50 protein-coding genes and 2 pseudogenes (1 of these 52 cut by a window edge) are annotated in these 56,569 nt (G+C 70.2%); 25 read left to right on the top strand and 27 right to left on the bottom strand.

All coding sequences use genetic code 11. The features are described from left to right. From QSK21_RS32135 to QSK21_RS32110, 6 genes are all read right to left on the bottom strand, one after another. Window positions 1–140, bottom strand: partial view of an anti-sigma factor family protein gene (locus QSK21_RS32135; RefSeq protein ID WP_285701306.1) — the start only. 664 nt of this gene lie to the left of the window's left edge; the window shows 140 of its 804 coding nt (coding positions 1–140); its start codon is at window positions 138–140; its stop codon lies beyond the left edge, outside the window. Next, complete coding sequence (gene sigM, locus QSK21_RS32130; RefSeq protein ID WP_285701305.1) at window positions 140–760, bottom strand: RNA polymerase sigma factor SigM; 621 nt, start codon at window positions 758–760, stop codon at window positions 140–142. Before sigM ends, QSK21_RS32135 begins: the two co-directional genes overlap by 1 nt. A gap of 181 nt (window positions 761–941) precedes the next feature. Next, complete coding sequence (locus tag QSK21_RS32125) at window positions 942–2,627, bottom strand: protein kinase family protein (protein ID WP_285701304.1); 1,686 nt, start codon at window positions 2,625–2,627, stop codon at window positions 942–944. 270 nt (window positions 2,628–2,897) lie between these two features. Next, window positions 2,898–4,640: a murein biosynthesis integral membrane protein MurJ gene (murJ, locus tag QSK21_RS32120; protein WP_285701303.1), complete on the bottom strand. Its 1,743-nt coding sequence runs from the start codon at window positions 4,638–4,640 to the stop codon at window positions 2,898–2,900. A 337-nt stretch (window positions 4,641–4,977) separates the two neighbouring features. Further along, window positions 4,978–7,503, bottom strand: coding sequence for a DUF6049 family protein (locus QSK21_RS32115; protein ID WP_285701302.1), 2,526 nt, complete (start codon window positions 7,501–7,503; stop codon window positions 4,978–4,980). Between the two features lie 375 nt (window positions 7,504–7,878). After that, entirely contained in the window at window positions 7,879–8,514 is a 636-nt protein-coding gene (locus QSK21_RS32110; protein WP_285701301.1) for an aminoacyl-tRNA deacylase, read from the bottom strand. Between the two features lie 489 nt (window positions 8,515–9,003). Between QSK21_RS32110 and QSK21_RS32105 the strand changes: the two genes are divergently transcribed. Continuing rightward, window positions 9,004–10,545: a CCA tRNA nucleotidyltransferase gene (locus QSK21_RS32105; protein ID WP_285701299.1), complete on the top strand. Its 1,542-nt coding sequence runs from the start codon at window positions 9,004–9,006 to the stop codon at window positions 10,543–10,545. Between the two features lie 23 nt (window positions 10,546–10,568). Next, window positions 10,569–11,858 (top strand): adenosylmethionine--8-amino-7-oxononanoate transaminase, encoded by a 1,290-nt coding sequence (bioA, locus tag QSK21_RS32100; protein WP_285701298.1) that lies wholly within the window; start codon window positions 10,569–10,571, stop codon window positions 11,856–11,858. 31 nt (window positions 11,859–11,889) lie between these two features. Here bioA and QSK21_RS32095 read toward each other — a convergent pair whose 3' ends face one another. The 4 genes from QSK21_RS32095 to QSK21_RS32080 all read right to left on the bottom strand — a co-directional run bounded on the left by QSK21_RS32095 (window position 11,890) and on the right by QSK21_RS32080 (window position 17,149). Beyond that, window positions 11,890–13,158, bottom strand: coding sequence for an MFS transporter (locus tag QSK21_RS32095; protein WP_285701297.1), 1,269 nt, complete (start codon window positions 13,156–13,158; stop codon window positions 11,890–11,892). A gap of 83 nt (window positions 13,159–13,241) precedes the next feature. Then, on the bottom strand, window positions 13,242–15,032 hold the full coding sequence (locus tag QSK21_RS32090; RefSeq protein ID WP_285701296.1) for an ABC transporter substrate-binding protein: 1,791 nt from the start codon (window positions 15,030–15,032) through the stop codon (window positions 13,242–13,244). A gap of 261 nt (window positions 15,033–15,293) precedes the next feature. Beyond that, window positions 15,294–16,373, bottom strand: coding sequence for an inositol-3-phosphate synthase (locus QSK21_RS32085; RefSeq protein WP_285701294.1), 1,080 nt, complete (start codon window positions 16,371–16,373; stop codon window positions 15,294–15,296). 80 nt (window positions 16,374–16,453) lie between these two features. After that, window positions 16,454–17,149, bottom strand: a complete 696-nt coding sequence (locus QSK21_RS32080) for a PadR family transcriptional regulator (protein ID WP_285701293.1) — start codon at window positions 17,147–17,149, stop codon at window positions 16,454–16,456. A gap of 285 nt (window positions 17,150–17,434) precedes the next feature. Here QSK21_RS32080 and QSK21_RS32075 point away from each other — a divergent pair, with 285 nt between their 5' ends. From QSK21_RS32075 to QSK21_RS32060, 4 genes are all read left to right on the top strand, one after another. Then, window positions 17,435–17,824, top strand: coding sequence for a DUF5318 family protein (locus QSK21_RS32075; RefSeq protein ID WP_285701291.1), 390 nt, complete (start codon window positions 17,435–17,437; stop codon window positions 17,822–17,824). Window positions 17,825–18,167: 343 nt separating this feature from the next. Then, on the top strand, window positions 18,168–20,660 hold the full coding sequence (locus QSK21_RS32070) for a transglycosylase domain-containing protein (protein ID WP_285701290.1): 2,493 nt from the start codon (window positions 18,168–18,170) through the stop codon (window positions 20,658–20,660). A 777-nt stretch (window positions 20,661–21,437) separates the two neighbouring features. Further along, window positions 21,438–23,537, top strand: a complete 2,100-nt coding sequence (locus QSK21_RS32065; RefSeq protein ID WP_285701289.1) for a transglycosylase domain-containing protein — start codon at window positions 21,438–21,440, stop codon at window positions 23,535–23,537. Window positions 23,538–23,676: 139 nt separating this feature from the next. Further along, window positions 23,677–25,128 (top strand): glycosyltransferase family 87 protein, encoded by a 1,452-nt coding sequence (locus QSK21_RS32060; RefSeq protein ID WP_285701288.1) that lies wholly within the window; start codon window positions 23,677–23,679, stop codon window positions 25,126–25,128. 22 nt (window positions 25,129–25,150) lie between these two features. On the opposite strand, the gene QSK21_RS32055 is transcribed toward QSK21_RS32060, so the two are convergent. Then, on the bottom strand, window positions 25,151–26,083 hold the full coding sequence (locus QSK21_RS32055; protein ID WP_285701287.1) for a MerR family transcriptional regulator: 933 nt from the start codon (window positions 26,081–26,083) through the stop codon (window positions 25,151–25,153). A 282-nt stretch (window positions 26,084–26,365) separates the two neighbouring features. On the opposite strand from QSK21_RS32055, the gene QSK21_RS32050 reads away from it, so the two are divergent. Then, window positions 26,366–26,851, top strand: coding sequence for a barstar family protein (locus tag QSK21_RS32050; RefSeq protein WP_285701286.1), 486 nt, complete (start codon window positions 26,366–26,368; stop codon window positions 26,849–26,851). 178 nt (window positions 26,852–27,029) lie between these two features. Here the strand turns inward: QSK21_RS32050 and QSK21_RS32045 are convergent, their stop codons facing one another. The 3 genes from QSK21_RS32045 to QSK21_RS32035 form a co-directional block, all read right to left on the bottom strand. After that, a complete protein-coding gene (locus QSK21_RS32045) occupies window positions 27,030–27,401 on the bottom strand; it encodes a DUF4190 domain-containing protein (protein ID WP_285701285.1) in 372 nt (123 codons plus the stop codon). A 225-nt stretch (window positions 27,402–27,626) separates the two neighbouring features. After that, entirely contained in the window at window positions 27,627–28,397 is a 771-nt protein-coding gene (locus QSK21_RS32040) for a deoxyribonuclease IV (protein WP_285701283.1), read from the bottom strand. A gap of 79 nt (window positions 28,398–28,476) precedes the next feature. After that, on the bottom strand, window positions 28,477–28,782 hold the full coding sequence (locus QSK21_RS32035; RefSeq protein ID WP_285701282.1) for a hypothetical protein: 306 nt from the start codon (window positions 28,780–28,782) through the stop codon (window positions 28,477–28,479). 216 nt (window positions 28,783–28,998) lie between these two features. On the opposite strand from QSK21_RS32035, the gene QSK21_RS32030 reads away from it, so the two are divergent. From QSK21_RS32030 to QSK21_RS32005, 6 genes are all read left to right on the top strand, one after another. Then, complete coding sequence (locus QSK21_RS32030; RefSeq protein WP_285701281.1) at window positions 28,999–29,163, top strand: hypothetical protein; 165 nt, start codon at window positions 28,999–29,001, stop codon at window positions 29,161–29,163. Window positions 29,164–29,370: 207 nt separating this feature from the next. Then, entirely contained in the window at window positions 29,371–29,661 is a 291-nt protein-coding gene (rpsF, locus tag QSK21_RS32025; protein WP_285701280.1) for a 30S ribosomal protein S6, read from the top strand. Window positions 29,662–29,698: 37 nt separating this feature from the next. Then, a complete protein-coding gene (locus QSK21_RS32020) occupies window positions 29,699–30,238 on the top strand; it encodes a single-stranded DNA-binding protein (protein WP_285701279.1) in 540 nt (179 codons plus the stop codon). 114 nt (window positions 30,239–30,352) lie between these two features. Beyond that, window positions 30,353–30,589: a 30S ribosomal protein S18 gene (rpsR, locus tag QSK21_RS32015; protein ID WP_026403973.1), complete on the top strand. Its 237-nt coding sequence runs from the start codon at window positions 30,353–30,355 to the stop codon at window positions 30,587–30,589. 19 nt (window positions 30,590–30,608) lie between these two features. Further along, window positions 30,609–31,055, top strand: a complete 447-nt coding sequence (gene rplI, locus QSK21_RS32010) for a 50S ribosomal protein L9 (protein WP_285701278.1) — start codon at window positions 30,609–30,611, stop codon at window positions 31,053–31,055. A 597-nt stretch (window positions 31,056–31,652) separates the two neighbouring features. Further along, window positions 31,653–32,345 carry a peptidoglycan recognition protein family protein gene (locus QSK21_RS32005; protein ID WP_502871620.1) on the top strand — a complete coding sequence of 231 codons (693 nt, stop codon included), beginning with the start codon at window positions 31,653–31,655 and terminating at the stop codon, window positions 32,343–32,345. Window positions 32,346–32,349: 4 nt separating this feature from the next. Here QSK21_RS32005 and QSK21_RS32000 read toward each other — a convergent pair whose 3' ends face one another. The 3 genes from QSK21_RS32000 to QSK21_RS31990 form a co-directional block, all read right to left on the bottom strand. Then, a complete protein-coding gene (locus QSK21_RS32000; RefSeq protein ID WP_067628226.1) occupies window positions 32,350–32,538 on the bottom strand; it encodes a hypothetical protein in 189 nt (62 codons plus the stop codon). Between the two features lie 169 nt (window positions 32,539–32,707). Further along, entirely contained in the window at window positions 32,708–32,872 is a 165-nt protein-coding gene (locus tag QSK21_RS31995; RefSeq protein ID WP_285701277.1) for a hypothetical protein, read from the bottom strand. 106 nt (window positions 32,873–32,978) lie between these two features. Then, window positions 32,979–33,371, bottom strand: coding sequence for an ATP-binding protein (locus QSK21_RS31990; RefSeq protein ID WP_285701275.1), 393 nt, complete (start codon window positions 33,369–33,371; stop codon window positions 32,979–32,981). Window positions 33,372–33,519: 148 nt separating this feature from the next. On the opposite strand from QSK21_RS31990, the gene QSK21_RS31985 reads away from it, so the two are divergent. Further along, window positions 33,520–34,791, top strand: a complete 1,272-nt coding sequence (locus QSK21_RS31985) for a helix-turn-helix domain-containing protein (protein WP_285701274.1) — start codon at window positions 33,520–33,522, stop codon at window positions 34,789–34,791. Window positions 34,792–34,801: 10 nt separating this feature from the next. Then, complete coding sequence (locus QSK21_RS31980) at window positions 34,802–35,278, top strand: hypothetical protein (protein ID WP_285701273.1); 477 nt, start codon at window positions 34,802–34,804, stop codon at window positions 35,276–35,278. 289 nt (window positions 35,279–35,567) lie between these two features. Here QSK21_RS31980 and QSK21_RS31975 read toward each other — a convergent pair whose 3' ends face one another. After that, window positions 35,568–36,899 (bottom strand): MATE family efflux transporter, encoded by a 1,332-nt coding sequence (locus tag QSK21_RS31975; protein ID WP_285701308.1) that lies wholly within the window; start codon window positions 36,897–36,899, stop codon window positions 35,568–35,570. A gap of 371 nt (window positions 36,900–37,270) precedes the next feature. Between QSK21_RS31975 and dnaB the strand changes: the two genes are divergently transcribed. The 4 genes and pseudogenes from dnaB to QSK21_RS36260 form a co-directional block, all read left to right on the top strand. Next, on the top strand, window positions 37,271–39,787 hold the full coding sequence (gene dnaB / locus QSK21_RS31970; protein WP_285701272.1) for a replicative DNA helicase: 2,517 nt from the start codon (window positions 37,271–37,273) through the stop codon (window positions 39,785–39,787). A 223-nt stretch (window positions 39,788–40,010) separates the two neighbouring features. Further along, window positions 40,011–41,468, top strand: a complete 1,458-nt coding sequence (gene rox, locus QSK21_RS31965; RefSeq protein ID WP_285701271.1) for a rifampin monooxygenase — start codon at window positions 40,011–40,013, stop codon at window positions 41,466–41,468. A 48-nt stretch (window positions 41,469–41,516) separates the two neighbouring features. Continuing rightward, the gene (locus tag QSK21_RS36265; protein WP_352231355.1) at window positions 41,517–41,651 is read left to right on the top strand and encodes an aromatic-ring hydroxylase C-terminal domain-containing protein; all 135 of its coding nucleotides are present in this window, start codon (window positions 41,517–41,519) and stop codon (window positions 41,649–41,651) included. A gap of 438 nt (window positions 41,652–42,089) precedes the next feature. Continuing rightward, window positions 42,090–42,191: pseudogene (locus tag QSK21_RS36260) on the top strand (aromatic-ring hydroxylase C-terminal domain-containing protein); the annotation flags it as partial. A gap of 198 nt (window positions 42,192–42,389) precedes the next feature. On the opposite strand, the gene QSK21_RS31960 reads toward QSK21_RS36260, so the two are convergent. Then, the gene (locus tag QSK21_RS31960) at window positions 42,390–42,989 is read right to left on the bottom strand and encodes a TetR/AcrR family transcriptional regulator (RefSeq protein WP_285701270.1); all 600 of its coding nucleotides are present in this window, start codon (window positions 42,987–42,989) and stop codon (window positions 42,390–42,392) included. Between the two features lie 68 nt (window positions 42,990–43,057). Here QSK21_RS31960 and QSK21_RS31955 point away from each other — a divergent pair, with 68 nt between their 5' ends. After that, entirely contained in the window at window positions 43,058–43,903 is an 846-nt protein-coding gene (locus tag QSK21_RS31955) for a class I SAM-dependent methyltransferase (protein ID WP_285701269.1), read from the top strand. Window positions 43,904–43,917: 14 nt separating this feature from the next. Here the strand turns inward: QSK21_RS31955 and QSK21_RS31950 are convergent, their stop codons facing one another. From QSK21_RS31950 to QSK21_RS31935, 4 genes and pseudogenes are all read right to left on the bottom strand, one after another. Then, a complete protein-coding gene (locus QSK21_RS31950; protein ID WP_285701265.1) occupies window positions 43,918–44,373 on the bottom strand; it encodes a MarR family winged helix-turn-helix transcriptional regulator in 456 nt (151 codons plus the stop codon). Window positions 44,374–44,717: 344 nt separating this feature from the next. Further along, entirely contained in the window at window positions 44,718–45,863 is a 1,146-nt protein-coding gene (locus QSK21_RS31945) for a N5-glutamine methyltransferase family protein (RefSeq protein ID WP_285701264.1), read from the bottom strand. 112 nt (window positions 45,864–45,975) lie between these two features. Further along, a pseudogene (locus QSK21_RS31940) lies at window positions 45,976–47,195 on the bottom strand (IS110 family RNA-guided transposase). Window positions 47,196–47,432: 237 nt separating this feature from the next. Further along, entirely contained in the window at window positions 47,433–47,870 is a 438-nt protein-coding gene (locus QSK21_RS31935) for a nuclear transport factor 2 family protein (protein WP_285701263.1), read from the bottom strand. 109 nt (window positions 47,871–47,979) lie between these two features. On the opposite strand from QSK21_RS31935, the gene QSK21_RS31930 reads away from it, so the two are divergent. The 3 genes from QSK21_RS31930 to dnaN all read left to right on the top strand — a co-directional run bounded on the left by QSK21_RS31930 (window position 47,980) and on the right by dnaN (window position 51,331). Then, complete coding sequence (locus tag QSK21_RS31930; RefSeq protein WP_285701262.1) at window positions 47,980–49,482, top strand: DNA-3-methyladenine glycosylase 2 family protein; 1,503 nt, start codon at window positions 47,980–47,982, stop codon at window positions 49,480–49,482. Between the two features lie 46 nt (window positions 49,483–49,528). Next, window positions 49,529–50,077, top strand: coding sequence for a methylated-DNA--[protein]-cysteine S-methyltransferase (locus tag QSK21_RS31925; protein ID WP_285701261.1), 549 nt, complete (start codon window positions 49,529–49,531; stop codon window positions 50,075–50,077). A 78-nt stretch (window positions 50,078–50,155) separates the two neighbouring features. After that, the gene (gene dnaN, locus QSK21_RS31920) at window positions 50,156–51,331 is read left to right on the top strand and encodes a DNA polymerase III subunit beta (RefSeq protein ID WP_285701260.1); all 1,176 of its coding nucleotides are present in this window, start codon (window positions 50,156–50,158) and stop codon (window positions 51,329–51,331) included. Here dnaN and QSK21_RS31915 read toward each other — a convergent pair. Beyond that, entirely contained in the window at window positions 51,298–51,882 is a 585-nt protein-coding gene (locus QSK21_RS31915; protein WP_285701259.1) for a pyridoxamine 5'-phosphate oxidase family protein, read from the bottom strand. The genes dnaN and QSK21_RS31915 overlap by 34 nt on opposite strands. Before the next feature lie 101 nt (window positions 51,883–51,983). Beyond that, window positions 51,984–52,547 (bottom strand): helix-turn-helix domain-containing protein, encoded by a 564-nt coding sequence (locus QSK21_RS31910; RefSeq protein ID WP_285701258.1) that lies wholly within the window; start codon window positions 52,545–52,547, stop codon window positions 51,984–51,986. 129 nt (window positions 52,548–52,676) lie between these two features. Between QSK21_RS31910 and QSK21_RS31905 the strand changes: the two genes are divergently transcribed. Together QSK21_RS31905 and QSK21_RS31900 are read left to right on the top strand one after the other, a co-directional pair. Beyond that, entirely contained in the window at window positions 52,677–53,360 is a 684-nt protein-coding gene (locus QSK21_RS31905) for a B3/B4 domain-containing protein (RefSeq protein ID WP_285701256.1), read from the top strand. Beyond that, entirely contained in the window at window positions 53,354–54,250 is an 897-nt protein-coding gene (locus tag QSK21_RS31900) for an EamA family transporter (protein WP_285701254.1), read from the top strand. Before QSK21_RS31905 ends, QSK21_RS31900 begins: the two co-directional genes overlap by 7 nt. 368 nt (window positions 54,251–54,618) lie before the next feature. Here the strand turns inward: QSK21_RS31900 and QSK21_RS31895 are convergent, their stop codons facing one another. Together QSK21_RS31895 and QSK21_RS31890 are read right to left on the bottom strand one after the other, a co-directional pair. Beyond that, entirely contained in the window at window positions 54,619–55,839 is a 1,221-nt protein-coding gene (locus QSK21_RS31895) for an ISAs1 family transposase (protein WP_285701252.1), read from the bottom strand. A 115-nt stretch (window positions 55,840–55,954) separates the two neighbouring features. Continuing rightward, window positions 55,955–56,215 (bottom strand): hypothetical protein, encoded by a 261-nt coding sequence (locus QSK21_RS31890; protein WP_285701251.1) that lies wholly within the window; start codon window positions 56,213–56,215, stop codon window positions 55,955–55,957. Window positions 56,216–56,569: the final 354 nt, after the last annotated feature.

Here is a 56,569-nt window from a genome sequence, read left to right as displayed (position 1 = left end):
ACGTCCGCAAGGTCGGCGGATCGTTCCCTGCATTCGGCGCAGGTATCGAGGTGCGCGTTGACGGAGGCGGCACGATCGTCTTCGAGGAGACCCTCGGCCAGGTCGGCCAAGGTGTCGTAGTCATAATGCGCGGGGTTCATTAAGGCAGGCCACCTCCTTCCACACCTCCGACGTTTCTGCTGTCCCGACGGTTCCTATGGTGCAGCAGAAGGGGGGCGAGCCTGGCGCGGCCCCGGGCACAGCGGCTCTTGATCGTTCCAGGTGGTACTTCCAGCACCTGAGCCGCGTCGTCGACCGAGTAGCCCATCATGTCGACCAGGACGAGCGCCGCCCGCTGCTCGAACGGCAGCATGGCGAGTGCGGAGTGGACGTCCAGGGCCACGCCATGGGCGTCGGTCGGGTCGGGCATCTTCGGCGCGACCGCGTCGAAGGTGGCGTCGTCCCCCATGGGCGTGGCGGGCCGTACCGACTTGCGGCGGATCCGGTCGAGGCAGGCGTTCACCACGATGCGGTGCAGCCAGGTGGTCACGGCGGCGTCGCCGCGGAACCGCCCGGCCGCGCGGAACGCCGACAGGCAGGCGTCCTGCAGTGCGTCCGCGGCCTCCTCGGGGTCACCGAGCGTGCGCAGCGCGACGGCCCACATCCGGTCGCGGTGCCGGTGCACCAGCGTGGCGAACGCGTGCGGATCCCCCTGCGAGTGCCGAGCCAGCAGTTCCTTGTCCGGCACCTCGTCCACATGCCGCGTGCGCACCGACGTCATGAGCGACCCCTCTCACGGGCGCCCGCGCCGATCCGCGCCGGGTAACTGCGATCGATCCTGCCTGGTCGGGTCGACACCGCTGAAATCCTGAGGGGAGGGGACATTCTGCTTCCAGGAACGATACCGAGAAGCGATGCGCTGTGGCACGAATCGTGACGGGCTGCGCCCCGCCCAGGTCGGCTCAGGCGCGCGGGGAACCCAGGACGGTGATCTCGCTGATCTTGCCCTTGCGGGACGGCGGAAGCTTGGTGAACCAGACCAGGACGTAGCGGCCGCTGGACCGGCCCGTGGTGGTGATCGTGGTCTCGCCGGGGGTGGTGACCTCGCGGCCCGCGGAGGTGAGGGAGCCCGGGCTCTGCCCGTCGCCGATCTTGACCTGGAGGGTGCCGCCGCCCTCGGGCACGTTGACCTTGACGCTGCTGACCTGGACGGGACGTCCCATGTCGAGCAGGACGCCGAGGCCCTTGGCCAGGTTGCCGAAGTTGACGTCGGCGTAGGTCTGGGTCTCCCACTCGCGGCGCGTGTCGCCGTCGGTGACGAGGCCGAGGCGTTCGCCGATGGACTCGTCGTGGCGGCCGTTCATCGACTCCTCGGCCGGCGAGACGTCCTCGACGTTCAGCTTGGTCACCTGCGGCGTGGACGGCTGGGACTGCCGGGCGGTGTCCTTGGCGCTGGGGGGCGCGCCGCCGTCCGGGCCGTCGCCGCGGGAGATCGCCCAGGCGCCCAGGCCGACGATGACGGTGAGCGCCGCGGCGGCTATGCCCAGCAGGGCGCGGTTGCCGCCGGGGAGGCCGCCGGTCCCGCCGGAGAGTGGACGGCCCGAGCCGAGCGACCCGGCCTGGGTGGTGCGGCCGCCGGCACCGGAATGCCTTCCCTGGGAGTGGCGCGCGGGGCGGCGTCCACCGGGAGGGTCCGGGACGGTCCGCTGCGGTGACCCGGCCGTGGGAGGGCGCCGGGTGTGGCGGTTGACCTGCCGGGGACGGGTCGGCGGCGGCTGCTCGTGCTGCCGGGACGACGAGGACGGCCGCTGAGCCTGGCCCGAGGCGGGCCTCTGGGGCGGCGCCGGATGGGTGTTGAGTCCCGCGAACAGCGGCAGTGGGGTGCGCGGGACGCCGCGCAGGGCCTTGGCGAGCGCGGCGGGGTCGGTCAGCGGTTCCTGGCCGGGGACCTCGATGCCCAGGCAGCGGCACACGATCGAGTCCACGGCGAGGGGCACACCGGCGCGTACCTGCCGCGGTGGCAGGGGTACGCCCTCGGCGTCGTTCGACGGGGCGGCCGGCAGGGACGAGCGGTCGGGGTCGAGGGGCCAGTGCGCGGTCAGCGCGGCGTAGAGCAGGCCGCCCAGGGACCGGACGTCCTGCTGCGCGGGGTCCTCGGCGTAGCGGTCCCCGAGGACGGCGTCGGTGGCGACGCCGAGCAGCTTGACCGTGCCGCCGTTCGTCCACACCAGGTCTCGCGGGGACAGGCACAGGTGGGCCAGGCCGCCCTCGTGCGCGGCGGCGATCGCCTCGGCGGCCTCGTACAGGAGGGTGGTGGCGCGGCCCGGCTCCAGCGGTCCCTTGCCGAGCATCTGCTCCAGGGTCTCGCCCACGACCCACTCGCTCACGACATAGGCGTTCTCGCCGCTGTCGTCGGCGTCGAACACCTGGGTCAGGCGGGGGTCGGTGAGCCGGCTGGCGGCGCGGGCGGAGGTGACCACCTCGTGGACGCGGGGGAAGTCGGGGTCGAAGGTCCGGACGGCCACGGCACGCGCGAGGATCTCGTCGATGGCCTTCCAGAGGGCGGAGCCACCCGCGTCGCTGATGCGCTCCTCGAGGCGGTAGCGTCCGGCGAGGCGGGTGCCGGGCTCGATGACGGACGTGCTCACAGCGTCCTGCACAGGTGGTCAGATCCCATGTTCGTGGCGTGGCAGCTTACGCCTCCGACCCTCCTTTTGTTTTTCCCAGGGTGTCGCCCCGCAAGCCGTAGTCCCCAACATGGTAGTGCTTACTCAGTTGGGGAACCGACTTATCGGCGCGCGTCTCAAGTACTTTGTCACGCCTGTCTCACGGCGGCGAGAGATCCCATGGTTCAGGCGCTTCGCGCGCCGACTTTCCGTGCCGCGAGGGTGGTGCGGTCGCCGTTCCGGCGGGTGGTGTCAGCCCCTTCCGGGAAGCCTTCGGGTCACCGTCGAAAGCATGGAACCGATCTCCTCGACCCTCATCATCCGCGCGAAGGCCAGGTAGAGCAGCCCGCCGCCGGCGCTGCCGACGACCAGGGCCAGCAGCCCGGAGTCGAGGCCGGTGCCGAGCGCCGCGTCCACGACAGCGTGCGTCGCGTACGCGAAGCCGATCAGCGGCCACAGCGCCACCACCAGCTTCAGGTACGCGACGAAGATACGGCGGCCGTCCATCCCGCCCAGCCGGCGCCGCAGGACCAGCCAGCCGAGCGCCGCGCCGACCGTCTGCGCCAGAGCGAACCCGCCCGCGATCCCGACGATGATCTTGTCGGTGGGCAGGAGCGCGTACGACAGCACCGCCATCGCGATGTTGGTGACGACCACGCCGACGCTGATGAACGCGGGCGTCCGGGTGTCCTGCATCGCATAGAACACGCGGAGCATCAGCTGGTACGCGGCGAACGGCACCAGCGCCACCGCGAACATCCGGAGCACGTCCGCGATCACCTGCGCGTTGGCCACGGTGGTCTGCCCGTGCGCGAACAGCACGACGGTGATCTCCGAGGCGAGCACGCCCATCAGCCCCGCCGCGGGAAGGATCACCACCGAGCACAGGCGCAGGCCGTTGGAGAAGTCGTCGCGGACGTCCCGCATCCGGCCGCCCGCCGCGTGCTCGCTCATCCGCGGCAGCAGCGCCGTGATCACCGAGACGCCGATGATCGCGTACGGGAGCTGGAAGAGCTGGTAGGCGTTGAAGTACGGGGTGTACCCGACGTCGCCGAGCCCGTCCTTGCGGCCCAGCACGCCCGCCGCGTTGGCCAGCCGGGTGGTCACCGCGAAGCCGATCTGCGTGATCACGACGTAGGTCAGCGTCCAGACCGCCATCCTGCCGATCCGGCCGAGCTCGCCCTTCTTGAAGTCGAGCCGCGGACGCCAGCGGAAGCCCGAGCCGCGCAGCGACGGCCAGAGCGCGAGGGTCTGGAGCGTCATCCCGCCGATCGTTCCGGCGGCCAGCAGCGCCACCTGCCCGTTGGAGATCGACTCGGGTGTCACCCGTCCGCTGGCCACCACCAGGAACGTGGCGGCCGTGGCGCAGATGACGATGTTGTTGAGCACGGGCGCCCACATCGGCGCGCCGAACCGTTTGCGCGTGTTGAGGATCGCGCCGGAGAACGCGCTGACCCCCAGGAAGAAGATCTGTACCGCGAACAGCCGGGCGAACAGCACCGCCAGGTCCCGCTGCGCGCCCTCCATCGCGCCGCCGTAGATCGTGATGAAGACGGGGCCGAGGAGGACCGCCGCGGCCGTCATCGTCGCGAGCCCGAGGACGGCCAGGGTGAACAGGCGCTGTTCGTAGCGCGCCCCGTACTCGGGGTCCTGCTCCCTCGCCCGGACGATCAGCGGGACGACGACGGCGGTGAGGATCCCGCCGAGCAGCAGGTCGTAGATGATGAACGGGACGGTGTTGGCGGTGTTGTAGGCGTCCGCGAGCGCGCCGGTGCCGAGCGCGGCGACCAGCATCGCGGTGCGCAGGAAGCCGGTGATCCGGGACGCCAGGGTGCCGAGCGCCATGATCGCGCTGGACCGCAGCACTCCGGAGACGCCGCCCCGCCTCTCCCCTCCGCCGCCTTCGGGCATGGGGGTCTGCGGGGTCTCCAGCTCGGCCGTCGCCTCCGGGGCTCCCGCCCCCGGCGCCACGCCGGGGTAAGCGCCGGGAGGCACGCCCACACCCGGCGGCTGGTTCGCCCCGGGCTGACCCGTGCCCGCGTAACCCGCGACCGTCGGCTGGCCCGGACCCGCACCCGGCTGGCCCGGACCCGCACCCGGATGACCCGGACCCGCACCCGGGTAACCCGCACCCGGGTGACCCGCGCCCGCACCCGGGTAACCCGTGCCCGATCGGGCGACGCCGGGCTGACCCGATTGGGGCTGTCCAGGGGACGGCTGCTGTCGTGCAGGCGGATGGCCCATGCCCGGCTGGGGCGGAGCCGCCTGCGGCCCCGGGTAGCCCGTCCCGGAGTAGCCCGCGCCAGGTTGGCCTGGACGAGGAAGGTCGCGTCTAGTCGGGGTCTCGGGGCTGGGCGCCTGGGGTGGTGTCGGGGCCGGAGGGTAGCCCGGTGTCGCCTGCGCGGCCGGGCCGCGGCCCTGGCTCGGGGTCTGGTTGCCCCACCCCTGGTTGTTCCAGTCCTGCCCCTGGGTCGGCCCAGGGGGCGGCGGTGGCTGGGGTCGGCCCGGTGGTGGGGTGTACGGGGGCGGACCGGTCGGCGCCTGTTCCGGGTACCACTGCCGGCCGGGCGGCACCGCGGGCGGTCGGCGGGGGGAACGCGGCGGCATGGAACCCCGCCCCGGCTCCTCCGGCACGCCCGTCTCCGCCGCCGTTGGCCTGCCCGTCGCCGGGGGCGGGTCCGAGCCCGGCGGGGTCCCCGGCGAAGGGGGCTCCTGGTTCGGGGGTTCCGGCCGCCGCCGGTCCCGTTCCGGTCGATCCGTCACCGGCTGCCTCCGAATTCCGGCGGCGCCTCGCTCGCATGGCCCGCACTCCGACGCCCACGAAGAGTACGGCAAGTCCGCCACCGGTGATGAGCAAGGCCAGCCGCCCGTACCCGGTGGTGCGCACGGTGATGGTGGTGGTCGGGCCGAACGCCCGGTTGTCGGCGGTCCGCAGCCGCAGGTGCACCTGGACGTTGCCGTTGCCCGCCGACCTGATCGGGATCGGGCGGGTCACCTTCTGTTCGGGACCGAGCTCGATCACCTCGTCCTCGACCCGCCCGACCTGGAGCCGCGTGGTGTTCTCCGGGACGACCACGAGCCGCACCCTGATCGTCTGGTCGGGGAGGTCGTTGACGATGGTGATGGGGATGCGGCCGGAGTTGCCGGCGAGCGAGACCCTGCTGTTCTGGGACGTGATGATGCGGACCCGTCCCATGTCCCTGGCGATCCGGTCGGCCAGCACCTGCCGGGTCGCCACGGCCCGCCTCTTGTGGCGGGCGCTCCCGCGCCAGTAGGACGACTCCATGCGCAGCACGGCGCGCGTGTAGTTCATCGTGACGGGGCTGACCATGATCCGGGTGAAGCGCGCGGCCGAGCCGGCGATGTCGTCGACCCCTTCAAGGTAGGTCGCGTCCAGTTCGGCGGCCTCCAGCTCGTCCGGGTAGCCGCGGTAGTCCCGCTTCTGCGGCGGGGCGTTCACGATCTGCTCCAGCCGGGTCCGCTGCATCCAGACCGCGCCGGAGGTGTAGGTCAGCAGGCTCTTGGCGAACGCGGGGGACGGGTTCCAGCGGCGGTCGGGCACGATCACCAGCGAGCGGGCGATCTCCGGCGCCTCCGCGGCGATCATCGCGGTCTCGGCCAGGAAGCGCTGCTCGGCCAGCACCGCCGCGCCCGGCGCGCGGGTGTTGCCACTGACGATCTTGTTGAGGGTCTCGTCGTACACGATGGCGCGCCTCGGCCCGTCCCTGGTCGGCACCTGGGTGGTCGCGCTGGGCGTGTATCCCTGCGGGGGGTCGGCGAACGCGGCGCTGCTCATCACGAAGGCGCCGTTGCCGTCCAGCCGGCCGTGCGCGGCGAGCTGGTTCAGCGTTTCCTGGCCCGCCATCCCGGACGGCGGCCACGCGGCGCGGACGGTGGGCTGCCGCCCGAGCACCTGCCCGGCCACGCCGGTGCTGGCGTACGCGTCCGCCAGATGGCCGGACATGTTGTGGCGGACGAGCGCGACGGCGTCCGGGTCGGCGTACGGGACGACGAAGTAGGGGTCGCTCTTGGACGCCGTCTTCAGCGCGTTCAGCCACTGCGCGGCGATGGTGCTCTTGGGTTTGCGGGCGCTTTCCTTGGCGCGCGGTGCCCGCACCGTGTACGACCCGTTCGCCATGGTCTGGACGTCGTCCAGCAGGGCGGGGTCGATCGACCAGGTGATGGGTGTGCCGGTCGAGGCGGCGGCCTGGACCAGGCCGTGCAGCCTGCCGCCGGGGGACATGTCGGTGGTGAGCCGGTCGTCGGTGAAGGTGTCGTCGGTGGTGCGGTGCTGCCGGTCGATGAGCGGCCAGATCCAGCCCACCGACAGCCGCTTGAAGTCGCGCCGCTCCGGAACGAAGGTGATGAACGTGTTGACCCCGGCGAGGACCTGCCCGTACTGGTTCACCACCTCGACGCCGATGGGGTAGACGCCGAACTCGCCGAACCCGACCGTCGCGGTGTTGGTGCTGAGCGAGAACGGCGCCGAGCCGCCCGCGGCGTCCACGGCGGGAAGCCGGCGCTGGTCGCCGATCCCGCGGAGCCAGGACGGCTGACCGGCGGCGTACTGGGCGAGTTGGGTGCGGCTGGTCATCCGCGTGGCGGAGGTGCGCAGCCGTACCGAGACGCCCGGGAGGTCGCGGCCGGCGCGGTTCTGGACCGTGCCGGTGATGGTGATCTTGGACTTGGCGCCGGACGGCCCCGCGGTCTTCGGGCTGACCGTGCCCAGCACCAGCGACACCGGGGACTTGACGCGCGACACGGATTGTGCGGCCGGTTCGCGGGCGGCGCCGGCCGTGCCCGGTGTGGCGCAGGTGAGCAGGGCGGCCAGCGCGACCGCGCGGATGACCGTTCTCACGCGCTGCCCACCGGGAAGCGGTCCACCGGGTCGTCCGCCGGTTCCGGTACGGCCGCCCGAGGACGGCGGGCGTCGGCTCCCCGGGTCGGTGCCGGGCGCGGCCCCCCGGACACCCCGGGCTTCGCCCACGTCGGAATCACGGGCTTGATGGTAGTCCCGGCGCCGCCGGACTCAGGCCGGACCGCCCATCCGCGACGAAGGATCGGGCCGCCGCGCGGGCGATCCGTCCCCTGCATGGGCCACCCCCAGATCGTCGGTGTCCTCCTCCATGTGCCGGCCTGCGTGCCGGCCTGCGTGCCGTCGTGCCCTGCCGCCGGGCATGCCCCCTACCCTGCCGCCTGGCATCTCACGTTTCCGTAAAAAGTTGGTGGTTCGTCAGTTCTCCGATGATTGCGCGGGTCCGTCCGGTGGGATCAGCGCCGTGCCGGGACGGCTCCGTCCGGAGGAGGGCGCGGGCGTTCCGGAGGGCAGGGAAGGCATGTAGGCCAGCGGCACGGCCGAGGCGCGGGGCGCGGACCAGTCGCACAGGTGGACGGGTTCGGCGCGGCTCAGCGCGAACAGATCGAGCGCGCGGATCCCCAGTGCCGTCGAGGGCTCGCCGGTGGCGGTGTAGACGACATCGTCCACAGGAAGGCTCTCCACGAGCGTCCGGTCGATCAGCACCCGCACGCTCTCCGGAAGCAGCAGCGGGCACACCAGGTCCGCCGCGTACTCCGTCACCGTGTTGATCAGGTCGGCGCGGGCGGGACGGATCAGCCGCGCCGACACCGCCAGCCGCGCCGCCTCCGCCGACGGCTCGCTTCCCGCCGGGACGATCGCCGCGGTGAGGAAGCGCCGGCTCCGGTACACGTCGTTGCAGGCGAAGACCCGGGTGGCCAGGCACCGCTCCGGGGGCAGGCCGAGGGCCCCCGGCAGCTCGCCGGAACGGGAGATCGCGATGGGCAGCCTGACGATCTCGTGCTGGATCTCGCGTTCCAGGAGCGCGCGATGGATCGTGAGTGCGTCCTTCATCTTCAGCTCCGTCCCGCGGGGATCCTCCCCGCACACTCCGGTTCAGGTCACTCCCCGGCGCGCCCCGGATGCCCTTCCGGAGCGCGTCCTCGTGCCGTGCCGATGTACCGGTGCGCCCGATGGGCCGTCATGCCGTCGTGCCGTCGTGCCGGCCACAGGGATCCCCACATACCCTCGGAGCCTGGCTTCATCCCTCCCGCACCTCCCGCTCCTCCGCCGCCGGAGACGTTCTCCGCGCACTGGAGACGCGGTGAAGCGCGCCGCCGTGTTCCCCGCTACCGTTGACCGTCTTACGAGAGCGCGGGCCGGTCCGATCGCGCGGGAGCCCATCCGGGTGCCCAGAACGTAACCCCGGGGATGGCGCCGTGGGAAGGGCTCGCTCACCCTTCCACGGAGCCGGGTGCGCGGGTCTGCCCGAGTGGCCGGAGGATCCCGCTCCGCCGCCCCTCGTAACCCTTTTGTCAGCCGCTTAACGAGGAAATACGCTGGATGGCCGTGCCTCATCGCAACACTCAGCCCCAGTCGCAGCCGTCCCCCGCACAGCGCGTCGCGCTCGCCGACCTGCTGCGCGGGATCGCCCCGGTCGCGGACGAGCTCGGCGCCAGGTTCGAGGCCGCGGGGCATGAGCTCGCGCTGGTCGGCGGGCCGGTCAGGGACGCGCTGCTGCGCCGTCCCGGCACGGACGTCGACCTGGCCACCGACGCGCCGCCCGACAAGGTCCTGCGGATCGTCGACGGCTGGGCCGACGCCCTGTGGACGATCGGGATCGAGTTCGGCACGGTCGGGCTGCGCAAGGGCGGGCACCAGTTGGAGATCACCACCTACCGCAGCGAGTCCTACGACCCGCGCTCGCGCAAGCCGCAGGTGAAGTACGGCACGTCCCTCCACGAGGATCTGCGGCGCCGTGACTTCGCCGTGAACGCGATGGCGGCACGGCTTCCCGGGCACGAGTTCGTCGACCCGTTCGGCGGGCTCTCCGACCTCCGGAAGAAGGTGCTGCGGACCCCCGGCCGCCCCGAGGACTCCTTCGGCGACGACCCGCTGCGGATGCTGCGCGCCGCCCGGTTCGCGTCCCAGCTCGGGTTCACCGTCGCGCCCGACGTGGTGAGCGCGATGACGGACATGGCGGAGCGGATCGAGATCGTGTCCGCCGAGCGGATCCGGGACGAGCTGTCCAAGCTGATCTGCGGCGAGCACCCGCGCAAGGGCCTGACGCTGCTCGTCGACACCCGGCTGGCCGACCACGTGCTGCCGGAGCTGCCCAAGTTGCGGCTGGAGATCGACGAGCATCACCGGCACAAGGACGTCTACGAGCACTCGCTGATCGTCCTGGAGCAGTCGATCGCGCAGGAGGAAGAGGGGCCCGATCTGGTGCTGCGGCTGGCCGCGCTGCTGCACGACATCGGCAAGCCCAAGACCCGCCGGTTCGAGCCGGGCGGCCGGGTGTCGTTCCACCACCACGAGGTGGTCGGCGCGAAGATGGCGCGCAAGCGGCTCACCGAGTTGCGCTACCCGAAGGACGTCGTCTCCGACGTGTCCCGGCTCGTCGAGCTGCACCTGCGTTTCCACGGCTACGGCACCGGCGAGTGGACGGACTCCGCCGTGCGCCGGTACGTGCGGGACGCGGGCCCGCTGCTGCCCCGCCTGCACAAGCTGACCCGTGCCGACTGCACCACCCGCAACAGGCGGAAGGCCGAACGGCTGCGCCGCTCGTACGACGACCTGGAGGCGCGGATCGAGCGGCTGGCCGAGGAGGAGGAGCTGGCCGCGATCCGTCCCGAGATCGACGGCAACGAGATCCAGGAGATCCTCGGCATCAAGCCGGGCCCGACGGTCGGCAGGGCCTACCGTTTCCTGCTGGATCTGCGCCTGGACCGGGGCCCCATCGGCAAGGAGGCCGCCGCCGAGGAACTGCGCCGCTGGGCCGCCGAGGAGGGCCTGCTTCCTTCCGGCCCTCCGTCGGACTCCGCGAACGACGCTTCCGCGGAGGACAAGGACGCGGCGACCCCCGACGACGGCCGGGGCACGTGATCGTGGAGCTCAGGCTCGGGCGGATGAGCCCTTTGGAGATCGAGCGGCTGCTCGCCTTCGATCGCGATCACATTTGGCATCCGTACGGGCCGATGCCCGCGACCGCGCCCGTGTTCCCGGTGGTGTCGGCGTCCGGGGTGCGGATCACCCTGGCGGACGGTACGGAGCTGATCGACGGGATGTCGTCGTGGTGGGCGGCCGTGCACGGCTACAACCACCCCGCGCTGAACGCCGCCGTGACCGGGCAGCTCGGCAGGATGGCGCACGTGATGTTCGGCGGGCTGACGCACCCGCCCGCCGTGCGGCTGGCCGAACGGCTCGTCGAGCTCACCCCCGAACCGCTGACCAAGGTGTTCTTCGCCGACTCCGGCTCGGTGTCGGTCGAGGTCGCGATCAAGATGGCGTTGCAGTACTGGCGGTCGCGGGGACGGCCCGAACGGCACCGGTTGCTGACGGTGCGCGGCGGCTACCACGGCGACACCTTCGGCGACATGGCCGTGTGCGACCCGGTGAACGGCATGCACCATCTGTTCGCCGACGTCCTCGCGCGGCACGTCTTCGCGCCCGCGCCGCCGCTCGGCTACTCCGCCGAGCCGGACGAGACGTACCTCGCGGAGCTGAGCGAGCTGGCCGCCGCGCACGCGCATGAACTCGCCGGGATCATCGTCGAGCCGATCGTCCAGGGCGCGGGCGGCATGCGCTTCTACGCGCCCGAATATCTGCGCGCGCTCCGCGACCTCGCGGACGAGCACGGGCTGCTGCTGATCCTGGACGAGATCGCCACCGGCTTCGGCCGCACCGGTGAGCTGTGGGGCTGCGACCACGCCGAGGTCGCGCCGGACATCATGTGCCTCGGCAAGGCGCTCACGGGCGGGTACATGACGATGGCCGCGACGCTCTGCACCGACCGCGTGGCGCATGGGATCTCCACCGGCGAGGCGGGCGCGCTCATGCACGGCCCCACGTACATGGCCAACCCGCTCGCCGCGTCCGTCGCGAGCGCGTCGATCGACCTGCTGCTGTCCCGGGACTGGCGGGACGAGGTCGACACGATCGAGGCGATCCTGACCGCCGGGCTGGAGCCGGCGAAGGACCTTCCCGGCGTGGCCGACGCCCGCGTCCTGGGCGCCATCGGCGTGATCGAAACACGCGATCCTGTCGATGTCGCCAACGCGCAGAAAATCGCGATGGATCACGGCGTGTGGCTGCGTCCGTTCGGGCGGCTGGTGTACACGATGCCGCCGTACGTCTGCACGGAGGACGAGACCGAGCACATCGTCGACGCGATGTACGCCATCGCCGAGTCCCTCTGAGCGCATCCCCGGAAAAAATCCGGGGAACCGGCTACGCAACGGTGGTGGCGGCGCGTGACGTCAGGCCCCGATAAATCAGGGCGCCGATCCCGTACGCAACGACGACGGCGCCCAGCGTCGGGTACGAGACGCCGTCCACCGGCAGCCACCCCGCCGCCACTGCCGCACCCGCAGCGAACGTCGCGTTGAAAAGCATGTCGTACACCGCGAAAACCCGGCCGCGGTACGCGTCATCGATCGTCTCTTGCAGGATCGTGTCGACGCACAATTTCACTCCTTGGGACACCACTCCGAGCGCGAACGCACCGGCCGCCCAGGGCGCCTCCGCGAACGGTGTGCCGAGCACGAGCAGCGACACCGCGCCGCCGCCCAGCAGCCACGCGATCCACGCCTGCTTGCTGATCCGGCGCACCACGATCGGCGTCACCAGCGCCGCCGCGAAGAAGCCCGCGCCGGACACGCCCAGCATCAGCGCGAACGTCGCCAGCCCGTTCTCGGGATCGGAGTTGAAATGGTTCCGGCACAGCAGCAACGTCGTGATCAGGACGATGCCGTACAGGAACCGGTGGAAGGAGATCGCGGCGAGCGCCAGCGCGGCCGGCCGGCGCCGCACGATATGCCGGCCGCCGTCCACCAGGCCGTGCAGGACGTTCCCCAGCGCCTCCCGCGTCTGCACGGGCGCCTCGTCGAGCTGCGGGCCGAGCACCCGTCGCGGAAGCAGCGTCGCGACCAGGCCCGCGAGCAGGTACAGCCCGGCCGCCACGAGAAGGATGAGCGCCGTCCCCCGGTCGCCCGCCCCGGAGACGTCCCGGAGCAGGTAACCGAGGCCCGCGCCGACGAACGCGATGACCGTGCCCGAGGTCACCGAGAACGCGTTCGCCGTCACCAGATGCTCGCGCCGAACCACATGCGGGAGGCCCGCCGACAGCGACGCGAGGAAGAACCGGTTGACGCCGAGCACCACCAGCACGCCGGCGAAGAACACGACACCGTCCTCGCCCGCCGCCACCAGCGCCGCGATCAGCGCGACCAGCACGGCCCGGGTCACCGGCGTCCACACCAATATCTGCCGGCGCTGCCACCGGTCGATGAGGACCCCCGCGAACGGTCCCAGCACCGAGTACGGCAGCAGCGTCACCGCGAACGCCGCGGCCGCCTTCCCCGCCGAGGTCTGCCGCTCCGGGGAGAAGAACACGTAACCCGCCAGGGCGACCTGGAAGACCCCGTCCGTGAGCTGCGACGTGAGCCGCGTGGCGTACAGCCGGCGGAAGTCGCGCCCGCGAAGAATCTCCCTCAGCACGGCCTCACCCTACGTCCGCGCCCGGCACGCCCACCGTCAGAACCCGTCCCGAACCCGTATCACGCGGCGCAAAGGGGCGGGTTCTAGCGGGACAGGTACAGCATCGTGTAGTCGTAGCCCGCGGCGGCGGGGAGGAAGAAGGCATTGCCCACGCGGCTGCTGTGGAAGAGGGGCACGGCGCGGGCGAGCAGGGGGACGATGGCGGCGTCCTCCATGATCTTCTGGTCGGTCAGGCGCCAGAAGCCCCCGGCGCGTTCGGCGTCGCGAGCGGTGAGCGCCGCGTCGATGAGCCCGTTGACCTCGGCGTTGTCGTAGCCGCCGTAATTGGTGGAGCCGGGTCCGTAGGTGCGGCCGTCGAACAGCGGCTGGATGATCGAACGGCCGTTGTTGCCGTACCAGTCGGGGGTCCAGCCGGGAGCGGCGATGTCCCAGGCGCCTTGGAGGGCCCGCGACGGGGTGGAGATCGTCTTGCCGTAGAAGGTGCCGCCCGAGTCGGCGGACAGTTCGGCCTCGACGCCGCACGCCCTGAGGTTCGCCTTGAGGGACTCGGCGATCAGCTTGTGCACGCTGTTGGTGCGGTACGGGAACCTCAGCTTCAGCCCGTTCGGATACCCGGCCTCGGCGAGGAGCCTCCGGCAGCGGGCCGGGTCACCGGCCTCGCCCGGGGTGGCGTACCTGGTGGACGGCGCGTACCCGGAGTTGCCCGGCGGGATCACGGTGTGCAGCGGCTGGGCGACCTCCGGGCCGCCGACGAGCTTGATGAGGGCGGTGCGGTCGACCGCGTACTGGAGGGCCTGGCGGACGGCGCGTTTGCCGAGCGCGCCGCCGTTGTTGGGACTGCGGATGTTGAAGACCAGGTACGGGCTGTTGGACGGGGTTCGCCGGATGGCGAAGCGCGGGTCGCGGTCGCGGCGCAGGCGCGGCATGGCGGAGGTGGGCACGGGCTGGTCCCAGGACAGGTCGGCGGTGCCGGTCTCCAGTTGCTGCTGGACGGCCTGGGGCGAGTCCTGGCCCAGGGTGATCTGGATCCTGTCCACATGGCCGGCCCGCAGCGGGTCGGTGTCGCGGCGCCACACCGGGTTGCGGCTCAGCACGTACGAGCCGCCCGGCCGGTACTCGGTGATCTGGTACGGGCCGTTGGAGATGGTGTGCTGCCGGAACTCGGCGCTGTCGGGGACGTACCGGTCGTACTCCCTGGGCGCGGGGGCGGCGAACTGTAGCGAGATGAGGTTGAGGAAGTCGCTGGCGGGTTCCTTCAGCCGGAACCTCAGCGTGTGGTCGCCCCTGGCGGAGATGCCCTCGATGTGGTGGCCGTTCTGGTAGGCGGCGATGGCCTTGGCGCTCTTGGCGTCGACGTTGGCGAAGCCGTCGCAGTAGGCGGCCATCCCCTTGATGGTGGAGGTGTAGTAGACCTTGCCGCCGGACGGGGACGCCGGATTGCACAGGCGCTTGAATCCGCGCACGAAGTCGGCCGCCACCACGGGACGGGGCGGCTTGGTGTTCCACAGGACGCCTCGACGCAGCTTGATGGTGTACGTGCGGTGGTCCCTGCTGATGCCGCCGTTCTCGCGGGTGGGGAGTTCGGCGGCGAGGTCGGGACGCAGCGGGATGGTCTCGGAGAAGTTGTTGGACGCCTTGTTGCCGAAGAGGGTGCGCGCGAACGTCCGGGTGAGGCCGTACGCGCCGACGCTGTTGGCGCTCGCGGTGTCGAGATGCTCGACGTCGGAGGAGCCGACGATCCGCAGCGTCCCCCCCGGCTTGGGCGGACCGGTGGGGATCCCGACAGGGTCACCCGAGCCGCCGCAGCCGGCGAGGCCGAGCCCGAGGCCGAACCCGGCGCACACCGCCGTCGCCTTGAGCGTTCCGCGTGCCATGACCGTCCTCCGCTCGGGCCCGTACCGTCCCCGTCATCACCCGTCCGCATCATCACTTTGGGTGCCAGGTTAGAGCCAGAGCGTGACAAAAATGTCCCACATCGGTGTTTTCCTTTGAGGTTTCTCCGGAGACGGCAAGGCGCCCCGGCGATGGAGTCCATCGCCGGGGCGCCTGACACGCCGCCATCCGAAGCCTGCTGAGGCCCCGGTGAGCCTCTGTTAAGGCCCTGCTGAGGCCGTGCGAGGCCCTGTGAAGGGCTCTCAGCGAGCGACCTCGCCGCGGATGAACTTCTCCACGGCCTCGCGGGCGTCGTCGTCGCTGTACTGCTCGGGCGGCGACTTCATGAAGTAGGAGCTGGCCGACAGGATCGGGCCGCCGATGCCGCGGTCCTTGGCGATCTTCGCGGCGCGGACGGCGTCGATGATGACGCCGGCCGAGTTCGGCGAGTCCCAGACCTCGAGCTTGTACTCCAGGTTGAGCGGCGTGTCACCGAACGACCGGCCCTCCAGCCGCACGTAGGCCCACTTGCGGTCGTCCAGCCACGGCACGTGGTCGGACGGGCCGATGTGCACGTCGGCCTTGGCCATCTCGTGCGGGATCTGGGACGTCACCGACTGCGTCTTGGAGATCTTCTTGGACTGGAGCCGCTGGCGCTCCAGCATGTTCATGAAGTCCATGTTGCCGCCGAAGTTGAGCTGGTACGTGCGCAGCAGCTCGACGCCTCGGTCCTCGAACAGCCGGGCCATCACCCGGTGCGTGATGGTCGCGCCGACCTGGGACTTGATGTCGTCCCCGACGATCGGGACCCCCGCCTGGGTGAACTTCTCGGCCCACTCGGGGTCGGAGGCGATGAACACCGGCAGCGCGTTGACGAACGCCACGCCCGCGTCGATGGCGCACTGGGCGTAGAAGCGGTCGGCCTCCTCCGAGCCCACCGGCAGGTACGACACCAGGACGTCGGCCTCCGCGTCCCGCAGCGCCTGTACCACGTCGACCGGCTCGGCGGCGGACTCCTCGATGATCTCGCGGTAGTACTGGCCGAGGCCGTCGAAGGTGTGGCCGCGCTGGACGGTCACGCCGGTCGGCGGGACGTCACAGATCTTGATCGTGTTGTTCTCGCTCGCGCCGATGGCCTCGGACAGGTCCATGCCGACCTTCTTCGCGTCCACGTCGAACGCCGCGACGAACTCCACGTCACCGACGTGGTAGTCGCCGAACTGGACGTGCATCAGACCCGGGACGCGCGTCTCGGGGTCGGCATCCTTGTAGTACTCGACGCCCTGGACGAGCGACGCGGCGCAGTTGCCCACACCGACGATGGCGACGCGCACCGAACCCATCCGGTTGCTCCTTCTCCTGTAGCGGGAACATGGGGTGTCCATCACCCGGCCCTCGCGGCGGGCCGCGGACGGCTGACCGCTCAGCGGCGCTGCTCGCGAGGCATGTTCCGGTCCTTGTTGGTGTTGTCGGGTGACTCTGGGGAGGTCCTGCCGTGAGCGGCCTCGCGGGCGGGACGGCCGGTCTTCCCGGTGTCCTCGACCCGCGCTTGCTCGGCCTGCTCGGCCCGCTCCCGTCCGATCAGCTCGTTGAGCCAGCGGACCTCGCGCTCGACGGATTCGAGCCCGTGGTTCTGCAGCTCAAGGGTGTAGCTGTCGACTCGTTCGCGGGTACGGGCCAGCGCGGCCCGCACGCTCTCCAGCCGTTCCTCCAGCCGGCTGCGCCGCCCTTCGAGGATGCGCAGCCGTACGTCGGCCCGGGTGTGCGAGAAGAAGGCGAAGTGGACGCCGAACCCCTCGTCCTCCCAGGCCGCCGGGCCGGCCTCGGCGAGCAGCTGCTGGAGCCGCTCCTTGCCGTCGGCGGTCAGCTTGTAAACGATCTTCGAGCGGCGGCTCTGCAGGGCCAGCGCGACGTTCGGGCCCTCCGGCCGGTCCTCCACGATCAGCCCTTTGGCGAGGAGCTGCTTGAGGCACGGGTACAGGGAGCCGTACGAGAACGCGCGGAACATGCCGAGCAGTGCGTTGAGCCGCTTCCGCAGCTCGTACCCGTGCATGGGGGATTCGTGCAGAAGGCCGAGCACGGCGAGCTCCAGCACTCCCGCGCCCTTCCGGCCGCCCATGCGCTCTCCCCTTCCGCGGAGCCGTGACCCTCGGGATCGCCGGGCCGCCGGAGCGGCCCGTTAGGATTCTCTGATGTATCAGCGGTACGTATCGACCTAATGTATCGAGTCGATACATCGCCAAGATACGTACCCGGCCGGCGATCTGGCAAGTGCGTGCTTCATCACATCCGTGACGTCCGGCGCACGGTCGGTGACGTGACATCCGCCGCACCCTCGCCCGGCCTGGGTTTCCGCGCCCCCGGTGATCTCCACAATCGCCGGGGCGGGTCGTACCCTGCTGCCATGAGGCGGCGGCCGAGGCAGATCGTCGACTATGGCCTGGCCCGCAGGGCGGCGCTGGCCGGGCTGCGTTCCGGCCATCTGACCAGGGCCGACGCCTGCGACGCCCATCCGTACCTGCTACGCGCGGCGCGCTACCACGGGGAGGCCACGGACGAGCGTTGCCCGGTCTGCCGGAAAACCCGGCTGACGCACGTCACCTACGTCTACGGTGATGAGCTGGGACGCTACGCGGGACGCGTCAAGGCGACCGCCGAGCTTGCGGAGATGGCGGGTAAATACGGAGAATTCAGGGTTTATGTGGTCGAAGTGTGCCAGAGTTGCGCATGGAACCACCTGACGGTGTCGTACGTTCTCGGCCACGGAGACGAGCCCCGCAGCCGGCGGGGGTGACGTCATGGCGGTCCCGCGGCCAGCGGGAGTCCGCGGGTCGAGAAAGCGTTCGACGAGCTTGGCGGTCTCCCGCTCACCCGCCTGCACAGTACTCTTCGGACGACGCACCAGCCGTTAACCCCGTTGATGAGGTCGCGTGAGTAATCCAAGCCAGCCCCGACCAGTACCGAGGTCGCCGCGGCCGGGCGGGCAGAACGTTCCCCGCCCCGGTCGATCCGGCGCAAGCAGCAGGCAGGGGGCCGCGTCCGGCTCCCAGATGCCCGGCCGTCCCTCGGCCCGCCGTCTGGGCGGACCTGGCCGCCCAGGTGGACCGCGCGGCGGGGCACCCGGCGGACGTCGCGGCATGGGCCCACCCGGGCCGCCCGGCCCGCCCGGCGGTGGCGGCTACGGCGGTCGCGGTGGCGGTGGCGGCGGTGGACGCGGCGGCGGTGGCGGCGGCTCCCACGGGTTCTGGGAGGGCGCCCCCGGCGACGACGACCGCAGAGGCATGGGCCGCCTGCGTCGTGGCGCCGGCGGCGGCTCCGGCGGGCGCTCCGGATCCGGTGACGACGAACGCACCGGCTGGCGTCGTTACATCCCCAACTGGAAGGTCGTCACCGGGGTCTTCGGTCTGGCCTTCCTCGGTCTGCTCACCCTCATCGGCGTCGCGTACGCGCAGACGCCCGTCCCGTCGGTCGGCAACTCCGACGCGACCAAGACGGCCGCGATCTTCTACTACTCCGACGGCAAGACCGAGATCGGCCGCATCGGCAAGAACCGCGAGCTGGTCACCCTCGACAAGGTGCCCAAGCACGTGCAGGAGGCGGTGATCGCCGCCGAGAACCGCAGCTTCTGGACCGACAGCGGGTTCTCCCCCAAGGGCCTGTCGCGCGCGATCTGGGTCAACCTCACCGGCGGCGAGACGCAGGGCGGCTCGACCATCACGCAGCAGCTCGCCAAGAACTACTACCTCACGAACGAGCGGACGATGAGCCGCAAGTTCAAGGAGATGTTCATCTCCCTGAAGCTCGAGGACCAGCTCGGCAGCAAGGAGAAGATCCTCGAGCAGTACCTCAACACCGTGTACTTCGGCCGCAACGCCTACGGGATCCAGGCCGCGTCCAAGGCGTTCTACCGCAAGGACGTCTCGAAGCTGAACCCGGGTGAGGGCGCGCTGCTCGCCGCCATCATCCAGCAGCCGGGCCGGTTCGACCCCGCCAGCGACGACCCGGACCTGGTGCGCCAGACCAAGGCCCGGTACCAGTACGTGCTGGACGGCATGCGCAAGACCGGCCAGATCAGTCAGGCCGACTACCAGAAGTACTACGGCGAGATGCCGCAGACCGCGACCAACTCCATCGAGACCTACGGCGGCCAGCGCGGCTACATGATCAAGCGGGCCATCCTGGAGCTCCAGCGCGACCAGGGCATCACCGAGAAGCAACTGCTCGACCAGGGCCTGCGCGTCACGACGACGTTCAACAAGACGAAGATGGCCTACGCCAAGCAGGCCGTGGAGAGCGTTCTGCCCACCAAGCCGTCCAAGCTGCTCAAGCAGAGCATCCGGACGGGGCTGGCGTCGGTCAACACCACCAACGGCGAGGTCGAGGCCATCTACGGTGGCCCCAACTATCTGAAGCAGAGCTTCGACAACGTCTGGCGGGGCTCCGCGCAGGCCGGTTCGGCGATGAAGCCGTACGTGCTCGCCACCGCGCTGGAGAAGGGGTACAGCCTCAAGAGCACCGTCGAAGGCCGCTCGGGCGTGCAGTTCAACGGGGCGGGCGACGTGGTGCCGCGCGGCACGCCCGGCGCGCTGGACCCGATCCGCAACAGCCACAACAGCCCCGGCGCCGTCGACCTGGTCACGGCCACCCGGGAATCGACCAACACCGCGTTCGTGCAGCTCGCGCTGAAACTCGGCGTGCCCGAGGTCGTGAAGAGCGCGGAGAAGGCGGGGATCTCCCCCGACATGGTCGAGCCCTACAAGAGGCAGGCCGGTCTCGCGCTGGGCATCAACGACATCCGGCCCATCGAGCAGGCGGCGGGGTACGCGGTCTTCGCCAACGGCGGCACCTACTACCAGCCGCACGTGGTGAAGAAGGTCCGACCCAGGGACAGCGACGCCGACTACAAGAAGCTGACGTGGAAGAAGACCGAGAGCGTCTTCAGCACCAACGTCACGCGGGACGTCACCTACGCCCTGCAGCAGGTCGTGGGTCCGGGCGGCACCGCGCCGTCCGCCAAGCTCGCCGACCGTCCGGTGGCCGGCAAGACCGGTACGACCGAGAAGAACGTCGCCACCTGGTTCGTCGGCTACGTCCCGAAGATCTCCACCTCGGTGACGCTGTTCAACGACAAGAAGAAGACGCTGTCGCTGGACGGGCAGTCCGAGATCGTCGGTGGTGGGCTCACCGCCAAGATCTGGAACGCCTACATGACCAGGGCCACCCGTGGCACGCCGCCGGAGCAGTTCGCCCCGCCGGCCTTCGGAGGCAGGATCGAGCAGTGGGCGAAGCCGCCGAAGCAGGAGGAGGACGAGGAGAAGGACGAGCGCGACGACGGGCGCCCGCCCTACTGCAACAACCCGCGCTTCCAGAACCTCCCGCAGTGCCAGGACCCCAACCGGCCGGGCGATGACGGCCAGAACGGCGACCTGCCGCCCTGCGTCAACTACCCGATCGTCTCCAACTGCGACCCGAACAAGCCGCCGCAGGACGACCCGCGGGACGACAGCCTGTGGTGCCAGCACCACCCCAACGAGCAGGTCTGCAAGAACGACGATGACGACGACGACGGTGGGAATAACGATCCCCGGCCTCCATTCCCGCAGACGCAGTCGCTGAGCCGACGAGAATGAGAGGCGGACGGCGTTAGGCCGCCAAGTCGCTCCATCGGCACACGGCCGGTCCCGTCCCTCCGTGGGACGGGACCGGCCGTCTTTTCGTGACTGGTACGTCTTTCGTGACGAGTTCCGTGACGAGCGCGGTGTGTTCGTGCGCGTCCAGGTCAGGCTGTTGTGGCGTTCGATCCGGACAAACGCGCTTCCGCGGACCTCGCCTCCGCCCGCCCTGGGGTTACGCTCGAAGCGACGCACAGCCCTGACCAGGTGGCGAGGTCGCGCGTGAGGTACCGAGGCCCGGACGGGCAGGATCACCCCGCTGAGTCCGAACCGACGGAACTCACCAGAGCCGCCATCGGCGTCAGGCTTGCGAAGCTCGCCAGGCTCGCCGGGGCCGCCGCTGCCGCCCGGGACTCGGGGAGCCGCGGGTGTGCGGCCGCCCGCGACCTCCTCACGCGGACACGTTTCTGGATTCACTGTGCGTTCACGCGCACGCGCTTTGGAACACGCAACGTGCTAAGGCACCTTCGTTCGCGGGCTCGCATCGTTCCGAGGAGGCGGCCTCGTCCTCCCAAGGAGCGTTCGGCTCGTCCGGTGCCTGTTCCAGGACGTCAGGTGTGGCCGCCGCCCGGGCCTCCGGTGATGCCTCAACGTCCACCAGTACCGGCACGGCCACAGCGTCCACCACCCCTGCGGGGACGGAAGCGCCCGAAGAGACCGAAGGGCCGGGAACGGCGGTCCGGGCGTGGCAGGCGCCGCCGCATCCTGCCGTCAGGGAAGTCGATCCTGGCCGTGATGAGCGGCCTGATGGTCGCCGGCGCCACGCTGATCGCCGTCGCGTACGTCCACACCCCGATCCCGTCCGAGGCGCAGGCCGCGGCGGTCGCCCAGGAGTCGGTCATCTACTACCGGGACGGCAGGACCCCGATCGCCCGGATCGGGATGCATCGCGAGAGCGTGCCGATCGAGCGGATCCCGAAGGTCGTCCAGCACGCCGTGCTCGCCGCCGAGGACCGCGACTTCGAGAACGGGCACGGCGTCTCCCCGACCGGCCTCGCCCGCGCCCTGTTCAGGACCCTCACCGGCGGCGAGGTGCAGGGCGGCTCCACCATCACCCAGCAACTCGCCCGCAACTACTACCAGGGCCTCAGCCAGGAACGGACCGTCGCGCGCAAGCTCAAGGAGATCCTGATCTCGGTTCGGCTGGACAACGAGCGCAAGAAAGAGGAGATCCTTGAGCTCTACCTCAACACGGTCGGGTTCGGCCGCCAGGCGTACGGGATCCAGGCCGCCGCGCGGGCGTACTTCCACAAGAGCGTCAGGGAGCTGAGCGTCAGCGAGGCGGCGATGCTGGCCGCGCTCATCCAGCGGCCCGGCTACTTCGTCACCACGGGCCCCGCCACCCGGCCCGCCAAGCGCGCCCTCATCGCCCGCTGGAACTACGTCCTGGACGGCATGGTGGAGAAGGCGTGGCTGTCGCGGTCGGAGCGCGCCCGGCAGCGCTTCCCGACCACGCAGCGCAGATGGAGCGACATCCCCGACTCCCCGCAGGCCGGGTACGTCCGGGAACGCGTGCTCAACGAGCTGGCGAGGCTCGGCATCACCGAGAGGACGCTGGAACTGGGCGGGCTGCGCGTCACCACCACCTTCGACAAGGAGCTACAGGACTACACCGCCACGGCCGTCCGGCAGCAGAGGGAACGGAACGGCCTGGGGGACGACGTCCACTTCGGACTGGCCGCCGTGGACCCGGAGACCGGCGGGGTCGTGGCGGCCTACGGCGGGCCAGGCTATGGCGAGCAGCAGTTCGACGACTCCTTCGACGGCCTCGTCCAGCCGGGTTCGGCGTTCAAGCCGATCGTCCTGGCGGCCGCGCTCGACCAGGGGATCAGCCTGGAGACCACGATGGACGGCGCGTACCGGCGGACCATCCGCGGCGACACCTTCACCAACGACTCACGAGCCGAGAACGGCGTCTACACGCTGACCGAGATGACCGCCAAGTCGATCAACACGGCGTATGTGGAGCTCGGGCAGCGGGTCGGGCTGGACAAGGTCGCGTCGATGGCGGTGAAGATGGGGGTCCCGGCGTGGACCGGGGAGCTGAACTCGGGCTACACCAGCCTGCCGCTCGGCACCGTGTCCGTCAGCCCGGTCACCATGGCCTCGGTCTACGCCACCTTCGCCGCCGGGGGACGGCACTTCCCCGTCCATGTGATCAGCGAGATCACCGACAAGGACGGCGATCCCGTGTGGACCCGGATCGGCACCGTCACCAAGGTGCCGCACGAACCCGGGCGGGCGTTCTCCGAGGCCGTTGCCGGGGACGCCACCGTCGCCCTGCGGGCGGTCGTCCGGTCCGGGACCGGGACACGCGCCGACCTGGGCGTACGTCCCGTCGCCGGGAAGACGGGGACGACGGAGGAGAACAGGTCGGCCTGGTTCGTGGGGTACACCCCGCAGCTCGCCACGGCCGCGGCGATGTGGCGGGAGGGGAAGGACGGGTCGCTCCGATCGCTCCAGGGCATCGGCGGCCACGACGAGATCTACGGTGGCACGATCCCCGCCGACCTGTTCCGGCGGTTCATGGTCAGGGCGCTGGTGAACGAGGAGATCGAGCAGTTCGGCCCGCCCGGTGATGTGGGGTCCGTCCCGTCATGGGCCGTTTCGAAACCGGATCCGTCGCCGGCCGCACCCGACCCCTCGCCATCCCCGCTGCTCACGTGCCCGCCCGGTTTCCTTCAAGGACCTGATGGGGAGCCATGTGCCCCGCCTGTTCCACCGAGCGACCCGCCTCCGGCCTGGTGGTGCGACAGGAACTCAGGGCACCCCGCGTGCCACCCCGCGGACGACCTCAACCGGCCTCGCGGGCTGCTGAGAGGCTTCGTCCGCTGAGGCCCCGGGGGCCTTTGGGGGTCTTTCCGGGGGCGTTTCGGGTGGCGCGGTGTCACCGGTTGACCAATAGTCTGCTGGCATGTCGTCGTCTTCCTCCGATGCCGATCCCGATGCCGATGGGAATTCCGCGCGTCCCGCCGTGGACGCTGGTGTGAAGGCCGGGGAGCCCGTCGGCCGACAGGCCGGCGACGACCACGGGCGGCCGGTGCGCCTGGTGCCGGTGGTGGCGGGCCTCACCGCGTTCGTGGCCCTGCTCGCCTGGGTGCAGAAGCAACCGTGCGCGTCCGCCTCGTTCGACTTCGTGAAGACGACGACGAGGGCCTGCTACACCGACATTTACCCGCTGTACTTCGTGCGGGGCCTGAACGACAACCTCGTCCCGTACTTCGACAGGCTCCCCGGCGTCGACATGGAGTACGTGGAGTACCCGGTGCTGAGCGGCGCCCTGATGCACGTGGTGAACCTGCTCGTCCAGCCGTTCGGGGACGACGCGCGCGGGATGGCGTTCTTCAACGTGACCGCGCTGCTGCTCGGGCTGCTCGCCGTCGTGACGGCCCTCGCCACGGCGTATGTCGCGGGACGGCGCTCGCTCCGGGCCGGCCTCATGGTCGCCCTGTCCCCGGCGCTCCTTCTCACCGCGTACATCAACTGGGACCTTCTCGCCGTGGCGCTGTCCGCGTTGGCCCTTTTCGCCTGGGCGTCCCGCCGTCCCGCCTGGGCCGGGGTACTGCTGGGCCTGGCGATCGCAGCGAAGTTCTACCCGCTCCTCTTCCTGGGGCCGTTCGTCCTTCTGTGCGTGCGGGCCGGTCAGTGGCGTGCCATGGGTCGGCTCCTTGCCGGTACGGCCTGTGCGTGGGCCGCTGTGAACGTCCCCATCATGGTGCTCGCCTGGGACGGGTGGCTGAAGTTCTACAGCTTCAGCCAGGAACGCGGGGTCGACTGGGGATCCATCTTCTTCTTCCTCCAGGACCACGGCATCTCAGGGCTGGACGACAACACCAAGCTCAACACGCTCGGCACGGGGACGTTCCTTGTGCTCGCCTTGGGCATCGCCGTCCTGGCCTTGGCCGCGCCCCGCCGTCCCCGGCTGCCGCAGCTGATGTTCCTGGTGCTGGTCGCGTTCATGCTGCCGAACAAGGTCTGGTCGCCGCAGTACGTGCTGTGGCTGCTTCCCCTGGTCGCCCTGGCCCGTCCCAAGCTGCCGGCCTTCATCGTGTGGCAGCTCGGCGAGATCGTGTACTTCTTCGGCATCTGGTGGTACCTGCTGTCGGTGACCCTCAAGACGGAGGGCACCGACCTGCCCGGCCTGATCTCCACCCTGCTCGGCTTCGGCCTTCCGGTGGAGGGCATCAGCCAGAACACCTACTTCGCCGCTCTGCTGACCCGGTTCTTCGCCGTCGTCCTGCTGGCGGTCCTGGTGGTCGTGGACATCCTGCGTCCATCGGGGGACGTGGTGCGGGACGAGGACCAGGACGACCCGGCCGGAGGCGTGCTCGACGGCGCGCCCGACGTCTTTTCGCTGGGTGTCCTGCGTACCCGGTACCGCCGCCCGCTGGCCGTCGCGGAAGCCGCGAGATCCGCGACGGCCTGACCGCCAGGTTGAGGCGTCCCCGTCAGGAGTGGGCGCGGAGGGCGGTGATGAACCACTCGAACAGCGGTGTCGTCGGCTGCCACGACGGCCAGCCGTTGATGATCGCGAGAAGCCTCCAGTACCGCTCGGCACGCGGATCGTTGCCGATCTCCAGACGTTCCAGCAGCTCGCGCCGGAAATCCGGGTCGTCGGTGGCGCCGAGCGCGGCGGCGTACTCCGCCACCAGCCCGTCCAGCACGGGCGCCGCCTCCGGGGACTCGGGCGCGATGCCGTCGGCCAGCGCCGCCTCCACCCGCCGCCTGGTCGCCTCGCCGAGGTCGGCGGAGGCGAACCGCGCGGTCTCCTCGGCATGGGATGCCTGGTACTCCACCATCTGCCGGATCCTGGCCTTGAAATCCGGGTCCTGGACGAGTTCCGCCAGCTCCACCCAGGCGTCCACCTGCTCGGGCTCAGGGTCGTCGGGGAGTTCGGGCATCGCGGAACGCAGCTTGGCCTCGAAGTCCTGGTCGGCGTCGAGCCCCGCGTACACCTCGTCGATGAAGCCGGTGATGATGCGCTTGCGCTCCTCGTCGGAGAGCCGGGCGAGTTTGTGCATGAGGTCCATCTCCTCGGGACTGGATCCGCGTTTGGCCACCGCGCGCAGCACGGCCCGCCGCAGCCGCAGCGTCTGGATCTGGACGTCCAGCGCCTGGGCGTGCGCGGCCGCGACCTCCGAGATCGTGATCTCGCGTGCCAGCACGCGCCGCACCGTCGGCAGATCGACGCCCAGCTCACGCAGCGTCCTGACCATGTCGAGGCGCGCGACGGCGTCCAGGTCGTACAGGCGGTAGCCCGCGTGGGTGCGATCGGTCGGCGGCACCAGCCCCGCGTCGGAATAGAACCGGATGGTCCGGACCGGCAGGCCGGTCCGGCGTGCCAGTTCCCCGATCGTGTAGAGGCCGGTGTCGCCGTCCATGCCCATCACCCTTCAGGCTCCAGTCGGTGGAGACTCAAGCGCATTCACGCGCCGCGGCGGCGGAATGCCTCCCTCTCAGGATCGTCGTGCCCGCGTACCGGGAGGTCACCGCGTCAGGACGGCGACGCCGGACGAGAGGCGCCGCGCGGGGGACTGGATGCGGCGCACGGGTCGTGGTGGACTCGGTCGGCGTCCGCATGTTCCCCTGCGGGATGGGCAGATGATCCTGATCCCGCGGACGGGAACGAGTCGGTATCACGAGTCCGTACCAGAGGAGAGACAGTGCCGGGAGATGACGTGGACGCGAACCGGGCTCTGGAAGATCTGGTTGAGGGACGCCTGAAGCCGGGCGTCTACCAGTGGCGTGCCCCCGCGGCTCCGGGTGCCGGCGTGTCGGGAGCGGCCTGGCCGGAGCGCGCGACCGCGGCGGGCTGGAAGACCTTCTACCTGAACGGCCGCCGCGCCAGGGACACGGAGTCGTTCCTGAGGCTGTGCGCCGAGGTCTTCGAGTTCCCCGAGGGGACGGGCGGTGACTGGGACGCCCTGCGGGACCGCCTGACGGACCTGTCCTGGGTGCCGTCGACCGGCGGTTACCTGATCATGTACGAGGCGTGGGCGGAACTGGCCGAGGCGGACCAGCGCGCGTTCCGAACGGCGCTCGACGTGTTCACGCATGCCGTGGAAACGTGGCAGGACACCGCCACGCCCATGACCGTCCTGCTGTCGAGCATCGGCGTGGAAGTGGCCGGGGTCCCCAAGCTCGGCTGATCCCCGCTCTACCCCGTGGCTCCCCCGTGGGCACCCGTACCCCCGTTGGCATGAAGGGCCCGCCGGACGTGCGGCGACCCCTGGGCCACACGTTCGGAACCCCTCCCGCACCGAAGCTGGACGCCGGGTGACCGACGGCCGGCCGGTCCGTGGCCGGCGGCCGGTGCGGGGCCCGCGGTCAGTAGACGGTGGCGCTCGATCCGACGAGCGCGGCCCACAGACCGAGGTAGAAGATCCAGATGACGATCCAGATGGCGGTGACGATGTAGCCCATCACCAGGCCGGCGGTGGCCATGCCCGCGCCGCCCTCGCCGGTCCGCTTGATCTGGCTCTGCGCGACATGCCCGAAGATGATCGCCAGAATGGAGGTGAACCCGCAGAAGACGATGCCGATGATCCCCAGCACCATGGACGCGGTCGCCAGCCCGTTATTGGGCGGAGGCGCCGCACCGTAGTAGTGGTGCTGCACCTGTGGGGGCTGCTGGTACGACTGGCCGTAGGGGTCGGAGCCGTATCCGCCGCCGTACGGGTCGTAAGGGGGTTGGGCCATTGACTTCCCGATCGTTCGGCGCGCCCGTCATCAAATGATCACGCGCGTGCGCTGGGGCTGAGGTCGTGTTCCGGATTATGCCAGTGAGGGGTGATCTCGTGCTTCGCCGTGTCGTGACAGATTAGATGCCGTATTTGCGGGCGCGGTTCCTGCGACCTCAGGGGAATCCGGGACGGCGCGCGGCCCCGGCCACAGGCGGCCACCCGCCCCGGTCAGCCGCCCTCGTCAGCCCAGGTTGGCGCGCAGCCAGGCGATGTCGGCCGCCTGCCCCTCGCTCGGCGTCTCCACCACGACCGGTGCGCCCGCCGCCCGGACGACCCCCAGGATCAGCTCCGCGTCGATCGTGCCGGAGCCCAGGTTGGCGTGCCGGTCGGCGCCGGACCCGAACGCGTCGCGGCTGTCGTTGCAGTGGACCAGGTCGATCCTGCCGGTGATGGCCTTGATCCGGTCCACCGCGTCGATCAGATCCTCGCCGGCGGCGTGCGCGTGGCAGGTGTCGAGGCAGAAGCCCAGCTTTGAGTCGAGCCCGTCCACCCCGGAGAGGACCTCCCACAGCCGGGCGATCCGGTCGAACCTCCGCGCCATGGCGTTGTCGCCACCCGCGGTGTTCTCGATGTAGACCGGAATCGGACAGTCAAGGCGTTCGAAGACCTTGCGCCAGTTCTCGTAGCCGATCTCGGGGTCGTCGGCCTTCAGGACGTGCCCGCCATGGACGATCAGCGCCTTCGCCCCGATCGAGGCCGCCGCCTCCAGTTGCTGCTGGAGGATCTTGCGGCTCGGGATGCGGATCCGGTTGTTGGACGTCGCCACGTTGACCACGTACGGCGCGTGGATATAGACGTCCACGTCGGAGTCACGGACCGCCTCGACGCCCTCCGGCATGACGGGCTTCTTCCAGCCCTGCGGGTCGCCGAGGAAGAACTGGACGACGTCCGCCTCGCGGGCGCGCGCGTTGTCGAGCGGGTTGGTCTGGTCGACGTGGGCTCCGATGCGCATGCCTACGAGGGTATCCGCGCGCCGTTCAAGCCGAACCCGATAGTGTGCGGTGGATGCTCAGTGGCCGAAGCCCCGGTGTCTAGAGAGCGAACCCTCCGTGGCTGAGGGCGAACCCGGCCCCCACGAAGGACGACACCATTCCGATGACGTTGAGCCAGCGTTCACCCGTCGTGGCCGACACGAGCTGTGAGTAGAGGGCGAGCGGAAGCCCGATCACGCCGGCCAGGGCCCCAAGGAAGTGGGTCGGGGGGATGAACCCAAGGACGAGTGCGGTCAACCCGATGATGAGCGAGGCCACGGCCAGCGAGTTCTCCACAGGGTGGCGCTCACCGTCGGTGTTGAGGGTGAGGGCGGACCGTTTCTTCCCGGCTGCTTCCTGCGACATCGGGACACCCCCTTCGGGCGCGCGAGTGCTCGTGATCACCGGCTCGGGACGCGAGGCACCGGGCGGACGGTACGCGCGTCCGTATCGAGGATTCCCAGGAGCGCGAGCGACCATGCCGTGCGGGCGCGTCGGATTGTCGGTGGCACCCGGTACGGTCGAACATGGATTCGAGAACGCCGGAGCCGAGGACAGCGGGAGAGGACAGGAGGTGCCGGGATGAGGCAGAGCGAGCTCGCCGTCATCGGCGACGCGGAGCTGGTGGAGGAACTGTCGGTGCTGACGACCCAGACCGCCCGCATGCGCGCCCGGATGGCCGACATCATGGAGGAGCTGGAGCGCCGGCGCCGCGCCAAGGCATCCGCTTCCGGAGCCCGCCGATGAGGCCGGTTCGCGACGGCCGGCGCCGCCCGGTGTCCCCCACCATGACCCGGATCTGGCTCTTACGCTGCCGACAGTTGGTAGCCTGGATCGGTCTCGCGGCCAGGGCACGGCCACCTGGGCGGTGCCGAGCGGCCCCGGGAGACGCAAGAGCCCTCCTGTCACGGAGAGACCGTGACCGCATCAGTCCAGAGGAGGTAGGGACACAGCATGCGTCGTTACGAACTCATGGCCATCCTCGACCCCGCCATCGACGAGCGGACGGCGGCGGCTGCGCTGGATCCGTTCCTGAAGGTCGTCAAGGACGGCGGCGGCAGCGTCGAGAAGGTCGACATCTGGGGTCGCAGGCGGCTTGCCTACGACATCCAGAAGAAGTCCGAAGGCATCTACGCGGTGATCGATCTCGCGGCCGAGCCCGTCACGGTCAAGGAGCTCGACCGGCAGCTCAACCTGAGCGAGTCGATCCTGCGCACGAAGGTCATCCGCCCCGAGGTCCACTGAGCCAGGCTCAGGCCCTCACACAAGCCGGAGCGAGCCCATGGCAGGCGACACCGTCATCACGATCGTCGGGAACCTCGTGGAGGACCCGAACCTACGCTTCACCGCCAGCGGCCAGGCGGTCGCGTCGTTTCGCATCGCCTCGACCCCGCGGTACTTCGACCGCCAGTCGGGCGAGTGGAAGGACCGCGAGGCGCTGTTCCTGACCTGCAACGTCTGGCGGCAGGCGGCCGAGAACGTGGCCGAGACCCTGCAGCGCGGCATGCGCGTGATCGTCCAGGGCCGTCTCCAGCAGCGCTCGTATGAGACCCAGCAGGGTGAGAAGCGGACCGTCTTCGAGATCGAGGTCGAGGAGGTCGGTCCCTCGCTGCGCAACGCCACCGCGAAGGTCAACAAGACCCAGCGGCAGGGCGGTGGCGGCTTCGGCGGCTCCGGCGGAGGCGGGTTCGGCGGCTCCGGCGGAGGCGGCGGTTTCGGCGGCGGCCAGCAGGGCGGCGGCTCCGGCGGCCCCCAGGTCGACGACCCGTGGGCGACCGGCGGCTCCGGCGGTGGCGGCTTCTCCGACGACCCGCCCTTCTAGCGGCCCCGTCCACCACCACGACGAACAGTCCTCATCCACGGCGGTCGATCCGCCGGATGACATCGAACCCAGTCCATTCCCGCGCAAGCGGGGCTCTCACCAAGGAGCACCACGATGGCGAAGCCACCTCCCCGCAAGCCGAAGAAGAAGGTTTGCGTTTTCTGCCAGGAGAAGATCTCCTACGTCGACTACAAGGACACGGTCCTGCTGCGGAAGTTCATCTCCGACCGCGGCAAGATCCGGGCCCGTCGCGTGACCGGCAACTGCACGCAGCACCAGCGGGACGTCGCCACGGCGATCAAGAACGCCCGCGAGATGGCGCTGCTGCCGTACACCAGCACCGCGCGCTGAGCGAGGAGGACACCAGATCATGAAGCTCATCCTCACTCAGCAGGTCTCCGGGCTCGGTGAGCCCGGCGACGTCATCGAGGTCCGCGACGGCTACGGCCGCAACTACCTCGTCCCGCGCGGATTCGCGATCAAGTGGACGCGGGGCGCGGAGCGCGAGATCGAGTCGATCAAGAAGGCCCGCGCGGCCCGCGAGATCGCGACCGTCGAGCACGCCAAGGATGTCGCGGGGGCGCTGAAGTCCCTCAAGGTCACCCTGCGCACCCGCACCGGCCGCAACGGCCGGCTGTTCGGCGCGGTGACCGCGGCGGACATCGCCGAGGCCGTCAAGGCCGCCGACGGCCCCGAACTGGACCGCCGCCGCATCGAGATCGGCAACCCGATCAAGACCGTCGGCACCCACCGCGTCAGCGTCCGCCTGCACTCCGACGTCAGCGCCACCATCGACGTCGACGTAGTCGAAGCCTGACCACCCGGCCCATACCGCCAAAGAACGGCCCGCCTGCCCACCAGGCGGGCCGTTCGCACGCCCGCAACCCCCAAACCGACCAGCCCCTACGGCGAGGAGCCGCAGTCCCGGCCGCGCCGGGACTACAAGACACAGAAGCCGCTGCACAAGCTAAAGCGGACCCGACAGCGGGCCGGTTGGGCGCGCCCTAGCGGCATCTCCCAGGAATGCCACGGCTTGCTTGATCTTCAACCTGTGGAGCCCGGGTTGATCACGGCGAAGCCCTTGGTCGAACAGACGCAAGATCACAACCAAGAACTTGGATGATCAGTGTGCACGATGCTGGCGGTGCCGGTGCGCTCGGAAAGCTGTCGGGGTTCCGCGGATGCGTTGTCCGAGCCGGCCGACGCGGTGTTGTGCGCGGACGGGCCGGTCGGCTCGCTGGTGGAGTTGTCGCTGGTCGGTGAGCATCGCTGGCAGGAGTCTTCTCTGGGCGTGCGGTGATTGGTGGGGGGTGTTTGGGTTTCATGTGAAACGAGGGTGAACCGCCGTGGCTTTGGTGGCTAAGACGAACCGTCGCTACCGTCCGTAAGCGAACCAACACGCGAAGGGGGCGGAATGTCCGGGGGCTCGTATGCGAGGTTCACCCGTCGGGGGCTGGCCGGGATGCTGGGGGCCGGGCTGCTCCAGATGACCATGGGCGGTCGGGCGTTCGCGATCGACGACCTGTCGCCGCACGTCCATACCAGGAGGGATTGGAAGGCGCTGCCGCCTCGCAGAGCGGCCAGGGTGATCAGGGCGGCTCCGGATCGCATCGTCGTGCACCACACCGAGACCGCGAACTCCAAGGACACCTCACTCGCCCACGCCTATGCGCTGTCCCGGAGCATCCAGCGGTTCCATCTGAGGCGCGGCTGGGACGACACGGGACAGCAGCTCACCATCAGCCGTGGCGGGCATGTGATGGAGGGGCGCAACCGTAGCCTCGCCGCGATCCGGGCGGGTCGGCATGTGGTCGGCGCCCAGGCCAAGGGGCACAACGAGCACACGATCGGGATCGAGAACGAGGGCGACTACAGCCGGTCACGGGTTCCCGGGAGGCTCTGGTCCTCCCTTGTCGACACGTGCGCCTGGCTGTGCGACGAGTACCGCCTGGACCCGTTCCACGCCATCGTGGGCCACCGCGATCTGGTGACGACCGACTGCCCCGGCGACGTCCTGTACGGGAGGCTCCCCGAGCTTCGCGCCCAGGTGGCCGAAGCTTTGAACGGTGACGTTCTCCTGCGTGCCCGCGCGTGGCGCTCCGGGTGAACCGTCAGGATTCCGGGGTCGTGTAACGCGTGCGGCGGCGGGCGATCTCCGGGTCGATGCCCTCGATCAGCGACCAGATCCCCGCGACCCGTTCGACCAGGGTCTCCGGCGGCAACCCGGCCAGGCCCTCGGCGGCCAGGTCGTCGATCGCCTGCGTCAACCGGGCCATCCGCTCGCCATGCGTGGAACACATGTTCGAATCCTATCCAGAGTGGCCACTGAGGCGGATGCGCTTCAAGCATTCTTTTCCAACGTCCGGCTTGCGGGTAGCAAACTCCGCGGGGGCATGGGTCGGTCGGCTCGCGGCTGTCATAAGACCTTTCGCACCCGCCTCACCCGTCACCCCAGCCCCGAACGATCGCTCAAGCGTTGCGATCGCGCGCCACTTGCACATCGTCACAGCCGGCGAGATAGCCCGACCACCCCCGGTGCGCCTCGTAGAAGGCCCAGGAGTCTCCCGCAGTGGCCCGCACATTGACCACCATCTGGCCCGCCTCGCCCGCGCCGTAGATCCACAGCAGCGGCACCAGCCCCGGTGCTCGACCACCAGGGCCGGCACATCCAGGTACCGCACGGCCGTGGCGCGCCCCAAGCGGGTACGCCACCCCAACACGATGCGATCGACCAAGCCGCCTAGAGAGCGCACTTGGTCCATACGATCTTCCCGCCTTCCGTTGTCCGCCGGGTACCCCAGTCCCGAACCAGCCGGGACATCATCAACAGCCCCCGTCCCGAAGTGGAGTCATGATCTCCGGACCCCACGACCGGCAGTCCCGGCCCGTGATCCCAGACCTCGATCACCGCCAGGCCATCGCGTTCGTCCCGGAACACCCGCACCACGATGAACCCCGCCCCGTGCCGGTAGGCGTTGGTCACCAGCTCAGTGACCACCACACGGCCGATGTAGTCGTCTCGGTGGCCCCATGCACGCAACCGCTCAGCAACAAACCTCCGAGCCAACGCGGGAGCGCGGTCGGTGGGGTTGAGCACAAGCGTCGGAACCTCAGGGGCAAGGATGGTAGGCATCGGACTCGACCTCGGATACGTCTGGGGTTGCTGTGAATGCGATCCTGAGGGCGGCCGACATGGGAGAGGACGCGCTACCACTCACGCGACTAAGGACCAGTCCCGTCACGACTAAGACAGCCGTGATGGGCGCCCGTAACCTAAATTCATGGATCAGACAGGACAGAGCACCTCACCGGCGTTCTGGTCCACACCTGCGGTCGCGGCAGCACTAGCGAGCTGCGACTTCCCCACGCTCCTAGACGAGATTCGCCATGCGCGCGGATGGACGCAGGCGGACTTGGCCACGGCGGTGGGCTACTCCCAGAGCTGGGTCTCGAAGGTGCTCCGGCGCACGCAGCCGCTCACCATCGACCAAGTCCGGGAGATATCGCGCCGACTCGGAGTGCCGCTCGCACTACTCCGATTCGGTGATGTTGGAGGTGACGATCCCACGAACCGCCGAGAGTTCAGCAAGACCGTTGCACTGGCCTTGCTGCCCATCCCCGCACGCGCCGAGTTCGATGAGACGACGGCGCCTACTTTGACCGCTATCACCGGCAGTCAGCGTCGCTTGGACGCGACGACACCCGCCCGTGATCTCGCTCGCGGTGTGATCGCTCATGTCGAGATGGCCGACCGCCGTTACGCACGGACCGAGCGCTCCCCGTTCTCTGCTGACATCGCGGCAGCCGTCAGCGAGGCTGCTGGATTCGCTGCATGGCTGCACGCGGACATGCACGATATCGGGACTGCGCGCACGTACTACCGCATGGCGATCGACCGGGCCCGCCGCGCCGGTCATGATCTGCTCACCGCCTATATGATCGGGAGCCTCGCGGCGTTCGAGATCGAGGGCAACGACCCTGATCTTGGACTCGCCCTGATCGACAAGGCGCGCGGGCAAATCGAACCACGGGCCCATCCCACACCGCGCGCTTGGCTCGCATCAATCGAAGCTCTTGCACACGCCAGCGCGCACAGGCAAGACCGTGAAGCACGCAGCACGCAAGCGCTGCTCACGGCTGAGAGAGCCATTGAGCATGACCGCGCATCCGTGCCCCCATGGCCGTGGGTGTTCCCTTTTGACGATGCCAAGCTGGCCGGATACCGGGCGCTTGTAGCGGTCCGGCTCAACCAGCCCAGCCACGCGCTCGCAGCGTTCGCCGAGTCTGCCGCCAGTGCCCAGCCAGCACCCAAGCAGCGAGCCGCCGTCATGCTGGAAGTTGCTACAGCCGTGCGGCAAGGCGGAGAGCTAAGCCACGACACCAGCCAGGTGGACGAGGCATTCCGCCTCGGAAGCGACGCGCTCAAGATCGGAACCGCATATGCATCCGAACGGGTCATCCAGCGAGCCCGACGCTTCCGCCGAGAGTACTCAGGCCCGATCACACCCAAGGTTCGCCAGTTCGACCGACACCTACAAGCCACCCTTGTCTGAAGGAACCGCCTTGCGGCGCATCGCCATATCCGGTCACCGAGGCATGCCATCGGAGACCGAGCAGCTAGTCGACCAGGCCATCCGGAAACTGCTCGCCACAACGACCGGCGACATCACCGGCTTGTCCTGTCTTGCGGATGGAGCCGATCAGATCTTCGCCCGCGCCGTCCTTGACCACGGTGGCACCATCGAGGCCATCGTGCCCGCACGGCAATATCGTGATGGTCTACCAGAAGCAGCGCATGCTGAGTACGACCGGCTCTTCTCCGCAGCCAGCGGCGTTCACACCATGGATTTCACCGAGTCCGACTCCGAGGCTCACATGGCGGCCAGCGCCTACATGATCGACCATGCGGACGAGCTGTGGGCGGTGTGGGACGGGCAGCCCGCACGCGGCTACGGAGGCACCGCCGACGTGGTCGCCCACGCGCATGAGCATCGCGTGCCCATCCGAATCATCTGGCCCGACGGGGCACAACGCGACTGAGGCTAGCCTCCCGCCCACCCGCCCAGGACAGGCGCGCCCAACAGTCATTGGCCAGACTGGAGGTATCCAGCCCAGCAGGGGGAGTCGGCCCCGGACGGTCGCTCAGGCGTTGCGATCGCGTCCGGAGGCAGGGGCGAGCGTCAGCGAGACCCTGATCGCGGAGCGAGCCCCTGGGCGAGTCGGAGCGATGCAGCGATCGCACGCGGTGCCGGAGAAGGAGGGCGCCCAGCGCCCGACGCCGCAGGCACCGCCAATGAACACAGCGCAGCTCGTGCCTGCCATAAGCACCTCAGCGGGTGGCGCCGGTGACGAGCCAGGCTTCGCTGCGGGCGCGCAGACCCAGGGTGACGAAGCGGGCGGCCATCCATACGCCGATGGCGAGCCACAGGCCGATGAGGCCGGCGCCGAGCTGGTAGGCGGCCAGGACGGGAGGCAGGAAGGCCACCGTCGAGATCAGCGAGGTGACCGCCAGGTATGGGCCGTCGCCCGCGCCGATCAGGATCCCGTCCAGCACGAACACCACGCCGGCGATCGGCTGGAGGAGCGCGACCACGATCAGTGAGGCGAGCAGCAGGCCGCGTACCTGGTCGTCGGTCGTGAACAGGGCGGGCAGCCAGGGCCGCACCACGAGGATCGCGATGCCGAAGATCACCCCGCACACCACGCCCCAGAGGACCATCCGCCGGGTGGCCGAGCGGGTCGCGGCGACGTCCTCGGCGCCCAGATGGCGGCCGGTGATGGCCTGGCCCGCGATCGCGATGGAGTCCAGGGCGAGCGCCAGCAGCGTCCAGACCTGGAAGCCGACCTGGTACGCGGCGATCTCCGCGTCCCCCATCCGCGCGGCGACCGATGTGCCGACGATCAGCACGACGCGCAGGGCCGCCGTCCGGACGAGCAGGTGGACTCCCGCGGACGCCGCCGCGCGCAGCCCCGGGAGGTCGGGACGCACCGGGGCGCCATGGCGGCGTGCCCCGCGCAGAACCATGATCACGTAGACGGCGGCGCCGAGGGTCTGCGCGATGACCGTCCCCCATGCCGAACCGGCGATGCCCCAGTCCAGAACGAGGACGAACACCACGTTCAGGATCAGGTTGCCGCCGAACCCGCCGATCGAGACCAGCAGCGGCGTGCGGGTGTCCTGGAGGCCGCGGAGCACTCCGGTGCCCGCCAGGACGACCAGCATTCCGGGAACGCCGAGCAGGCTGATCGTGAGGTAGGTGCGGGCGTACGGATCGACCACCGGTGAGGCGCCGAACAGGTCCACCAGCCACGGGACCAGTGGCCGGCATCCCACGGCCAGCACGACACCGATCGCCAGCGCCAGCCACATCCCGTCGATGCCCTGCCGGATCGCCGCGCGCAGATCACCGGCGCCGACCTGCCTGGCCACGCCGGCGGTCGTCCCGTACGCCAGGAACACGCACAGGTAGACGAGCAGGGACAGCGCCTGGCCGGCCACACCGAGCCCGCCGAGCTGGGCGGTGCCGAGATGCCCGATGATCGCCGAGTCGGAGAGCAGGAACAGCGGCTCGGCGACGAGTGCGCCGAACGCGGGCACCGCGAGCCGGAGGATCTCGCGGTCGTGCGGGTTGACCCGCCGCCGCCATGCTGAGCCGACCATGACGATCAGCACGTTAGCAGCATGTAAGGTATATATGCCAATTGATCATTACAGCCCGCCTCGGCGCCGTACTGGAGGCGTGTGACGTGGGACGGTCGAGTCCGAAGTTTTTCTCGTTCACATGTGGTGGACGGGATCGCCGCAGGTCAGAGTGGCTGTGGCCGCGGGGCGGGAGGGTTGTCCCCAGGGTTTTCCCCAACGTTGTGCACAACGAGTGCGGCGTGTCTGCACAGGGGCTCCACAGGCCGTCCACAGGGGTCTTTGCTTCGGGTGGCAGCGCGCCCCGAAAATGTCAGACGCACTTGAGATGAAGGATCCGGAACAGGACGCGCGGGGCTTCCGCTACAGCGGAAGCGCAGGGGGTGCCAGGGATGAGCGTGACCGAACTCGGCGCGCACGAGCCTGGGTTCGAGCGCACCCCACCGAACGACATCGCCGCCGAGCAGGGCGTGATCGGCGGGATGCTGCTCTCCCAGGACGCCATCGCCGAGGTCATCGAGGTGCTGCGTACCCAGGACTTCTACCGTCCCGCACACCAGATCATCTTCGACACCATCCTGGAGTTGTACGGCCGCGGCGACCCGGCCGACGCCGTCACCATCGCCGGTGAGCTGACCAAGCGAGGCGAGATCGGGCGCATCGGCGGCGCCCCGTACCTGCACACGCTGATCTCGTCGGTGCCCACGGCCGCCAACGCCGGTTACTACGCCAAGATCGTGCGCGAGCGCGCGGTGCTGCGGAAGCTGGTGGAGACCGGAACGCGCATCGTGCAGATGGGGTACGCGGCCGATGGCGCCGACGCCGACGAGGTCCTCGACCGGGCCCAGGCCGAGGTCTTCGCGATCGCCGACAAGCGCACCTCCGAGGACTACGTCCCGCTCAGCGAGATCATGCCGGGGGCGCTGGACGAGATCGAGGCGATCGGCAGCCGGGGCGGCCAGATGGTCGGCGTCCCCACCGGCTTCGCCGACCTCGACGCCCTGACCAACGGCCTCCATCCGGGCCAGATGGTGGTGATCGCGGCCAGGCCCGCGATGGGCAAGGCGGTCAGGTGCGACACGCCCCTGCCGACCCCGGACGGCTGGACGACGATGGGCGAGGTCGAGGTCGGCGACCTGCTGATCGGGGCGGACGGGAGACCCACCCGTGTCGTCGCCGCCACTGAGGTGATGTACGGGCGTCCCTGCTACGAGATCGAGTTCTCGGACGGCGCAGTGATCGTCGCCGACGCCGAGCACCAGTGGAGGACCACGACCCGCGCCGGAGGTCAGGAGCACGGGCGGCCCCGGTTCGGACACGGCAACGCAGGCCTTGCCGCGCGGGCGGTGGCCGGTGGGGGGTCTCCTCGCCGGATGCCTCATGCTCGGGCGCTGGCGGAGGCGAGCGTAGGAGCGGTCCGCCTGGCCGAACGGGGAGCGCGGCGAGCTCGGATGGGGTCGGATGGCGCCCGGCATGGGAGGTCGCTGCACCGTGTCGGCTTGCCGCCGCACCGGCCGATCAAGACGACCCGGGAGATCGCGGCGACCCTGCGCTGTGGCTTCGACGGCCGTTCCAACCACGCGGTCGAGCTGGCGGCGCCCTTCCAACTCGCGGAGGCCGACCTGCCACTCGACCCCTACGTGCTGGGGGCATGGCTCGCCGGCGGGCGAAGCCGGGAGGGGGTCGCGGGCCGTCTCGACGATGACATCGCGCTCCAGGAACGGATCGAAGCGGCCGGGGTGCCCGCGCCTGACCTCTCTGGGCTCAGCCGGACGATCAGAGAGCTGGGGCTGCGTGAGAGCAGGCGTATCCCACGCGAATACCTGCGGGCCTCGCGGGAGCAGCGGCGCGCGCTCCTGGCCGGAATGCTGGACGTCGACGGCCACGTCACCGAGTCGGGCCAGGTGCGGTTGGCGTTCGACGATCGGCGGCTGGCCGAGGACGCGCGCGAGCTGATCCTGACCCTTGGGCACCGGGCGACGATGACGGTCGAGCCGGAGGCGGGGCCTTCCGCGATCTACCGGATCGGCTTCGTTCCGGCTGAGCAGGTGTTCCGGTCGTCGCGCAAGGCGGCGCGCCAGCGTGAGCTCGTCCGTCCGGACGCGAGCGACCGGGTGCGGTACATCGTGGACGTGCGTCCCGTGAAGAGCGTGCCGGTGCGGTGCGTGCAGGTCGACAACGCCGATCACATGTATCTGGTGGGGCGTTCCTGCATTCCGACGCACAACTCGACGCTGGCGCTTGACTTCGCGCGGGCCGCGTCCATCAAGCACGGCTTGACCTCGGCGTTCTTCAGCCTGGAGATGGGCCGCAACGAGATCACCATGCGGCTGCTGTCGGCCGAGTCCCGGGTGGCGCTGCACGCCATGCGTTCGGGCACCATGCAGGACGAGGACTGGACGCGGCTGGCGCGGCGGATGAGCGAGGTCGCCGAGGCGCCGCTGTTCATCGACGATTCGCCGAACATGTCGATGATGGAGATCCGGGCCAAGTGCCGCCGCCTCAAACAGCAGCACGACCTGCGCTTGGTCATCGTCGACTACCTGCAGTTGATGTCGTCCGGGAAGCGGGTGGAGAGCCGACAGGTCGAGGTGTCGGAGTTCTCCCGTTCGCTCAAGCTGCTGGCCAAGGAGCTCGGTGTTCCCGTCGTCGCGCTCTCCCAGCTCAACCGGGGTCCCGAGCAGCGAACCGACAAGAAGCCCATGGTCTCGGACCTTCGCGAGTCCGGGTCCATCGAGCAGGACGCGGACATGGTGATCCTGCTGCATCGCGAGGACGCCTACGAGAAGGAGTCACCGCGGGCCGGTGAGGCCGACCTGATCGTGGCCAAGCACCGTAACGGCCCGACCGCGACCGTGACGGTCGCCTTCCAGGGTCACTACAGCCGCTTCGTCGACATGGCGCAATAGGCGCCGTCCAGCAGGTCAGGAGCCTTGAGGCGGCCGGGAAAAGGGTTGGACGGGATGAGGCCCGGCCTTGTAGCGTGCGGTGGACCGTGACACCGCCTGAGGGGGTGAGACCCATGAACGCTGTATCGACGTGGGTGCTCCGCCTCCCCGTCACGGTCGGGCGATTGACGTAGGTGTCGCCGGGAGCGCCTCGCCAACAAGGCACTCCCAAAAGGCAACACCTATGCGTTCTCTGACTGTCGGCCGCCCGCCCCTCAAGTTCGACGTGATCATCGCCGGGTGCGGGCCCACCGGCGCGATGCTGGCCGCCGAGCTGCGGCTGCACGATGTGCGGGTGCTCGTCCTGGAGCAGGAGACCGAGCCCGTATCGTTCACCCGCATCGTCGGTCTGCATGCTCGCAGTCTCGAACTGATGGCGATGCGCGGGCTGCTCGACCGCATCGTCCAGCACGGAAGACGGCGTCCGGCCGGGGGCTTCTTCGCCGCCATCGCCAAACCCGCGCCCCGGAACCTGGATTCCGCGCACGCCTACCTGGTGGGCATCCCGCAGCCCGTCATCGTCCGGCTTCTCGAAGACCACGCGATCGAGCTGGGCGCGGAGGTCGAGCACGGTTGCGCGGTGGCGGGTTTCGAGCAGGACGACGAGGGAGTGACCGTCGAGTCGGCGCGCGGAGAACGGCTGCGTGCGCGCTATCTCATCGGCTGTGACGGCGCGCGCAGCACGGTGCGCAAACTGCTCGGCGTCGGCTTTCCCGGGGAGCCCTCGCGCACCGAGACGCTGATGGGCGAGATGGAAGTGGGCGTGCCGCAGGAGGAGATCGCCGCCAGGGTCCGCGAGATCGGCGAAACCCACAGGCCGTTCTGGCTCAGGCCCTTCGGCGGCGGGATTTACAGCGTCGTCGTGCCTGCCGCGGGAGTCGGTGATCGCTCGGAACCGCCCACCCTTGAGGAGTTCCAACAGCGGTTGCGCGCCATCGCCGGAACCGATTTCGGTGTGCATTCCCCGCGCTGGACGTCCCGCTTCGGGGACGCCACCCGGCTGGCCGAACGCTATCGGGTCGGCCGGGTGCTGCTGGCCGGCGACGCCGCGCACATCCATCCGCCCATCGGCGGACAGGGCCTCAACCTGGGCGTCCAGGACGCGTTCAACCTCGGCTGGAAACTGGCCGCGCAGATCCGCGGCTGTGCGCCGGAACCACTGCTGGACACCTACCAGGCGGAACGCCGTCCGGTCGCCGAGGACGTGCTGGACAACACCCGCGCCCAGATGGAACTGCTGTCTCCCGAACCGGGTCCGCGGGCCGTGCGCAGACTGCTCGCCGAGCTGATGGACTTCGACGAGGTGAACCGCCATTTGATCGAGAAGATCACCGCGATCGGCGTCCGGTACGACCTCGGCGACGGCCCCGACCTGCTGGGCCGCCGCCTGCGCGACATCGACGTGCGGCAGGGCCGCCTCTACGATCTGCTACACCACGGCCGCGGCCTGCTACTGGACCGCACCGGACGCCTGACCACCGACGGCTGGTCGGACCGAGTCGACCACGTCGCAGACCCGACCGCGGCACTGGACGTTCCGTGCGTCCTGCTCCGTCCCGACGGCCACGTGGCCTGGATCGGCGACGACCAGCAGGACTTGGACGGCCATCTGTCCCGCTGGTTCGGCGAGCCCGCCGCCTGATCCGGCCGGGGCGACCGATGCGAGCGGGCCGGATCGAGTCGGCCATGTGTGACGGGTCCCGCTGCGCCACCGGATGTTCCGTGCGTTCTGTTCCGTCCTGACGGTCATGTGGCGTGGGCCGGCGACGATCAGCGGAAGTTGGACGGCCGTTCGTCCCGCCGGTTCGGCGTCCCCGCTGGCTGACCCCCGCCGGGGCGATGGCCGGACCGGGTCGATCACGTCGCTGATCCTGCTGCGGCTCTGGACGTTCCTGCGTTGTGCTCCGCCTGGACGGGCGCGTGGCAGGGATCGGTGACGATCAGAAGGGACCTGGATAGCCACCTGTCCGGCTGGTTTGGCGAGCCTGCCGCCTGATCTCACCCCACCCAGGCCGACCAATGCGAGCGGGCCGGATCGAGTCGACCATGTGTGACGGGTCCCGCTGCGCCACCGGATGTTCCGTGCGTTCTGTTCCTTTCGGACGGGCGCGTGGCGTGGATTGACGGCGATCAGCGGGATGCGGACGGACATCTGTCTCGTGGTTTGGTCGTGCCTGCCGGCTGATCCGGTCAGGGCGACCATGCAAGCTGGTCGGGGTCGGGTTGGCCATGGGGCGGGTCCCGCTGCGGTTCTGGAGGTTCGTGCGTTCTGTTCCGTCCTGACGGTCATGTGGCGTGGGTTGGCGACGATCAGCGGAAGTTGGACGGCCGTTCGTCCCGCTGGTCCGGCGTCCCCGCTGGCTGACCCCCGCCATGGGGGCGATGCGAGTCGGTCGGATCGGGTCGATCACGTCGCGGATTCTGCTGCGGCTCTGGACGTTCCTGCGTTGTGCTCCGCCTGGACGGGCGCGTGGCGTGGGCGGGCGACGATTAGCAGGGCTTGGACGGCCACCTGTCCCGCTGGTCCGGTGGGCCTGTTGGCTGATTTCAGGGCGGGGTTCGGTTAGGGGTGGGGGTTGCGGAGGTCGGTGATGATGATCCTGGTCACGATCTTGCGGACGGTCTCGCTGTCGGGTGGGGTGCTGTCGCGGTCGGCGTACAGCAGGTGGACGGAGCCGATGAGCATGGCGGCGAGGGTGTCGACGTCGGCGTCGGCGGCGATGCGGCCCCGGTCGCGTTCCAGGGCGAGGTATTCGGCGATGAGGATCGCCGCCTCGGTCAGGACGGGAACGCCGACCGGCCAGGTCTCGCGCAGCCGGGCGCGCAGGCCGTCCCGTGAGGTGACGAGGGCGACGATCGCCACGGCGGCCGACTCGAACAGGGCTGTGAGAGCCCTGGTGAGGTTGTCGGAGACGGTGCCGGTGCCGGCGGAGTCGCTCAGGGACGCGGTCTGCTCGTCGAGGCGATGGACGCGGTCCAGCACGAACTCGGCGAGGAAGCCGTCGAAGTCGGGGAAGTGGCGGTGCAGGACGCCCTTGGCACAGCCCGCCTCGGTGGTGACCGCCCTGCTGGTGAGAGCGCTCGGGCCGTCGCGTAAGAGGACGCGTTCGGCGGCGTCGAACAGTTGCCGGCGTACGTCGCGGAGGGCGATCCCAGTGGGCACCGTGCGTCTCTTCCTCGCGGGTTGCTGAAGGTATAGCCAAGTGGGCATTTGCCCACTATGGTGGGCGCATGCCCACTCTACAGTCTGATTCCTCCCAACCTCCGCTGCCCGACATCCACCGGGCCCGGGAGATGGCGGAGTCGTTCGGTGTGGACGCCGAACGCTACGACCGGACGCGACCCCCGTACCCCGACGCCATGGTGGAACGGATCGTCGCCGCCATGCCCGGGGCGGAGGTCCTGGACGTCGGCTGCGGCACCGGCATCGAGGCCCGGCAGTTCCAGGCGGCGGGCTGCACGGTCCTCGGTGTCGAACCGGACCCGCGCATGGCCGAGGTCGCACGCCGCAGGGGACTGGACGTGGAGGTGGCGACCTTCGAGTCCTGGGACCCCGCCGGCCGCACGTTCGACGCGGTCATCGCCGGAACGGCCTGGCACTGGGTCGATCCGGTCGCGGGCGCGGTCAGGGCCGCGGAGGTGCTGCGCCCCCGTGGACGGCTGGCGGTGTTCTGGCACGTGTTCCAGCCTCCGCGGGCGCTGGAGGAAGCCTCCGCCGCCACCTTCAAGCGAGTGGTGCCCGACTCGCCGATCAACCTCCATGTGCGGGGCGGGGCCGGGGAGACCAGGTCGGCCTGGGAGCTCTACCAGCCGATCCTCACCAAGGCCGCCGACGGGATCCGCGGGACGGGCGCGTTCTCCGACCCGGAGAGGGGGCGGTTCGACTGGGAACGGGACTACACGCGGGACGAGTGGCTGGACCAGCTTCCCACGACCGGGGCGCTGACCAGACTTCCGCCGGACAAGCTGGCGGAGGTCTTGGAGGGCGTCGGCGCCGCGATCGACGAGCTGGGCGGACGATTCACGATGTCCTACACCACGGGCGTGGTCACGGCGGAGCGCGTCGCCGGTGATTGAGCGCGTGTGCCCGGTCAGCGGCGTGAGGAGTGGTAGTTCACGATCTTGGTGAGCAGCTCGGTCAGTTGCTCGCGTTCCGAGTCGGACAGGGGCGCGAGGAACTCGTCCTGGATCTCGTCCAGGACGGGGTCGATCCGCTTGAGGTGGTTCCGTCCCTCCTCGGTGAGCGTGATGATGTTCCGCCGCCGGTCGGCCGGGTCGGGGGCGCGTTCGACCAGCTTGGCGGCGGTGAGCTCGTTCAGCGCGGCCACGACGTCGCTGCGGTCGATGCCCGTCCTGCGTCCCAGGGTGGCCTGGCTGGCGGGTCCGAACTCCGCTAACGCGGAGAGCAGGCGGTAGTGGTAGCCGCGGGTGCCGGCGGCCGCCAGTCGTTCGGTGACCAGCCGGTGGCCGTAGTTGGACGCCTGTCCGGTCAGCCAGGTCGGCGTGCGCTGGATGCGTGTGAGGTGGGAGCCCTCGCCCGTCGCCATGGGCGGAGTCTAGCAACTTGTTGGGCTTACCCACGTTCCGCTCAGAGGCGGCGCTGCAGGTGAACGGCGCGATAGAGGCGGAGCCGTAAACAATCGCCGCCAGGATGGCGCGACGACTTTCACACCTGACGGTTCGAGGTTTATGGCGAGATGGACTGGCTGAAGCACCCGTGGGGCGGCACGCTCGTGCGCGACCTGATCGCCGGGGCGGCTCGGGGCTGCCGGTGTTCCGCGGCCTCGGCGCCCCGCGGCGGTTCCGGTTCGTGACGTCCACCCCGTTTGAGTGCGGGATCGCCGCGCTCCACCTCCAGCCCGAGCGGTCCTGATCGCCGGGGCGGCTTTGATCATGATGTGGAGGGGATGAGGCGCCACAGGGAGGTCACCTCAGCCGCCCGCGCGGCGTGCAGGCGGTCGGAGGTGTCGGACGCTCGCGGATGCCGGGGCTTGGCGTCCAGGCGTCCCGCCACCTTCAGGCCCGCGGCCTCGAAGCGGGCGAGCAGGTCGGAGCGGGTCCGGAGCCCCAGATGCTCGGCGAGATCGGAAAGGATCAACCACCCTTCCCCGTCCGGGGCGAGGTGGCGGGGGAGCCCGTCCAGGAAGGCGCGCAGCATACGGCCGTCCGGGTCGTACACGGAGTGCTCAAGGGGCGAACTGGGACGGGCGGGGATCCACGGGGGATTGCACACCACCAGTGACGCAGGTGGATCCGGGGGCGGTGGCCACAGGTCGGCCTCTACTACCTGTACCCGGTCCGATAGCCCGAGGCGGCTGAGGTTCTCCCGGGCGCAGGCAAGCGCGCGCGGATCGTGGTCGGTGGCGACGACGCGCTCAACGCCGCGCTTGGCGAGGACGGCGCTCAGTACACCCGTCCCAGTCCCGATGTCGTACGCCAGCGCGGCAACGACCGGTAGCGGGGCCTGAGCGACCAGGTCGACGTACTCGCCGCGTACCGGGGAGAAAACTCCGTAGTGGGGATGGATACGTTCGCCCCCGAGGGCGGGGATCTCAACCCCCTTCACACGCCATTCGTGCGCGCCGATGACCCCTAGCAACTCGCGCAGGGACACCACATACGGCTCGTCGGCCTCCCCGTATGCCTCGACGCACGCCTGCCTTACGTCAGGTGCGCGCCGCAGTGGGATGACATGGCCCGGCTCCACAGGAATCAGCAGCATGCCTAGCGTGCGGGCTCGCTGGCCCTGCGCGAGGCGGTGGAGATGGAACTGCTGTGCGGGCGGCGGGTCGCCTGAGGACTTGGCGCGTCTGCGTTGCGCGCGCTTGGGTGGCCGGTCAGCTCGCCGCCTCATCGCGTTGAGGAGTTGGCGGGCGTTCTGGAAGTCGCCACGCCACAGCAGCCCCGTTCCTTCGCAGGCCATTCGGTACGCGTCGTCGGCCTTCGTCCGGTCGTCCGCTGTGACGACGCGGCAGGGCGGGGTGGCGTGGCTCTCAGACCGCCAGCGAAACCCGCTCAGCTCGCTGGGCAGCCCCATGTCGGAAGCCTATCCGTACGGGGGTTTCCCCGCTCGGCCCATAAGACCGCGCGCCGCGTCCGTTCCGAGCGGCGCGCGGCGGGGCGGGTCAGACATCCCTGGAGGTTGAATGTCAAGCGGCGAGGTCGTGGTCACGGTGTGACCAGGCGGTTGCTCGGTCGTAGGGGGTGTGGGTTTTGAGGCAGCCGTGCAAGATGCCGACCAGGCGGTTGCCGACCTGGCGGAGGGCGGCGTTGTGGCCGACGTCGCGGGCTCTGATCTGGTCGTAGTAGGCGCGGACGTGCGGGTCGTGCAGGATCGCGCAGGAGGCTTGCAGGTGGAGGGCGTCCACCAGTCGGTCGTTGTGGACGAACCGGGCATGGACGGTCCGCATCTTGCCGGGCTGGCGGGTGATGGGGCTGGTTCCGGCGTAGTTCTTGCGGGCCTTGGCGCTGGCGTAGCGTCCGGGGGCATCCCCGAACTCGGCGAGCACCCGGGCGCCGAGGACGACGCCGAGGCCGGGCTGGCTGAGGATGACCTCAGCGTCCGGGTGCCGGCCAAAATGCGCTTCGACCTCGCCCTCCAGGGTCTTGATCTGCTCGTTGAGGGTGGTGATGACCGCGGCCAGCGCCCGGACGGTGGCCGCGTAGGCGGCGGTGACCGGCTCGGCCTGGCCCAGGTGGCCGGCGCGCAGCGCCCGCTGGATCGTCGCGGCCTTGCCGCCGATGTCGCGGCAGCCCTTGAGCGCCGCGCTGATCTGGCCGATGGTCAGCTTGGCCGCCGTGGCCGGGGTGGGTGCCTTGACCAGCAGCCGCAGCACCGCCTGGCTGGTCAGGCCGAGAGGCTTGTAGGCATCCAACGCGGCGGGGAAGTAGTCGCGCAGCGCCACCCGCAGCCGGAGCATGTGCCGGGTGCGTTCCCACAGCAGAGTCTGGTGCGCCCGGGTGACGACCTTCACAGCCTCGGCGACGTCGGAATCGGCGGCCACTTCCCGCAGCTGGTGACGGCGGGTGCGGACCATGTCGGCCAGGGCGTGGGCGTCGCCCTTGTCGCTCTTGGCCCCCGAGGAGCCCAGGATCTCCCGATGCCGGGCGGCCTGTTTGGGATCCACCCCGAACACCCGGTATCCCGCAGCCCGCAGCGCCCGCACCCACGGCCCCCGGTCGGTCTCGATGCACACCAGCACATCGCCGGTCTCGGCGTCCTCGGGCACAACCGTGCCACCAGCTCGTGGAACCGGGACATCCCGGCCATCCCCTCGGGCAACCGGGCACGCTTGAGGACCTTGCCCGTCTCGTCCTGGACCTCCACGTCATGGTGATCCTCAGCCCAGTCATCACCGACGAACAGCACATCACCCTCCACGATCGACGACCGCAACAGCAGCCCGCAGGAGCCGGTCAGCGACCTGATGGACCAGTGCTCACGCCCCACCGGGCAGGCACGACATCCCATCAGCGATCAAAACCCCTGACCACCGGCGAGGGCACGATCTGACCCCAGGACTCACCTGCTCCAGGCGGCGAGAGTGCTCACCCGCCAGCGGCTACCAGGCACCGAGTCTGCCAGCGGCCGACCCGGCACCTCCCATTAGGCGGCCGGGACCTTGTCCAGGAAACCGTGGACCTTGGCGATGCGCCCGTCGCCGGACAGGACGGCGACGTCGAAGCCGACCACTGTGGCCTCGCCGCCTTCCGGGCCGAGTTCCCAGGTGAAACGGGCGAGGTCGTGGTGGGCGTCCACCTCGCCGGCGGGCCGGAACGCGAAGTCGGGGAACTGCTGCTGCACCGCGCCGACCATGGCGTCGATCGCCTCGCGCCCCTCGACGGCCGAGAGCGGGTCGGTGTAGGTGGCGTCCTCGGTGAAGAGGTCGTCGACGGCGGCGCGCCGGCCGCCGCGTCCCGCTCGTTCCAGATCGCCAGGTATCGTTCGACCAGGTGCTGGACGTCGCTCATCGTGGGTCCCTCCGTGTGTGTGCGTGTGCGCCGGATCCGGACCGTCTCGTTCCGGCGGGCACCACGCTTCCAAGCCGGGGCGGGAGATTCGATTACTTGAGGGGGCATCAGCCGGCGGGCATCACCAGGTTGATGTCGGATTCTCGCTAGTGAAACCCGATGACCTCGGCGATGCTGAAACCATGCATGAGGACGTGGAGCGGTGCGTACGAGCGGTGCAGTCCAAGGACGCCCGCTTCGACGGTTGGTTCTACACCGGGGTCGTCACGACGGGGATCTACTGCCGGCCGAGCTGCCCCGCCGTACCGCCCAAACCCGAGAACATGCGGTTCTACCCCAGCGCGGCGGCGGCCCAGCAGGCCGGGTTCCGGGCGTGCAAGCGGTGCCGTCCCGACGCCAGCCCCGGCTCTCCCGAGTGGAACCACCGAGCCGACGTCGTGGCCCGCGCCATGCGGCTGATCGCCGAAGGGGTGGTGGACCGTGAAGGCGTGCCCGGCCTGGCCGCGCGCCTCGGGTACAGCACCCGGCAGATCGAACGGCAGCTCGGCGCGGAGCTGGGCGCCGGGCCGCTGGCCCTCGCCCGCGCCCAGCGCGCCCAGACCGCCCGGCTGCTGATCGAGACCAGCGCCCTGCCGATGAGCGAGGTCGCGTTCGCGGCGGGGTTCGCCAGCATCCGCGCGTTCAACGACACCGTCCGCGAGGTCTTCGCGCTCACCCCCACCGAGCTGCGCGACCGCGTCGCCAAGGGGCGTCCGCCGGCCGGTTCCGGGACGCTGTCGCTGCGGCTGCCGTTCCGCACCCCGCTGTGCCCCGACAACCTCTTCGGGCACCTGGCGGCCACGGCCGTGCCTGGCGTCGAGGAGTGGCGGGACGGCGCTTACCGGCGGACGATGCGCCTCCCGCACGGGCACGCCGTGGTCGCGCTGCGCCCCCACCCCGACCATGTCGCGTGCGCGCTCACCCTCACCGACCTGCGGGATCTCACCACCGCGATCAGCCGCTGCCGCCGGCTGCTCGATCTGGACGCCGACCCGGCGGCCGTCGACGACCTGCTCCGCGCCGATCCCGTCTTGGCGCCGCTGGTGGACAAGGCGCCGGGACGCCGCGTCCCCCGTACCGTCGACCCGGCCGAGTTCGCGGTACGGGCGGTGCTGGGCCAGCAGGTGTCCACGGCGGCGGCCCGCACGCACGCCGCCCGCCTGGTGGTCGCGCACGGGGAACCGGTCACCGACCCCGGCACCGGCCTCGCCGCACCAGATCACGGGCACGGGGGGCTGACCCACCTGTTCCCCACGGCGGCGGCGCTCGCGGAAACGGACCCGCTGACGCTGGCGTTCCCGCGAACCCGCCGTGTGACGTTCGCCGCCCTCGTGACCGCGCTGGCCGCGGGCGAGATCGACCTCGGCGCCGGCGGTGACTGGGACGAAGCCAGGGCCAAGCTCGCCGCCCTCCCAGGGATCGGGCCCTGGACGGTCGAGACGATCGCCATGCGCGCCTTGGGCGACCCGGACGCCTTCGTCCCGACCGACCTGGGCATCCGGGCGGCGGCCCACGAGCTCGGCCTGCCGTCCACCCCCGCCGCGCTCACCCGCCGCGCCGCCGCGTGGCGTCCCTGGCGGGCGTACGCGGTGCAGTACCTGTGGGCGACCGGTGACCACGCCATCAACCGGCTGCCCGCCGCCTGACCATCGACCAGACCCGCGAACCTCCGCGGATCCGAAAAGGGAGATCATGAGCATCGGCACGATGAACGGGGACCGGACCCACGTCGTCCTCGACAGCCCTCTCGGGCCGCTCACGGCGGTCGCCGTCGACGGCGCCCTCTGCGGCCTCTACATGGAGCTGCAACGCCACCGCCCCCCGCAGGAGACCTTCGGCAAGCCCGTGGAGGACCCGCTCGCCGCACCGTTCGGCGCGGTGGCGGAGCAGCTCAAGGCTTACTTCGACGGCGAACTGACCCGGTTCGACCTGCCACTCACCCTGCTCGGCACGCCGTTCCAGAGGCGGGTCTGGGCGGCGTTGCAGGAGATCCCGTACGGGGAGACCCTCTCGTACGGGGAACTCGCACGGGAGATCGGGAGCCCCAACGCGTCCCGCGCCGTCGGCCTGGCCAACGGCCGCAACCCCATCGGCGTCATCGTCCCCTGCCATCGGGTCGTCGGCTCCAGCGGCGACCTGACCGGCTACGGCGGCGGCCTGGAACGCAAGCGGTACCTGCTCGACTTCGAGCGCCGCGTCAAGACCGACGCCACCGTGAACGCCACCGCCACCCTCTTCTGATCGCCGGGTCGTTCTGTCGGCGGGGATGGTTAGTGTGCGAAGTGCGCGATCCTCGCCGGCCGAAGGGGGCACGACACGATGCGGTTCAGGGTCGAACGGCAGCCGCTCGCGGACGCGGTCGCCTGGGCGGCGCGCACCCTGCCCGCGCGTCCGGCGCTGCCGGTGCTGGCGGGCATGCTCGTCGAGGCGACCGGCGAGGGCGCGCTGAGGTTCGCGGCGTTCGACTACGAGGTGTCGGCCGAGGCCACCGTCACGGCCGATGACGGTGCCGTCGCCGTGGCCGAGCCGGGACGGGCGCTGGTGTCGGGACGGCTGCTCGCGGAGATCGTACGGAACCTTCCGCCGCACCCCGTCGACGTGCTGCTCAAAGGCAGCGAGGTCGTGGTGACCTGCGGCAGCGCGGAGTTCGGCCTGCTCGCGCTGCCCGTCGAGGACTACCCCACGCTGCCCGACCCGCCCGGCTCCGCCGGAACGGTCCCGGCGGACGTGTTCGCCGCGGCCGTCGCCCAGGTGACCCCGGCCGCCGGACGCGACGAGATCCTGCCGATGCTGACCGGCGTGCGCGTCGACATTGACGGCTCCACGATGCGGCTGGCCTGCACGGACCGCTACCGGATCGCCGTCCGCGAGCTGACCTGGAGCCCTGTCAGGGACGACTTCGCCACCGGCGTGGTCGTGCCCGCCCGCACCCTTGGCGACACGGCGAAGGCGATCAAGGCGGGCGCCGAGGTCTCGCTCGGCCTCTCCGGCACGGGCGACACCCTGATCGGCATCTCCGGCGGCGGCCGCAGCATGACCGCCCGGCTGCTGGACGACCAGTTCATCGACTACCGGTCCCGGTTCACCGGCGCGTGGACCTCCACGGCCCGTGTCCGCACCGCCCCGTTCATCGAGGCCATCAAGCGGGTCGCGCTGGTGACCGAACGCAACACGCCGGTCCGGCTGGCCTTCGCGTCCGGCGAGGTCCGCATCCGGGGCGCCTCGGGCGACTCCGCCCGCGCCAACGAGAGCCTGCTCGCGGCCCTGGACGGCGACGAGATCGACATCGCCTTCAGCCCGCAGTACCTGCTGGACGGCCTCGCCGGCGTGGACACCGAGGTCACCCGGCTCCAATGCACCGGCCCCACCAAGGCCGCCCTCCTCACCGCCGTCCCGGACCGCGCGGACGGAGACGGCGAGGGCACCGGCCCGGGGGACCCCGGAGGAGACACCGGCTTCCGCTACCTGGTGATGCCGGTCCGCCTCACGTCGTGACCGTCCGCCGGGCCCTCCGCCTCGTCACTCCTGGGCGAAGTCCCATTTCGTCGCGCCGTAGGGTTCGGCGGTGGCCACACCGACAGCCTTGTGGATGGTGAAGAGGTAGAGATGCCACGGCGGCGGGCCGGCGCTCGGGGCGCTGAAGGAGCGGTCAGGGCCTCGCCGTTCGACTCGGCGGGCCAGCCGCCCTGACGGTAGAGGGCCGCCACCTCGTCCAGTTCCTTCTCGTCGGTGACCCGGTGGGCTTCGCCTTCCAGGACGAGGTCGATGCCGTCCAGTCGCCCTGAGATCGTGCAGTACGGGCTGGACGCCAGGTTGCGGGACTTGAGCGTCCGCGGCCCGCTGACGAAGTAGAGGCGGCCTTCGTTCCAGACGCAGCCGAGGCCCGCGGCCCGGGGACGTCCGTCCGGGCCGATCGTTCCCAGGAACATGGTCGTCTCACGGGACGGCAGCCCGGCCCTCAAAGCGTCGAGCGCCCGGCTCCACAGCAGCGGCGCGCTTCCGTAGTTGTCGAGATTGGTGGTGTTGGTAGGTTCGATGCCGGCCATGCCTCTCCTTCCGCCGTCGCCCTGTGCGCCGGTCTCGGAGTAAGGACCGGCGTGCGGGGCCGAATTCATCGCCGGCGGCGGTATGTGCCTGGATGCGGCCGTTACAGGTCCAGGACGGCGAGGATGAAGCGCAGGTCGGTGCGTCCGTCGTTGCCGTAGGAGTGCGGGCGGTCGCCTACGAAGACCGCCGCCGTCCCGGCCTCGATGAGGTCCCTGCGGCCGTCCACCGTCAGGGTGAGCGTTCCCTCCTCGACGTACACGATCTCTTTGGTCCCGGGTACGTGCGCGTCGCTCTCGTTGACCTCTCCCGGCCGCAGTTCCCAGCGCCAGAGTTCCAGGGACGGCCGCGGGTCGCTGCCGCCCAGCAGCGTGCCGGTGCCCCCGGACGAGCCATGCCACAGCACGACATGCCGTTCGGGCGGGAAGACGCGCACCGGAGGCTGCTCCTCCACCTGGACGAGGCGGGTCAGCGGGACGCCGAGCGCGTCCGAGATCCGGATGAGCGTGGCGAGGTTGGGGTTGCCGCGGCCCTGTTCGAGGCCGACCAGCACGCCCTTGCTCACCCCGGCCCGTCCGGCGAGCTCGTCCAGGCTCCAGCCGTGCCCGGCCCGCAGCGCACGCACGGCCCTGGCCACGGCCTCGCCGATGGCTGCCTGATCGCTCACGCTTCCCTCCCCCGGACACCTTAGAACTCGCGCGCCGGTGGACAGGTACGGTCGTTATGGTGGTATCAATGGTTCACTAAAATGACCGCGCGTCGAGGGACGCCGAGAACGCCGTGGAAGGGATCCGGGATGTTGGAGCGGATCGTCATCGACGAGGCCGTGCGGGAGCTGCGCCCGGACGTCGCCGTGCTCGCCATGACCGCCGAGGGCCTGGTCAACGGGCCGAGCGACGACCGGACCCGCGAGTGGCTGTCGGAGGCGGCCCGAGCCTCGAAGGCGTCCGAGGCCGAGGCGGACCCGCATCTCGACGCCTGGCGTGACGCGTACCGAGCCTTCGGATCCAAGCCGCAGCGTACCCGGCCGTCCGTGGACGCCCTGCTGCGCCGTGTGGACGCCCTGCCCGCCATCAACAGGGTGGTGGACGCCTACAACGCGATCAGCGTCCAGTACGTCCTGCCGGTCGGCGGCGAGGACCTGGACGCCTACCAGGGCGCGGCCAGGCTGGTCCGCGCGACCGGGGACGAGCCGTTCGACACCGTGGCGGGCGGCGAGGCGGCCGTCGACCACCCGGACGCCGGCGAGGTCGTGTGGCGGGACGACGCCGGGGTGACCTGCCGTCGCTGGAACTGGCGGCAGTGCGTCCGCACCCGCATCACCGAGTCGACCACCAACACGCTCTTCCTGCTCGAACGGCTCGCCCCGTATCCGCTGGACCGCCTCCAGGAGGCGGGGGACGACCTGGCCGCGCGGCTGCGCGTCATCAGCCCGGACGTGCGGATCTCAAGCCGGTTGATCGGTGAGGCCCCATGGTGACGGTCCTCGCGCTGGGGGCCGCCCTCGCGTACGGCGCGGCGGATTTCCTCGGCGGCGCGGTGGCCCGCAAATCCACCGCGCTCAAGGCGCTGGCCTGGTGCGTTCCGGTGGGCCTCGGGGTGGTGCTGACCTCGGCCGTGTTCGTCGGGGGCCGCTTCACCGGGGACTCGCTCGCCTGGGGATTCGGCGGCGGCGTCGCGGGCGGCACCGGCCTGGTCACCTTCTACCGCGCGCTGGCCCGGGGGCCGATGAGCGTGGTCGCCCCGATCTCCGCGCTCGCCTCGTCCGTCCTCCCGGTCGCCGTCGGGGCGCTGCGCGGCGAACGCCTGGACTCCACCGTCCTCGCCGGTGTGCTCCTGTGCCTGGTGGCCATCGGCCTGGTCAGCATGGAGAACAACGATCCGGGCGCGGGCTCGCATGCGCCGCGCGACGCCGGCCGGGGGAGGTGGCCCCGATGGCTGGACGGCGGCCCGCTGATGGCCGGGGTGTCCGGGGGCTGCTTCGGGGTGTTCTTCATCATGCTGAAGGCGGCAGGTGACGGGGGCGGGCTCTGGCCTCTGGTCGCCGCCCGCATCGGGACCCTGCTCGTGATCGGCGTGGCGATGCTCGCCGTCCTCCGCGTGCGCGGACGCGACACGGCCCCACCCGTGCGGGGACGCCTGCTGGTCGGCCTGGCGTTACTGTCCGGAACCCTGGACGCGGGCGCGAACGTGCTGTTCTTCGTCGCCGCCCAACAGGGAATGCTCAGCCTCGCGGCCGTCCTGACCTCGCTGTACCCGGCCATCACGGTCCTGCTGGCCAGAATCGCCTACAGCGAGCGGCTGCGCGTCGTCCAGCGCCTGGGCCTCGCCGTGGCGGTGGCGGGCGTGGCCCTGGTCACCATCGGCTGACACCCCGCCACAGGGACGCGCGTCAACGCAGCCGGATCTCCAGCACGCCATGGCCGGCACCTCGTAGGCCGCCGGTGGCAGGAGCCATCGGATGATGAATCCCGGCTGGCTCGGGACACGGGCAATACGCGGGCAATCTGCATACATGCCAATCACCGCGGTGCCGGGTGAACGTTTGCCTCTGGCTGCAAATCAGCAGGAAATGCACGGGATTTGTCGCGGTTCCGGGGCCTGGAGGCTCGATGCGCTGCCGACTCTTCGGGTGCTATTTTTGTTCTTCAGTTTATATTGGCATATTATTCGGGTAGGATCAAAGTATCCGGCAAACGACGACTCACCCCGATTTGAGGGCCAGGGCTAATGCGTTCTCAGATCGCGAGACCGAGTAGTTGAAGGGCGTGGTCAGGGCGGTCGCGGTAGTGGTCGCAGGCCGCGGCGTGGTTGGTCCAGCCCATGGCTTGCTGGAGGGCGATGACCAGGTTGCGGAGGCTGGCCATCACACGGGGTGCGGTGCCGGTGCGGACGCGGGAGGCGTCCTCGGCGAAGGTGACGTCGCGGATGTGGTGCAGGGCCTCCAGCCGCCAATGGCCGCGGATGTGCGCGGCGAGCTGGGCGGGCTGGGTGCGTTCAGCGGTCAGGCTGGTGACGGCGTACACGGTGGTGATCGTGGTCTTGCCGGTCACCTGATCGGTGCGGCGCCGTTTGACCTGGACTGCTTGGGCGGCGTGCGGGAACAGCAGCCCGTCGAGGGTGCAGACCTTCAGGCGGCGGATCTCATCGCGGCCATGGGCGCGGTCGCGGGTCGACCCGCCCAGCGGCACCTGCGACCAGGGCAGGTGCTTGAGCTGGCGGTGCAGGTACTTCTGGTTCCCCTTGACGATCATGATGTAGCCGGCGTTCTTGGCGGTGACCAGCCAATCAGCGTGCTCGCGGACGGTGTGCAGCGCGTCTGCGGTGACGATGGCGCCGTGCAGGTTCAGCGGTTCCAGCAGGTCGGTGAAGCAGGCGGTCTCACCGCTCTTGGCAGCGACCTGCCGCTGGCCGAGCACGATCCCGGCGTGCGTGGCGGCGGCCACCAGGTGCGGACGGCTGCCGTCGGTTCGGCGGGCCCCGCGTACGGTCTTGCCGCCCACCGCCAGTCCCGGAGCCAGGCCCCGGTGCTCGCGAGCACCGGGGCCATCGCCGCCGGTCAGCGCATCGCCGCCGGTCAGCGCGGCCAGATAGCTGCCCAGGACGTCATCCAGGGCGTCACCGTCCACCCCGGCCAGGATCCGGCCCAGCGTGGTGGCCGCCGGCAGCACGGCTTCGCCGTCACCGGTGAGCAGGAAGCCCGCGGTGGCCCGCACCTGCGGATCTACCGCACGAGCGCGGCGGCAGATCTGTGCCAGCGACCGCGCCCCACCCAGCACCGTGACCACGCACAACGCCAGCACCGGGCCGAGCCGGTAGCGGCGTCCCCGGCGATCGCGCTGGTCAGGTACCCGATCCAGCACCACGGCCAGAGCCGGCAGATCTACAACCTCGGGCGCATCGGCGCTGGGCACGTCCTCGCAGTGGCGCGTGAGCGCGTCGAGTAGAGAAGATGGCATGTGAGCGCGGCTCCGTGGTGATCAATCGGTCTAGGCAACCTTGATCATCTGGAGTCGCGCTCGTTCGTTACGGCCTGCCCGCCGTCCTGCGCCCACACCCCGCGAGCGCTGCAGGTCACCCACCGATCATCTCGCCATCCGAGAACGCATCAGCCCTGCCGAACGCCCTGGAGTATGCCTCTGCCCAGTCGCGGGGAAAGTGCTTGCCCTTCTTCCAGTCCAGAATTTGTCGGGCAAGGTTCTTCACCTTGGCTTGGGTGGGTTCGATGTTCAGGGAGCCCAGCAGGCGACGGGCCATCTCCCACTTCCCCCACTGGCGCGCCTCACGCTCGAAACTGATGCGCGTTGCCCATGCCGGGAGATGCCGGTCGGCCATGGCGGAGCCCTTCCGCTGTGATCAGGGGGATACTCTGCGTCTCCCTCCCCTCTCCGGCATTCTCCTATTTCTTCGTGTCCCGTGAGGTGGATTCACTGTCGATACCGGGGCGGACACCGAGAGTCAGGAAGGTGAACGGTCTTGCCCTGGCCACAAGACGAAGACGGCCCCGGGCGCGGTGATTTCGCCACCGGCCGGGGCCTCGGCCGGAACGGAGGTCCGACCTGTGAGGTGATCTCACCGAGTTTCGGGTAGGTGGCCATGCTCGAAATGGGTGAGGACGAGTGCTGCGCGGGTGATGTCGCCGATTCTGCTGGGGCTGGTGGTGATGTGCTGGAGGATGCGCCAGCGGCC

Origin of the sequence: Actinomadura sp. NBRC 104412 (genome assembly GCF_030269515.1) — a bacterium.
GTDB lineage: Bacteria > Actinomycetota > Actinomycetes > Streptosporangiales > Streptosporangiaceae > Spirillospora.
This window is presented reverse-complemented; position numbering and strand designations above follow the sequence as displayed.

Bases quoted from the DNA above. Each gene is read 5' to 3' on its own strand.
- sigM (WP_285701305.1), bottom strand. From the start codon at position 760: ATGACGTCGGTGCGCACGCGGCATGTGGACGAGGTGCCGGACAAGGAA.
- QSK21_RS32110 (WP_285701301.1), bottom strand. From the start codon at position 8,514: ATGAAGGACGCACTCACGATCCATCGCGCGCTCCTGGAACGCGAGATC.
- QSK21_RS32105 (WP_285701299.1), top strand. From the start codon at position 9,004: ATGGCCGTGCCTCATCGCAACACTCAGCCCCAGTCGCAGCCGTCCCCC.
- bioA (WP_285701298.1), top strand. From the start codon at position 10,569: ATGAGCCCTTTGGAGATCGAGCGGCTGCTCGCCTTCGATCGCGATCAC.
- QSK21_RS32090 (WP_285701296.1), bottom strand. From the start codon at position 15,032: ATGGCACGCGGAACGCTCAAGGCGACGGCGGTGTGCGCCGGGTTCGGC.
- QSK21_RS32085 (WP_285701294.1), bottom strand. From the start codon at position 16,373: ATGGGTTCGGTGCGCGTCGCCATCGTCGGTGTGGGCAACTGCGCCGCG.
- QSK21_RS32080 (WP_285701293.1), bottom strand. From the start codon at position 17,149: ATGGGCGGCCGGAAGGGCGCGGGAGTGCTGGAGCTCGCCGTGCTCGGC.
- QSK21_RS32075 (WP_285701291.1), top strand. From the start codon at position 17,435: ATGAGGCGGCGGCCGAGGCAGATCGTCGACTATGGCCTGGCCCGCAGG.
- QSK21_RS32070 (WP_285701290.1), top strand. From the start codon at position 18,168: ATGGGCCCACCCGGGCCGCCCGGCCCGCCCGGCGGTGGCGGCTACGGC.
- QSK21_RS32065 (WP_285701289.1), top strand. From the start codon at position 21,438: ATGAGCGGCCTGATGGTCGCCGGCGCCACGCTGATCGCCGTCGCGTAC.
- QSK21_RS32055 (WP_285701287.1), bottom strand. From the start codon at position 26,083: ATGGACGGCGACACCGGCCTCTACACGATCGGGGAACTGGCACGCCGG.
- QSK21_RS32045 (WP_285701285.1), bottom strand. From the start codon at position 27,401: ATGGCCCAACCCCCTTACGACCCGTACGGCGGCGGATACGGCTCCGAC.
- QSK21_RS32040 (WP_285701283.1), bottom strand. From the start codon at position 28,397: ATGCGCATCGGAGCCCACGTCGACCAGACCAACCCGCTCGACAACGCG.
- QSK21_RS32035 (WP_285701282.1), bottom strand. From the start codon at position 28,782: ATGTCGCAGGAAGCAGCCGGGAAGAAACGGTCCGCCCTCACCCTCAAC.
- QSK21_RS32030 (WP_285701281.1), top strand. From the start codon at position 28,999: ATGAGGCAGAGCGAGCTCGCCGTCATCGGCGACGCGGAGCTGGTGGAG.
- rpsF (WP_285701280.1), top strand. From the start codon at position 29,371: ATGCGTCGTTACGAACTCATGGCCATCCTCGACCCCGCCATCGACGAG.
- QSK21_RS32020 (WP_285701279.1), top strand. From the start codon at position 29,699: ATGGCAGGCGACACCGTCATCACGATCGTCGGGAACCTCGTGGAGGAC.
- rpsR (WP_026403973.1), top strand. From the start codon at position 30,353: ATGGCGAAGCCACCTCCCCGCAAGCCGAAGAAGAAGGTTTGCGTTTTC.
- rplI (WP_285701278.1), top strand. From the start codon at position 30,609: ATGAAGCTCATCCTCACTCAGCAGGTCTCCGGGCTCGGTGAGCCCGGC.
- QSK21_RS32005 (WP_502871620.1), top strand. From the start codon at position 31,653: ATGTCCGGGGGCTCGTATGCGAGGTTCACCCGTCGGGGGCTGGCCGGG.
- QSK21_RS32000 (WP_067628226.1), bottom strand. From the start codon at position 32,538: ATGTGTTCCACGCATGGCGAGCGGATGGCCCGGTTGACGCAGGCGATC.
- QSK21_RS31990 (WP_285701275.1), bottom strand. From the start codon at position 33,371: ATGCCTACCATCCTTGCCCCTGAGGTTCCGACGCTTGTGCTCAACCCC.
- QSK21_RS31985 (WP_285701274.1), top strand. From the start codon at position 33,520: ATGGATCAGACAGGACAGAGCACCTCACCGGCGTTCTGGTCCACACCT.
- QSK21_RS31975 (WP_285701308.1), bottom strand. From the start codon at position 36,899: ATGGTCGGCTCAGCATGGCGGCGGCGGGTCAACCCGCACGACCGCGAG.
- dnaB (WP_285701272.1), top strand. From the start codon at position 37,271: ATGAGCGTGACCGAACTCGGCGCGCACGAGCCTGGGTTCGAGCGCACC.
- rox (WP_285701271.1), top strand. From the start codon at position 40,011: ATGCGTTCTCTGACTGTCGGCCGCCCGCCCCTCAAGTTCGACGTGATC.
- QSK21_RS31955 (WP_285701269.1), top strand. From the start codon at position 43,058: ATGCCCACTCTACAGTCTGATTCCTCCCAACCTCCGCTGCCCGACATC.
- QSK21_RS31950 (WP_285701265.1), bottom strand. From the start codon at position 44,373: ATGGCGACGGGCGAGGGCTCCCACCTCACACGCATCCAGCGCACGCCG.
- QSK21_RS31945 (WP_285701264.1), bottom strand. From the start codon at position 45,863: ATGGGGCTGCCCAGCGAGCTGAGCGGGTTTCGCTGGCGGTCTGAGAGC.
- QSK21_RS31930 (WP_285701262.1), top strand. From the start codon at position 47,980: ATGCATGAGGACGTGGAGCGGTGCGTACGAGCGGTGCAGTCCAAGGAC.
- QSK21_RS31925 (WP_285701261.1), top strand. From the start codon at position 49,529: ATGAGCATCGGCACGATGAACGGGGACCGGACCCACGTCGTCCTCGAC.
- dnaN (WP_285701260.1), top strand. From the start codon at position 50,156: ATGCGGTTCAGGGTCGAACGGCAGCCGCTCGCGGACGCGGTCGCCTGG.
- QSK21_RS31915 (WP_285701259.1), bottom strand. From the start codon at position 51,882: ATGGCCGGCATCGAACCTACCAACACCACCAATCTCGACAACTACGGA.
- QSK21_RS31905 (WP_285701256.1), top strand. From the start codon at position 52,677: ATGTTGGAGCGGATCGTCATCGACGAGGCCGTGCGGGAGCTGCGCCCG.
- QSK21_RS31900 (WP_285701254.1), top strand. From the start codon at position 53,354: ATGGTGACGGTCCTCGCGCTGGGGGCCGCCCTCGCGTACGGCGCGGCG.
- QSK21_RS31895 (WP_285701252.1), bottom strand. From the start codon at position 55,839: ATGCCATCTTCTCTACTCGACGCGCTCACGCGCCACTGCGAGGACGTG.
- QSK21_RS31890 (WP_285701251.1), bottom strand. From the start codon at position 56,215: ATGGCCGACCGGCATCTCCCGGCATGGGCAACGCGCATCAGTTTCGAG.